The sequence below is a fragment of the Ammoniphilus sp. YIM 78166 genome (assembly GCF_004522215.1).
Classification (GTDB): Bacteria; Bacillota; Bacilli; order Aneurinibacillales; family RAOX-1; genus YIM-78166.
Genome location: NZ_SDLR01000005.1, coordinates 346,030 through 402,918, shown reverse-complemented (window position 1 = coordinate 402,918; position 56,889 = coordinate 346,030). Strand labels below are relative to the sequence as shown.

Annotated in this window: 60 protein-coding genes (2 of these 60 cut by a window edge); 45 read left to right on the top strand and 15 right to left on the bottom strand. The window is 46.1% G+C overall.

Annotated elements, in window-relative coordinates:
- A protein-coding gene (gene madM, locus EIZ58_RS23135; protein WP_134703314.1) for a malonate transporter subunit MadM crosses the window boundary here: on the top strand, position 1 shows a 1-nt sliver of it. Its footprint begins 764 nt before the window's first position; just 1 of its 765 coding nucleotides falls inside the window; its start codon lies beyond the left edge, outside the window; only part of the stop codon is in view: it crosses the left edge, with 1 base visible at position 1.
- Between the two features lie 27 nt (positions 2-28).
- The gene (locus EIZ58_RS23130) at positions 29-1,237 is read left to right on the top strand and encodes a CaiB/BaiF CoA transferase family protein (RefSeq protein ID WP_134703312.1); all 1,209 of its coding nucleotides are present in this window, start codon (positions 29-31) and stop codon (positions 1,235-1,237) included.
- Between the two features lie 401 nt (positions 1,238-1,638).
- On the opposite strand, the gene EIZ58_RS23125 is transcribed toward EIZ58_RS23130, so the two are convergent.
- On the bottom strand, positions 1,639-3,591 hold the full coding sequence (locus EIZ58_RS23125; RefSeq protein WP_134703311.1) for a methyl-accepting chemotaxis protein: 1,953 nt from the start codon (positions 3,589-3,591) through the stop codon (positions 1,639-1,641).
- Positions 3,592-3,830: 239 nt separating this feature from the next.
- Between EIZ58_RS23125 and EIZ58_RS23120 the strand changes: the two genes are divergently transcribed.
- Positions 3,831-4,370, top strand: coding sequence for a pentapeptide repeat-containing protein (locus EIZ58_RS23120; protein ID WP_240689340.1), 540 nt, complete (start codon positions 3,831-3,833; stop codon positions 4,368-4,370).
- Positions 4,371-4,441: 71 nt separating this feature from the next.
- On the opposite strand, the gene EIZ58_RS23115 is transcribed toward EIZ58_RS23120, so the two are convergent.
- Entirely contained in the window at positions 4,442-6,382 is a 1,941-nt protein-coding gene (locus tag EIZ58_RS23115) for a sigma-54 interaction domain-containing protein (RefSeq protein WP_134703307.1), read from the bottom strand.
- 214 nt (positions 6,383-6,596) lie between these two features.
- On the opposite strand from EIZ58_RS23115, the gene EIZ58_RS23110 reads away from it, so the two are divergent.
- The 7 genes from EIZ58_RS23110 to EIZ58_RS23080 all read left to right on the top strand — a co-directional run bounded on the left by EIZ58_RS23110 (position 6,597) and on the right by EIZ58_RS23080 (position 14,323).
- Complete coding sequence (locus EIZ58_RS23110) at positions 6,597-7,904, top strand: hypothetical protein (RefSeq protein WP_134703306.1); 1,308 nt, start codon at positions 6,597-6,599, stop codon at positions 7,902-7,904.
- Positions 7,905-8,018: 114 nt separating this feature from the next.
- Positions 8,019-9,206 (top strand): chromate transporter, encoded by a 1,188-nt coding sequence (locus tag EIZ58_RS23105; RefSeq protein WP_134703305.1) that lies wholly within the window; start codon positions 8,019-8,021, stop codon positions 9,204-9,206.
- Between the two features lie 141 nt (positions 9,207-9,347).
- Positions 9,348-10,619, top strand: a complete 1,272-nt coding sequence (locus EIZ58_RS23100) for a hypothetical protein (RefSeq protein ID WP_134703303.1) — start codon at positions 9,348-9,350, stop codon at positions 10,617-10,619.
- 76 nt (positions 10,620-10,695) lie between these two features.
- Positions 10,696-11,421: an ABC transporter ATP-binding protein gene (locus tag EIZ58_RS23095; RefSeq protein ID WP_134703302.1), complete on the top strand. Its 726-nt coding sequence runs from the start codon at positions 10,696-10,698 to the stop codon at positions 11,419-11,421.
- Positions 11,408-12,160 (top strand): ABC transporter permease, encoded by a 753-nt coding sequence (locus tag EIZ58_RS23090; RefSeq protein ID WP_134703300.1) that lies wholly within the window; start codon positions 11,408-11,410, stop codon positions 12,158-12,160. Before EIZ58_RS23095 ends, EIZ58_RS23090 begins: the two co-directional genes overlap by 14 nt.
- A 15-nt stretch (positions 12,161-12,175) precedes the next feature.
- Positions 12,176-13,609, top strand: a complete 1,434-nt coding sequence (locus EIZ58_RS23085; RefSeq protein WP_134703298.1) for a sensor histidine kinase — start codon at positions 12,176-12,178, stop codon at positions 13,607-13,609.
- An 18-nt stretch (positions 13,610-13,627) separates the two neighbouring features.
- The gene (locus EIZ58_RS23080) at positions 13,628-14,323 is read left to right on the top strand and encodes a response regulator transcription factor (RefSeq protein ID WP_134703296.1); all 696 of its coding nucleotides are present in this window, start codon (positions 13,628-13,630) and stop codon (positions 14,321-14,323) included.
- A 265-nt stretch (positions 14,324-14,588) separates the two neighbouring features.
- Here the strand turns inward: EIZ58_RS23080 and EIZ58_RS33755 are convergent, their stop codons facing one another.
- The 4 genes from EIZ58_RS33755 to cudC (EIZ58_RS23065) form a co-directional block, all read right to left on the bottom strand.
- Entirely contained in the window at positions 14,589-14,741 is a 153-nt protein-coding gene (locus EIZ58_RS33755) for a hypothetical protein (RefSeq protein ID WP_167577904.1), read from the bottom strand.
- Positions 14,742-14,883: 142 nt separating this feature from the next.
- Entirely contained in the window at positions 14,884-15,075 is a 192-nt protein-coding gene (locus EIZ58_RS23075) for a helix-turn-helix domain-containing protein (RefSeq protein ID WP_134703294.1), read from the bottom strand.
- Between the two features lie 137 nt (positions 15,076-15,212).
- Complete coding sequence (locus EIZ58_RS23070) at positions 15,213-16,913, bottom strand: high affinity choline transporter 1 (protein WP_134703292.1); 1,701 nt, start codon at positions 16,911-16,913, stop codon at positions 15,213-15,215.
- Positions 16,914-17,232: 319 nt separating this feature from the next.
- The gene (gene cudC / locus EIZ58_RS23065) at positions 17,233-17,781 is read right to left on the bottom strand and encodes a choline uptake/conversion transcriptional regulator CudC (protein ID WP_134703637.1); all 549 of its coding nucleotides are present in this window, start codon (positions 17,779-17,781) and stop codon (positions 17,233-17,235) included.
- Positions 17,782-17,987: 206 nt separating this feature from the next.
- On the opposite strand from cudC (EIZ58_RS23065), the gene betB reads away from it, so the two are divergent.
- From betB to EIZ58_RS23050, 3 genes are all read left to right on the top strand, one after another.
- Positions 17,988-19,454, top strand: a complete 1,467-nt coding sequence (gene betB / locus EIZ58_RS23060; protein ID WP_134703290.1) for a betaine-aldehyde dehydrogenase — start codon at positions 17,988-17,990, stop codon at positions 19,452-19,454.
- Positions 19,455-19,480: 26 nt separating this feature from the next.
- A complete protein-coding gene (locus EIZ58_RS23055) occupies positions 19,481-20,683 on the top strand; it encodes a choline dehydrogenase (protein WP_134703288.1) in 1,203 nt (400 codons plus the stop codon).
- Between the two features lie 78 nt (positions 20,684-20,761).
- Positions 20,762-21,265: a DUF2179 domain-containing protein gene (locus tag EIZ58_RS23050; RefSeq protein ID WP_134703286.1), complete on the top strand. Its 504-nt coding sequence runs from the start codon at positions 20,762-20,764 to the stop codon at positions 21,263-21,265.
- 24 nt (positions 21,266-21,289) lie between these two features.
- Here the strand turns inward: EIZ58_RS23050 and cudC (EIZ58_RS23045) are convergent, their stop codons facing one another.
- Positions 21,290-21,859, bottom strand: coding sequence for a choline uptake/conversion transcriptional regulator CudC (cudC, locus tag EIZ58_RS23045; RefSeq protein ID WP_370297787.1), 570 nt, complete (start codon positions 21,857-21,859; stop codon positions 21,290-21,292).
- A gap of 626 nt (positions 21,860-22,485) precedes the next feature.
- On the opposite strand from cudC (EIZ58_RS23045), the gene EIZ58_RS23040 reads away from it, so the two are divergent.
- From EIZ58_RS23040 to EIZ58_RS22955, 18 genes are all read left to right on the top strand, one after another.
- Positions 22,486-23,295 carry an ABC transporter permease gene (locus tag EIZ58_RS23040; protein ID WP_134703282.1) on the top strand — a complete coding sequence of 270 codons (810 nt, stop codon included), beginning with the start codon at positions 22,486-22,488 and terminating at the stop codon, positions 23,293-23,295.
- A gap of 17 nt (positions 23,296-23,312) precedes the next feature.
- Complete coding sequence (gene modA / locus EIZ58_RS23035) at positions 23,313-25,184, top strand: molybdate ABC transporter substrate-binding protein (protein ID WP_134703280.1); 1,872 nt, start codon at positions 23,313-23,315, stop codon at positions 25,182-25,184.
- A gap of 11 nt (positions 25,185-25,195) precedes the next feature.
- Positions 25,196-25,456: a 4Fe-4S dicluster domain-containing protein gene (locus EIZ58_RS23030; RefSeq protein WP_134703279.1), complete on the top strand. Its 261-nt coding sequence runs from the start codon at positions 25,196-25,198 to the stop codon at positions 25,454-25,456.
- Positions 25,457-25,703: 247 nt separating this feature from the next.
- Positions 25,704-26,891, top strand: a complete 1,188-nt coding sequence (locus EIZ58_RS23025) for an NAD(P)/FAD-dependent oxidoreductase (RefSeq protein ID WP_134703277.1) — start codon at positions 25,704-25,706, stop codon at positions 26,889-26,891.
- A 76-nt stretch (positions 26,892-26,967) separates the two neighbouring features.
- Complete coding sequence (locus EIZ58_RS23020) at positions 26,968-28,275, top strand: glycine/sarcosine/betaine reductase component B subunit (protein WP_134703275.1); 1,308 nt, start codon at positions 26,968-26,970, stop codon at positions 28,273-28,275.
- Positions 28,276-28,281: 6 nt separating this feature from the next.
- Complete coding sequence (locus EIZ58_RS23015; protein ID WP_483296331.1) at positions 28,282-29,601, top strand: glycine/betaine/sarcosine/D-proline family reductase selenoprotein B; 1,320 nt, start codon at positions 28,282-28,284, stop codon at positions 29,599-29,601.
- A 28-nt stretch (positions 29,602-29,629) separates the two neighbouring features.
- Positions 29,630-30,091: a glycine/sarcosine/betaine reductase complex selenoprotein A gene (gene grdA / locus EIZ58_RS23010; RefSeq protein ID WP_134703271.1), complete on the top strand. Its 462-nt coding sequence runs from the start codon at positions 29,630-29,632 to the stop codon at positions 30,089-30,091.
- Between the two features lie 55 nt (positions 30,092-30,146).
- Positions 30,147-31,109 carry a thioredoxin-disulfide reductase gene (gene trxB, locus EIZ58_RS23005; RefSeq protein WP_134703270.1) on the top strand — a complete coding sequence of 321 codons (963 nt, stop codon included), beginning with the start codon at positions 30,147-30,149 and terminating at the stop codon, positions 31,107-31,109.
- A gap of 13 nt (positions 31,110-31,122) precedes the next feature.
- On the top strand, positions 31,123-32,586 hold the full coding sequence (grdC, locus tag EIZ58_RS23000) for a glycine/sarcosine/betaine reductase complex component C subunit beta (protein WP_134703268.1): 1,464 nt from the start codon (positions 31,123-31,125) through the stop codon (positions 32,584-32,586).
- Positions 32,574-32,909, top strand: coding sequence for a thioredoxin family protein (locus EIZ58_RS22995; protein ID WP_134703266.1), 336 nt, complete (start codon positions 32,574-32,576; stop codon positions 32,907-32,909). Before grdC ends, EIZ58_RS22995 begins: the two co-directional genes overlap by 13 nt.
- Positions 32,910-32,929: 20 nt before the next feature.
- The gene (locus EIZ58_RS22990) at positions 32,930-34,132 is read left to right on the top strand and encodes a choline dehydrogenase (RefSeq protein WP_134703264.1); all 1,203 of its coding nucleotides are present in this window, start codon (positions 32,930-32,932) and stop codon (positions 34,130-34,132) included.
- Between the two features lie 70 nt (positions 34,133-34,202).
- A complete protein-coding gene (locus EIZ58_RS22985; RefSeq protein WP_134703262.1) occupies positions 34,203-34,403 on the top strand; it encodes a hypothetical protein in 201 nt (66 codons plus the stop codon).
- Between the two features lie 77 nt (positions 34,404-34,480).
- The gene (locus EIZ58_RS22980) at positions 34,481-34,849 is read left to right on the top strand and encodes a DMT family transporter (protein ID WP_134703261.1); all 369 of its coding nucleotides are present in this window, start codon (positions 34,481-34,483) and stop codon (positions 34,847-34,849) included.
- A 107-nt stretch (positions 34,850-34,956) separates the two neighbouring features.
- A complete protein-coding gene (locus tag EIZ58_RS22975) occupies positions 34,957-35,139 on the top strand; it encodes a hypothetical protein (RefSeq protein WP_134703260.1) in 183 nt (60 codons plus the stop codon).
- 14 nt (positions 35,140-35,153) lie between these two features.
- Complete coding sequence (locus EIZ58_RS22970; RefSeq protein ID WP_167577903.1) at positions 35,154-35,888, top strand: serine/threonine protein kinase; 735 nt, start codon at positions 35,154-35,156, stop codon at positions 35,886-35,888.
- Positions 35,889-36,054: 166 nt separating this feature from the next.
- Positions 36,055-36,309, top strand: coding sequence for a hypothetical protein (locus tag EIZ58_RS22965; protein ID WP_134703256.1), 255 nt, complete (start codon positions 36,055-36,057; stop codon positions 36,307-36,309).
- Positions 36,310-36,509: 200 nt separating this feature from the next.
- Positions 36,510-36,782 carry a DUF4242 domain-containing protein gene (locus EIZ58_RS22960; RefSeq protein WP_134703254.1) on the top strand — a complete coding sequence of 91 codons (273 nt, stop codon included), beginning with the start codon at positions 36,510-36,512 and terminating at the stop codon, positions 36,780-36,782.
- A 169-nt stretch (positions 36,783-36,951) separates the two neighbouring features.
- A complete protein-coding gene (locus tag EIZ58_RS22955; protein ID WP_134703253.1) occupies positions 36,952-37,191 on the top strand; it encodes a YiaA/YiaB family inner membrane protein in 240 nt (79 codons plus the stop codon).
- 119 nt (positions 37,192-37,310) lie between these two features.
- Here the strand turns inward: EIZ58_RS22955 and EIZ58_RS22945 are convergent, their stop codons facing one another.
- The 4 genes from EIZ58_RS22945 to EIZ58_RS22930 form a co-directional block, all read right to left on the bottom strand.
- A complete protein-coding gene (locus tag EIZ58_RS22945) occupies positions 37,311-38,021 on the bottom strand; it encodes a DUF421 domain-containing protein (protein ID WP_134703251.1) in 711 nt (236 codons plus the stop codon).
- A gap of 170 nt (positions 38,022-38,191) precedes the next feature.
- Positions 38,192-38,722 carry a chromate transporter gene (locus EIZ58_RS22940; protein WP_134703250.1) on the bottom strand — a complete coding sequence of 177 codons (531 nt, stop codon included), beginning with the start codon at positions 38,720-38,722 and terminating at the stop codon, positions 38,192-38,194.
- Entirely contained in the window at positions 38,723-39,301 is a 579-nt protein-coding gene (locus EIZ58_RS22935; protein WP_240689338.1) for a chromate transporter, read from the bottom strand.
- A 13-nt stretch (positions 39,302-39,314) separates the two neighbouring features.
- On the bottom strand, positions 39,315-40,520 hold the full coding sequence (locus EIZ58_RS22930; protein ID WP_134703247.1) for an ROK family protein: 1,206 nt from the start codon (positions 40,518-40,520) through the stop codon (positions 39,315-39,317).
- Positions 40,521-40,773: 253 nt separating this feature from the next.
- Between EIZ58_RS22930 and EIZ58_RS22925 the strand changes: the two genes are divergently transcribed.
- Complete coding sequence (locus tag EIZ58_RS22925) at positions 40,774-41,280, top strand: hypothetical protein (protein ID WP_134703245.1); 507 nt, start codon at positions 40,774-40,776, stop codon at positions 41,278-41,280.
- Positions 41,281-41,390: 110 nt separating this feature from the next.
- Positions 41,391-42,764: a putrescine aminotransferase gene (locus tag EIZ58_RS22920; protein ID WP_240689336.1), complete on the top strand. Its 1,374-nt coding sequence runs from the start codon at positions 41,391-41,393 to the stop codon at positions 42,762-42,764.
- Between the two features lie 57 nt (positions 42,765-42,821).
- Here the strand turns inward: EIZ58_RS22920 and EIZ58_RS22915 are convergent, their stop codons facing one another.
- The 3 genes from EIZ58_RS22915 to EIZ58_RS22905 all read right to left on the bottom strand — a co-directional run bounded on the left by EIZ58_RS22915 (position 42,822) and on the right by EIZ58_RS22905 (position 45,737).
- Positions 42,822-43,424 carry a hypothetical protein gene (locus tag EIZ58_RS22915; protein WP_167577902.1) on the bottom strand — a complete coding sequence of 201 codons (603 nt, stop codon included), beginning with the start codon at positions 43,422-43,424 and terminating at the stop codon, positions 42,822-42,824.
- Between the two features lie 63 nt (positions 43,425-43,487).
- Complete coding sequence (locus EIZ58_RS22910) at positions 43,488-43,844, bottom strand: YhjD family protein (RefSeq protein ID WP_134703240.1); 357 nt, start codon at positions 43,842-43,844, stop codon at positions 43,488-43,490.
- Positions 43,845-44,120: 276 nt separating this feature from the next.
- Positions 44,121-45,737, bottom strand: coding sequence for a PucR family transcriptional regulator (locus tag EIZ58_RS22905; RefSeq protein WP_134703239.1), 1,617 nt, complete (start codon positions 45,735-45,737; stop codon positions 44,121-44,123).
- Between the two features lie 152 nt (positions 45,738-45,889).
- Between EIZ58_RS22905 and EIZ58_RS22900 the strand changes: the two genes are divergently transcribed.
- From EIZ58_RS22900 to EIZ58_RS22875, 7 genes are all read left to right on the top strand, one after another.
- A complete protein-coding gene (locus EIZ58_RS22900; RefSeq protein WP_134703237.1) occupies positions 45,890-47,329 on the top strand; it encodes a CoA-acylating methylmalonate-semialdehyde dehydrogenase in 1,440 nt (479 codons plus the stop codon).
- A gap of 19 nt (positions 47,330-47,348) precedes the next feature.
- On the top strand, positions 47,349-48,707 hold the full coding sequence (locus EIZ58_RS22895) for an aspartate aminotransferase family protein (protein WP_134703236.1): 1,359 nt from the start codon (positions 47,349-47,351) through the stop codon (positions 48,705-48,707).
- Positions 48,707-48,937 (top strand): hypothetical protein, encoded by a 231-nt coding sequence (locus tag EIZ58_RS22890; RefSeq protein ID WP_134703235.1) that lies wholly within the window; start codon positions 48,707-48,709, stop codon positions 48,935-48,937. Before EIZ58_RS22895 ends, EIZ58_RS22890 begins: the two co-directional genes overlap by 1 nt.
- Positions 48,938-50,228: 1,291 nt before the next feature.
- Positions 50,229-50,972 carry an XdhC family protein gene (locus EIZ58_RS22885; protein ID WP_134703233.1) on the top strand — a complete coding sequence of 248 codons (744 nt, stop codon included), beginning with the start codon at positions 50,229-50,231 and terminating at the stop codon, positions 50,970-50,972.
- 21 nt (positions 50,973-50,993) lie between these two features.
- On the top strand, positions 50,994-51,323 hold the full coding sequence (locus EIZ58_RS22880; RefSeq protein WP_134703232.1) for an XdhC family protein: 330 nt from the start codon (positions 50,994-50,996) through the stop codon (positions 51,321-51,323).
- Positions 51,323-51,463: a hypothetical protein gene (locus EIZ58_RS33750; protein WP_167577901.1), complete on the top strand. Its 141-nt coding sequence runs from the start codon at positions 51,323-51,325 to the stop codon at positions 51,461-51,463. The genes EIZ58_RS22880 and EIZ58_RS33750 overlap by 1 nt, the downstream gene beginning before the upstream one ends.
- A 3-nt stretch (positions 51,464-51,466) precedes the next feature.
- Positions 51,467-51,937, top strand: a complete 471-nt coding sequence (locus EIZ58_RS22875; RefSeq protein WP_134703230.1) for a nucleoside deaminase — start codon at positions 51,467-51,469, stop codon at positions 51,935-51,937.
- Positions 51,938-51,939: 2 nt separating this feature from the next.
- Here the strand turns inward: EIZ58_RS22875 and EIZ58_RS22870 are convergent, their stop codons facing one another.
- On the bottom strand, positions 51,940-52,761 hold the full coding sequence (locus tag EIZ58_RS22870; protein ID WP_134703228.1) for a GGDEF domain-containing protein: 822 nt from the start codon (positions 52,759-52,761) through the stop codon (positions 51,940-51,942).
- A 461-nt stretch (positions 52,762-53,222) separates the two neighbouring features.
- Here EIZ58_RS22870 and EIZ58_RS22865 point away from each other — a divergent pair, with 461 nt between their 5' ends.
- From EIZ58_RS22865 to EIZ58_RS22845, 5 genes are all read left to right on the top strand, one after another.
- Complete coding sequence (locus tag EIZ58_RS22865) at positions 53,223-54,200, top strand: LysM peptidoglycan-binding domain-containing protein (protein ID WP_134703636.1); 978 nt, start codon at positions 53,223-53,225, stop codon at positions 54,198-54,200.
- A gap of 289 nt (positions 54,201-54,489) precedes the next feature.
- Complete coding sequence (locus tag EIZ58_RS22860) at positions 54,490-54,906, top strand: Rrf2 family transcriptional regulator (protein WP_134703226.1); 417 nt, start codon at positions 54,490-54,492, stop codon at positions 54,904-54,906.
- A 90-nt stretch (positions 54,907-54,996) separates the two neighbouring features.
- On the top strand, positions 54,997-55,860 hold the full coding sequence (locus EIZ58_RS22855) for an SDR family oxidoreductase (protein ID WP_134703225.1): 864 nt from the start codon (positions 54,997-54,999) through the stop codon (positions 55,858-55,860).
- A gap of 141 nt (positions 55,861-56,001) precedes the next feature.
- Complete coding sequence (locus EIZ58_RS22850; RefSeq protein WP_134703224.1) at positions 56,002-56,757, top strand: DUF2087 domain-containing protein; 756 nt, start codon at positions 56,002-56,004, stop codon at positions 56,755-56,757.
- A gap of 22 nt (positions 56,758-56,779) precedes the next feature.
- On the top strand, positions 56,780-56,889 hold the start of the coding sequence (locus tag EIZ58_RS22845; protein ID WP_134703223.1) for a GIY-YIG nuclease family protein. It continues 235 nt past the right edge of the window; 110 of the gene's 345 nt are visible here — the first part of the coding sequence; it begins with the start codon at positions 56,780-56,782; its stop codon lies off the right edge, out of view.

Sequence of the window (56,889 nt, the reverse complement as noted above, 5' to 3'; positions counted from 1 at the left end):
ATTTCTATAAAAGAGGAGAGGAAATAAAATGGAAAAAGCTTTAGCAGGTGTACGCGTATTGGATCTAACAAGGGTATTGGCTGGACCTTATGCCTCCATGATTCTAGGTGATCTAGGGGCAGACATCGTAAAAATTGAAAATACTCAAGGCGGAGATGATTCGAGAAGCTTTGGCCCTTTTGTAAACGGTGAAAGTGTATACTTCATTTCGTTGAACCGCAATAAGAAAAGCTTGTCGTTAAATTTAAAGAGTGAAGAGGGAAAAGCGATTTTTCTCCAGCTTGTTAAAGAAGCCGACATCGTCCTTGAAAATTTCCGTCCAGGTACGATGGAAAAGCTCGGCCTTGGCTATGAAGAGCTGGAAAAAGTGAACCCGGGCCTTGTTTACGCTGCCACCTCAGGCTTTGGCCATACCGGACCATATAGCCAAAAAGCGGCCTATGACCTTATCGTTCAAGGAATGGGTGGAATTATGAGCTTAACGGGAGAGCCTGAAGGCCCGCCAACTCGAGTAGGGGCATCCGTGGGGGATATCACGTCCGGTTTATTTACTACTATTGGGATTCTTGCCGCCTTGAATAAACGAAAGGAAACCGGTCTTGGTCAAAAGGTAGATGTCTCGATGCTCGATTGCCAAGTGGCCATCTTGGAGAATGCGATCGCTCGCTATGCGGTCTCCGGCTCATCACCTAAGCCAACAGGAAATCGCCATCCGTCCATCACTCCGTTTTCTGTCTTTAAAGCAACGGATGGTTACGTGGTCGTAGCAGCGGGAAATGATACACTCTGGCAAAAATGGTGCTACACCGTTGGACGTGAGGATTTAGCCCAAGACCCACGCTTCAAAACAAACGGCAACCGCACCGATAACTGGGATGCGCTCGAGCCCCTTATGAGTGAAGTCATGAGCCAAAAAGGAGTCGAAGATTGGCTAACCATCCTCGAAGAAGCAGGGATTCCGGCCAGTCCGATCAACGATGTAGCCAAAGTAGTGGAGCATCCGCAAGTCGTAGCAAGAGATATGATCGTCCACCAGGAACATCCAGTAGCGGGATCCATTATGATGCCAGGCATCCCGATTAAGCTATCTAAAAATCCGGGTTCCATTGACACACCAGCACCTACACTAGGGGAGCATAATGAAGCTATTTTAAAAGGCTTAGGGTATACAGAGGAGGATTTGATTCGTTTAGAGGAAGCAGGAGTTATCGTGGGGAATGCAGTTTTAAATAAATAGTCGACAATCGACAAATATTGAAGTTGTGGGACAGGGGCTTTCCGAGGTTGGGAGCCCCTGTTTTTTTGTGTGGGAGGCGGGGAGAGGAAAACACCTGTTACCCTGTTAAATAAGGGATAAGCGATGTTACACAGGCGGGATTAATTCCCGCTTGGATGTTACTAGAGCGTGGCCCCATGGGTGGTGAGTTCCGCGTATGAGCAAATTCGCCGGGTATTTCTGTAGAGGGGTGAGTGAATCATAGAGCGTCAATGATGCTTTGATTTTGGCTGTGATGGGTTTTGAATGGTTTTGATGCCCCCATACATCTTGTATGGGGGCACTATTCTGGAGACCGCAAATTTTCATGGCCCCATAATCGACATTCCACATCAATAACGACGGTCCTTAAAGTAACTCCACTACATGTTAAACTTCTTCGTCATCTTTCGTAGCTCGTCGGAGATTTCTGCAAGCATGGTAACGGAATGGTTCATTTCCTCCATTAAGGCCAGCTGCTCTTCGGCGGAGGCGGAAACCTCTTGGCAGCTAGACGAGGTTTCTTTGGAAACCTGGGACATGGTGGCTACAGAAGATGTAATTTGCTCGGCACCGGCTGCGAGTTGTTGGGCAGTTCCGGATACTTCTTCTACTTTTTGTTGCATGGAACCCATGGAAGATAGAATTCGTTGGAAGCTTTGTTCTGTTGTATTGACGACAACAAGGCCAGATTCTACTTCTTTTTTCACGTGACCCATGGCTTCAAAGGAGCGCTGCGTATCTCGTTGAATTTGTTCGATCAGTTTTGTGATCTGTTGAGCCGAAAGGGCAGATTGTTCGGCTAGTTTTCGTACTTCATCTGCCACCACAGCAAAGCCTCTTCCTTGATCCCCGGCTCTGGCCGCTTCAATTGCGGCATTCAAGGCGAGTAGGTTGGTTTGGCTTGAGATGCCCGTGATGACTTCTGCCATTTGGTTGATTTCTTTAGAACGTTCGATCAGTAAGTTAACAGCTTCACTGGACTCTTGTACTGAATCATGAATGGAACGAATTTGCGTAACGGTTTGCCGAACGTATTGCTCGCCTTGGGCAGCTTGGCTGGTGGTATCCTGCACCGCATCGGCAACCTCTAAGGAATTCTCGGCAATGCGCTGAATGCCGTTATTCATGGCATGCAAGGACTGCGAACTTTCCTCTACGTCCATCATTTGAGATTCGGCACCGCTCGCGACTTGCTGGATGGCCAGCGTGATGGATGCCGTGGCTTGTGTGGTCTGCTTACTGCTTTCTGAAAGGGTCTGAGAGGAAAAGGATAATTTATCTACTGTATCCTGGACCCCACCAATCACAGATCGAAGAGAAATAATCATGGCATTAAAGCTACGGCTCAAATGCGCAAATTCATCTCGACCTCGTACCTCTACCTCTTGGCTTAGATCCCCTTGACTGATTTCATCTGCGACCCGCACCAATTGAAGAAGAGGCCGATTAATAGAGACAATAATAAGGTAAACAAGGAGAGCGCCCGCCAGGATAGAAATGGCGATGACGACCACCGTTCTTTCAAATATCGTCTGGGCCGCTTGCTCAATTTCAGAAGCGTACATGGTTCCCGCGAGCTTCCAGCCTGTTTTCTCATTGGTTACGAAGGTCATGATTTTGCTTCGATCTTCATGCAAATAATGGAATTCACCTGATTGATCCTGCAGGACTTGGCTTGTCCAACTCTCGTCTGCTTGTGACCCGATTTCTTCTGTAGGGTGAACAAGGTAGACGCCATTCCTATCCATTAGGATCGGGTAGCCTTCACTTCCAACCTTAACTTGCTCGACCGTATCGGCTAACTTATTTAAATTCAAGTCAATGCCTATGACTCCCGAGCCATCCGCGAGCGCTTGTGAGATCGTAATGACGAAATCACCCGTTGCTGCATCTAAGTAAGGATCCGTAATAATTCCTTGTCCTTTCTTCGCTAATGCCTCTTGATACCATGGGCGCTTTCTTGGATCGAAGTCTGCCGGCAAAGAATCCTCGGGAGACATTAGCATCAGCCCGGTATCTGTACCTACGTATGTAAAAAGAACTTCCGGATGTTGAGCCGCATACATATCAAGCCGCTCTCTCACCAACGGGCTTTCGAGGCCATCATAGTGAGTCGAGTGGATCGCTTGGGAAAAATATGCCGCGTCAACTAGCTTGGCATCAATCGTGTTGTTGATGAGTGAATCTAGGATTTTGATGCTTTCGTTGGCTCCTGATAGAAGTTCTCGTTCTAAGCTAGACTTCGCGCTTAGGTAAGAAAGGCTCCCGATAGCTAGACTTGGAAGCAGCAGGATAAGAGCAAACGAAAAAATTAATTTGTACTTAATCTTCATGATAACCCCCTGGATATATATATCTTTTTATAGCAAGTACAACTTATTTTAAAACTTTTACGTAAGAAAATCACTGCAAAAAAGTTAATCCATTATTTTTTGGCTTCTCCACTTTATCTCTGCCGTCAATACGCCGAGCAAGACTAGGCTAGGTAGAACCTCCTAAAATAACCACTTTATTACCGGATGTAGATTTTGAACAAATCTATGAGGATGAGGCTCATCTAGTAAACGGGAAGGTGACAGGGGTGCGAGCCGATCATCAGACATTGAACCAACCAATTATTTCCAAGGTAATGTTTAAAAATGCTTCGTTCATTCATGTAGGCTTGACTAAAGGGGACCTGACGGATGTAATTTTTGAGAATTGTAACCTTTCTAATGCGAGGTTGACCGAAGGGGTTGTAAATCGAGTTGTGTTTAAAGATTGCAAGTTAGTTGGCCTAGATTTTTCAGGTGCCTTCTTGGGGAATGTTTCTTTTGAGAAGTGCGAATTGAATTTAAGTAATTTTACAGACGCCAAATTGAAGCAGGTACGGTTTGATCAATCGTCGATAAGAAGTGCCAATTTCTACGACTGTAAGCTCAACAAGGTGGCTTTTGAGAGCTGCGACTTAGACGATGTGGATTTTAAACAGACTTTATTGAAAGGGATAGATATTAGTACCTGCAGATTTAATCAGCTGAATGTGTCCATCGACCATCTCGCTGGATGCGTAGTTTCTTCAGAACAAGCCATTGAGTTTTCTAAGCTATTAGGGTTAAAGGTTAGAGATTAATAGGCAAAAGGACACGGATTCCGCCCGTGTCCGCAGTTTTGCCATTTGAATCCTCTGTGGGCAAGATCTTTTTATTTCCCCTTAAACAATTTCTTCAACTTATTGATCTGGGTGTTCACATAGTCGGCGCTAAAATCGGAGCCTAGGATCGCCACAATATTGCCGGAATCGTCTTTAATTGGAGCGACGCTAGACTTTAATTGTCCAAATATATCTTCATAGAGTGGCGTTACGCCGACCTTTCCTTTCATAGCTTGGTACATGCATTTCATAATTTCTGGCGGGCCAAAATATTCTTCTCCTGGATAGAGCTTTAGCCGCTTGTCCGCTACAAGGTTAATGACTCCGCGATTCGCATTGACGGTAAAAATATAGTTCCATTCAATCTTTCCTTCTAGCTCGCGGATCATAGTTAGTTTGTTTTGCAGTTTAAGATAATAGGGGTTATCCGCAGAAAGATTTCCGATTAATTGCTTGACGTCCGAGGCATCGATGGATGTCGCCGTGACAATGGCCACAGACATCAATTGCTTATTTAGTTCTTCTTCTAGAATACTGGTGTGAGCACGATCAGCTGGATTCATATTTTGATGTTGAAGTTTTTCTTTGATCTTCTGATATTTCCTGCTCATCGTTGGCTGGCTGACCTCTAAAACTTGGGCGACCATTTTCAACGATTTATATTGTTCCATCGCCATGAGAATCAGCTGCTCTTCTACATGATCCAACGCTTCTTGCAGCGGCATGATATTAGTAACGATCGGCTTGGAATTCTCCACGCTTTTCTTCCAGGGGATCATTTGGTTAAGAGCTTGGGCGCAGACTTGTTTTTCTTCGCTGGTCACGACTACCCGCTGAATGACATTCTCAAGTTCCCGGACATTGCCATGCCATGGGTAGACCTTTAGCAGGTCGATCGCATCGGGAGTGAGCTCGACTTCTCGTTTGTATTGTAGATTGTATTTGTTAACAAAATGATGGGCTAGAAAAGCGATATCTTTGGCTCGCTCACGCAGGGGAGGAATTGAGATCGGAATCACGTGTAATCGATAGTAGAGATCTTCTCGAAAGGCACCTTTCTTCACTAACTCTTCTAAATTTTTGTTGGTGGCTGCAATGACTTGCACGTCAATCGGGATGGACTGGATTTCTCCAATGGGCGTGACTTCCCTTTCTTGAAGCACCCGCAGCAGCTTTACTTGAAGATTCAGCGGCATCTCGGAAATTTCATCTAAGAAGAGGATGCCGTGATTCGCCTGGGTGAAATAGCCGATCTTTCCTTTAGGATCAGCACCTGTAAAAGCGCCTCTCTTATACCCGAAGAGTTCAGACTCTAACAAGTGCTCAGGTATGGCTCCACAGTTGACTTTGACAAAGGGTTGGCTAGATCGTTCTCCTAGCTGATGGATGGCTGACGCCACCATTTCCTTACCCACGCCAGATTCTCCGATTAATAGAACCGTAGCAGAAGCACTTGCTACTTTTTCGGCTTGCTTGAGCACTTCCTTCATATTGTCACTGTATACAACAAAGGACTTTGATAAGCGGTTTTCTAATACATCGAGTTCCTGCTTTAATTTTTCTGAATTACTTTTGACCTGCTTCAGCTCATTTTTAAGCTTGGAGGTTTCCGTAATGTCCCGGGACGCGACGACGATTCTCTCCAGGTCTCCATTTTCATTGAGGATAGGGGTTCCGGTAGCGAGAATTCGGCGTCCGTTCCAGGTTTCCTGGATAATAGAGATCTTCGTCTTATGCTCTAGGACTTGATGAGTGACCGAGAGGTCAATTAACCCTTTGCTCTCTAGCTCGAGGATGTTTTGTCCGATAATTTGATCAGGCTTTACATTCCAAAATTCTGCGAGGAAATGATCGCTCACGCGGATAATCGTCCCCTGGGGATCCACCACTAAGATCTCATCGTAGATGGAGGAGAGGATGGCATTTAAGTCTTTGTTGGTTTCTAGTAGTTCTTTCATTTCAAGTTCGGTTGGATAGGCTCCGTGTTTCATAGGTAAATGCCCCCTCGATGTGTAAGCCGTTTCATTCTATTATACTACGATTATTCATAAATGAAATACAATTTGCAAAAATGAATGTTACATTTTCTAACGTAATCCCGCGCAGTTTCTGCTTTACCAATTCACGTTACGGTAGTATACTTTTTTTGGAAGATGATTCTTTGCTTTCCAATTAAAATTCGGTGCATCCCGGGAAGGGGTACATATGTTAAGAATTATGTTGTTTTATCTCCCTATGGGGACATCATCGCTTCTTGCTGCGTTGACACATGTCATTATTAACGGGGTTTTGGCTCGTTCGGCAGAACCGAATATTACGATTAGCAGCTATGCCGTGGCGGTTAGTTTAGCCTTTCTGATAGATTTGCCGATTAATGTCATCAAGCAGACCTCGAGCAAATACTCGCGGGATCAGATTTCGTTTAAAACGGTGGCTCATTTGGCTGGGATTGTAACCGGTGTCTTGGTTCTACTGAGCATCATCATTGGCTGGACACCTGCGGGTCAGCTGCTGTTTCATTATATCTTCGGCGTAAAGGATGATCTGTTGTTGCCGACGACGCAGGTGTTTCAGTTTCTTGCCTTTCTCTATTTATTCTCCGCCCTGCGAAGTCTATTTCAAGGCCTCATTATCAACCAGCTGCGTACAGGGTGGATGACGGTGGGAATGGTCATCCGCGTAACAGTCATGTTTATTATGTCATGGTTTTTCATACGTATGGGGTGGACGAATGACGGTAGGGTAGGGGCGCTCATTTTCATGACTGGACTTGCGATTGAATGCGTAGTTACCGTCTGGGAAGGATTGGTACTGAAGCGTGCCCTCCCGGAAACCCAAAAAGAACAGATGGTGGTACAAACCAAACAGCTGCTGCCTTTTTATTTGCCCTTATTGTATTCTTCAATGGTGCTCGTGTTACTGAATCCTTCGATTCAGGCAACCTTAAACAAAACCGAGAATCCGACGCTCGCTGTTGCTTCCTATGCGGTTGCCCTTCAGCTATCCAATATGGTGATTTGGTTTTGTGCATCGGTACATCAGATTGTTCTGCAGTTTTACGAAACGCAACCTAGAGAAGTTGTGCGAATCGTCACTTTTCTTTCGTTGCTAGCTCCCTCTATTCTGTTGACCTTCGCTTCGGATGCTTTGGGCGGGTGGATGCTGAAGGGGATTCTAGGCCTACAGGGTTCCCTTTTGCAAAATGTGCAATTGCTTCTCATCTTTTTAGCGGTACACAGCTTCTTGTTTCCATGGATTGATTTTGTGGCGGGAAAATGTATGCTGCGCGGACAAACACGGGCGATTATGGCAAGTAAAATGATTTCTGTTACCCTTTCTATCAGCTTATTAATTCTGTTCTTGTATGGGTTCCCTCAGTTGAATGGAGCGCTTGCGGGGTTGGTTGCCGCGATGATTGCACCGTTGGAATTGCTCGTGATCTATCTCTGGCTACGACACTTGGAAAAAAGACAAAGTGAAAATCCGATTGAAGTCACAGTGTCCTCCACCTAAAACCTGGTGCAAACCAGGTTTTTTTATTTGTTAAGTTTTTGTTAAACTGGTATGTAGAGTCAATATCCCACGGTATAATGAGAGAACTAGAATACCAAAGGAGGTGGCGATTGTATGGAAAAGAATAACAAAGGCCGATTACAGTCCTTACTTGAAGTTTTAAGTGTATCCACCAAATTAGGCTTCACTTCATTTGGCGGTCCCATTGCACATCTCGGTTATTTCCATGATGAATATATTCGTCGCAGAAAATGGATGGATGAACGAAGCTACGCTGATCTGGTGGCTTTATGCCAGTTTCTTCCTGGCCCTGCTAGCAGTCAGGTAGGAATTGGGATTGGCGTGATGCGGGCAGGTCTTTTAGGCGGCCTTTTTGCTTGGATTGGGTTTACCCTTCCTTCCGTTGTTGCCCTTATTTTGTTTGCATTTATCCTTCAAGGGTTTGATGTAGGAAATGCTGGGTGGATTCATGGTTTAAAGCTGGTTGCAGTTGCGATTGTTGCCCACGCGATTCTGGGAATGGGGCAGAAGCTTACGCCAGATCGAAATAGAGCAACGATAGCGATTGTTGCTGCTACGATATCTTTGCTTTGGCAAACAGCGGTAACACAGGTCCTCATTATTGTTGTTGCTGGGATTATAGGCTTGATGTTATACAGGGACACAAAAATTCCGGAATTGCCGGAGATGCGGGTTCCTATTCGTCGCTCGGTTGCTGTGGCTAGTCTCGCTTTGTTTTTTGGCTTACTGTTTGGATTGCCAATCCTTCGCAATCTAGCGTCCTATGAATGGTTGGCTGTTTTTGACAGCTTTTATCGTGCGGGGTCTCTGGTGTTTGGTGGCGGACACGTCGTTTTGCCTCTTTTGGAAAGGGAAGTGGTTCCTACAGGCTGGTTAAGCAAGGAGACTTTTTTGGCTGGTTACGGTGCCACGCAAGCTGTCCCCGGACCATTGTTCACCTTTGCCGCTTATTTGGGTGCGGTCATGGGTGGTTGGTTCGGGGCAACCATCGCAACGATCGCTATATTTATGCCGGCCTTCTTACTCGTGATTGGAACGCTCCCTTTTTGGGATACTCTTCGCCGGAAGCCGAATATCCAAGGAGCATTGGTGGGTGTGAATGCAGCGGTTGTCGGGATCCTATTAGCGGCTCTTTATGATCCGATTTGGACGAGTACGATCCTTGCCCCGATCGATTTTGTCCTAGCGGCCATCCTGTTTATCCTGCTCGTTTTTTGGAAGACGCCCCCTTGGGTCGTGGTCATCGCCGGTGCCGTCGGCGGAACCATTATTGGTTTATAAAGAAGCCCTCCATTGCTGGAGGGTTTTTTGTGTGCCACGAGTTAATAATTTGTTAATAGTTTATTTAGATGATTTCAAGAACCCCTCTTTATAATGAAAGACAAGGGAACGTTTCCGAATATGAAAAAAAGGAGCATGTATATGAAGTTGAGTAAAAAGAAAATGACGGTTTTATCCTTTACCCTTGGAGCTTGTGTGTTTGTATCAACTGCTTTTGCCGATGTAATGTTGGGTTCGGGCTATGACCGCTTAAAAAATTCCGCCAAGCAAACCGCGTCCCAGATGGAAAAGGGTCTAGATAACTACACCATTGAAGCCTTGTTCACTCTCAAAGATAATAATCAAACGCTGTTCCAAGCGTCTAGCGTGCAAAAATACGATCCCGCAAAGAAGACGTATGAAAGCCAATCGGTCACGCAGCAATCGAGTGGAGAAGTGGTGGCTAATTACTCCTATGCAGATGAAAAGATTTCGATTTGGAAAAACGGAACGGAAAACAAATATTATGTGACCACATTCCCTGATGATTTTGATAGAACAAACTGGAATCGATTTACGAATCCTTTTAACGAGAAGGGAGCGCCAGAAGTCGAAAAGATTGTGGATGCGCTGGTGGGTAATTTAAAGGATTATGTCCAGGCGGAAGAAAGGCCGGAGGGCGGTAAAGTCTACTCCGGAACTTTATCTGAAGCGCAAGTGCCAGCGGTGATCAGTGCTGTGTCCTCCTTTGGTATTAAGAAGATGATGGAGGACCATGGACGCATGGAGCCCAACTCTAAGCTTCCGGAGGTAGAAAGTGATATCTACGTGAAAAAGGTATCGGGTACAGCGATTGAAAACAAAGCCGGCTTGTTGGAGAGTGTGACTGGCGATGTGGTTCTGTCAGGTAAAGACAAATTCGGCGTGGAGCATGAATTGATGCTAAATATGGTTTTTAAGCTTTCCGATATCGGGACAACCATGATCAATAAGCCTAGCATGGCCGGAGCAGAAGTGGAGGAAGTGAGCCATTCCAGCGGCTTTACCAGCAAACATGTAGGGACATACAAGAATAACATTGTGATTGAGAAAAATGGGAAATTCGTTAAGATTGGCCAAAGAACACTGGAAATTACCAAGGTAGAAAAGAATAACGTGACGGGTAGGTATGTCGAAACCATCAAGCCTGGCTTTGAAGCAGACTATCCTGAGGTGTATCAGTTTGACTTTGAATATGACCCAAGTTATCAGGAGCCACGTTCCTTCTTTAAATATACCAATCCAAAAGGTGAAGAAGAACAAGGTGAAATTCATCCGAGCAGTAACGGAAAGCTTTATGTAAGCTTAAATGTTGTGATTCTGGATCAGAACTCTTATCGATCCAATGATCGTCCGAATTTCGACTCGGAATTTAACCGCGTATTTGAAGAATAAAGGGGAGAAAGCCCTCAAGAGGAAGTAGAAACTTGAGGGCAACTCTGCCAAATTCATAAGGAGAGGAACGCTATTTATGATGAAAGCGATGGAAATTACCGGCCTGACTAAGGTTTATAGTAATGGGAGGGGCATTAGCGATTTGAATTTAGAGGTGAATCAAGGGGATATTTTCGGATTTTTAGGGCCGAATGGCGCCGGAAAAACAACCGCGATGAAAATGATGGCAGGCCTGATTAAGCCGGACCGTGGCGATGTAAAGATTTTTGGTGCGAGCATTATAGATGATTATGTTGAGGCCATGAAGGATGTAGGCTGTATTATCGAGACGGCAGAATCGTATCCGTATTTAACCGCTAATGAAAATTTGAAGCTCTTCGCTCGCTATTACCCTGGGGTGGATCAAAGGCGGATTGATGAATGCCTGGAGATTACCGGCATGTTGAAATATAAGCATGAAAAATCTAAGAAATTCTCGCTGGGAATGAAGCAACGTCTGGGGGTGGCGGCAGCGATCCTGTCCAAGCCTAAGTTGTTAATTTTAGATGAGCCTTTGAATGGGTTGGACGTTGAGGGCATGTTGGATATGCGTAAGCTGATCAAGCAGCTGGCCGAAGAGGAAGGGACAACGTTTTTTATCTCCAGCCATCTCATTCATGATGTTGAGCTGACTTGTACCCGAATCGGCGTGGTGTACAGCGGGAAGCTAGTGAACGTGGAGTATACGAAAAACATTCTTTCCAACTATGCTTCTCTTGAAAACTATTTTGTTAGCGAGGTAGACAGAAATGGTAGGGTTTAGGGCTACTTTTATTAATGAGACAGTTAAACTATTAAAGAAAAAAGAAATCATGGCTGCGGCGATTTTATCTGTTTTTGCCGTGCTGATCGGTCAAGTCGCTGTCACGGCGATTAAGCATGGCCTGGGTTTAAGAGTGGTGGGCAACACTGAATTTCCGTTTATGGTTTTATCCATGATTATTTATACCATTTTGCCCCTGTTTGCCACCTTTGTGGCCATTGACATGTTTAACGGGGAAATGTCATCCAATACGATGAAGATCACGCTCACTCGACCAGTGTCCCGCTTGGGCGTGTTTAGTGCGAAGGTATCCACTCTAGCCTTATTCATTGCGGCTAACTTGCTGTTTGTTATGCTTCTTTCCTTAGTAGCCGGAATTTTGTTTAATCCGTCTTCCGTTAGTTTGATTGGCATTGTGAGGGTAGTGTTATCGTATACCACCACATTCCTTCCCATATTTGTGTTCGGTCTGCTCGTCGTCTTGCTGGCAAATATCGTGCGAGGAGGATTAGCGGTATTTTTCCTCTCCATTCTTGTGTTCATAGGATTTAATTTTTTGGGCATTTTCTTTTCCCAGTACTCGAGCTTTTTTATTACATCGATGTTTAATTGGTACACCCTGTGGATATCAGAGTCCATCAATGGATTTAAAATTTTCCGTCAGATTCTTATTATGGTAAGCTCTGGTATAATGTTTTTTACAGCGGGTTTTTATTTGTTTGACCGCAAGGAAATATAGGGAAGGCGAATTGCAATGCAATTAACCAAACGTTTTTTCTTGATGAATGTGCTAGCCGTTTTAGTTTCCATTACCTTAACCGTGTTGGCTGTCATCATCTTTGTTGCCGCTTATACGAAGGTGTTCGGTTCGCAAGCGGATGCCCATGATTTAAGACGGATTTTTGAAGTTAGGTCAGGACTTGGGGAGATCACGAGGTCCGCACAGACCATGGAATTTGATCAGCTACTGGATCACCGCTATCAGCAAGAGCTGTCTGATAGGGTGAGGACATTAGGATCTCACGCAGTCATTTTAAAAAATCGCGAAGTTATGTATTCGACGCGAAAGCTCAACCTCATTGATGTGGAAAAGAGCTTGATGCTCTCGAACCAGGGATCGAACCTGGATACGATCGAGCTAGATGGAAGAACCTTTATGTTTACGCGAGCAGATTATTATCTGTCTGGAGGGGATAAAGGCGTACTACTGCTGCTCGCCCCCATCCAGCTGAAAACGGACTTTTACTTTTATCTCGGGATTTTTACGGTCAGTTTTTTTATTCTGTCTTTTTTGGCGATGAATTTTTGGGTGTCCTACCGTTTCTCACGGGGGATCATCGCACCGGTGTCGAGGCTGAAGGATGCGGCGGTAAAAATCAGTGAAGGAGATTTAAGCTGCGGGATTGCAGAAGAAGGGGATGGAGAGGTCAAGGAGTTGTGTCGAACACTAGAACTTATGCGAATTAAGCTCAAGGAGTCTGTTTATCTGCAGCAGAAATACGACGACAACCGAAAGTTCTTGATCTCAAGCATCTCCCACGATTTAAAAACCCCGGTTACTTCCATCAGAGGCTACATTGAAGGGATTCTTGATGGGGTCGCGCAAACGCCGGAAAAAAGGAAGCAATACCTTGAAACGGCCCGGAACAAGGCGATGCTGGTCAACGTGATGATTGACGATCTTCTATTATACTCCAAGCTGGACTTGAACCAGATTCCGTTTCATTTTGAGAGAACGGATGTCCTGCAGTATTTTGAAGATTGTGTGGAGGATTATCGTTATGAGTACGACCAGGCGAATATCAAGTTAACACTGATCAATGAAATGAACGAGTCGGTCTTGATATTAGTGGATCGAGAAAGATTGAGGCGTGTTATTCAGAATATCCTGGATAATGCCAAGAAGTATATGGAAAATGAGGACGGGCAAGTGGATATTATCCTAAGGGAAACCCGGACATCCGCGATTATCGAAATACGAGATAATGGCAAAGGCATTTCTGAGGACGATCTTCCCCATATTTTTGATCGGTTTTATCGAGTGGATCCATCCAGAAAAAGTGCGGACGGAAGTGGCCTTGGGCTTGCTATTGCCAAACAGATTATTGAAGGACACGAAGGAAAAATATGGGTAACAAGCACAGTGGGAGAAGGGACTCGCATGATGATCTCCCTGAAAAAGGTATAGGCTGGTTGGAGGAAAAGGATGAAACGAATTCTTATTGTTGAAGACGATCAAAGTATTGCTGATCTGCAAAAGGATTATCTGGAGCTGAGCGGCTTTTCTGTTGCTATAGAAAACACCGGGACTGACGGCTTGCAAGCGCTGGGGAAGGAAAAATTTGATCTCGTGATTCTTGACATTATGCTGCCGGGGGCAGACGGCTTTGAGCTGTTGAAAACAATCCGCGAGAAGGAAGATATTCCGGTTTTGCTTGTCTCGGCCCGGGCAGAGGAAATTTATAAAGTCAAAGGCCTCGGCCTTGGCGCGGATGACTATATTACTAAACCCTTCAGCTCCGGCGAGCTGGTCGCCCGTGTCCACGCGCATCTCAATAAGTTTGAGAGGATGAAGGAGCGCTTTGGCAAGGGGGAGGAAGGAAGTAAGGTTCAGGTCAGGGGTCTTGAGCTTCATAAAGAAGCACGAAGAGTGTTTGTAAATGGGGGTGAGGTCACGATGGCTCATAAAGAATACGATCTCTTGCTGTTCTTGATGGAACATCCCAACCGGGTATTCAGTAAAGAAGAGCTTTTTGAAAGGATTTGGGGGATGGATGCTTTAGGTGACGCCTCCACTGTGACAGTACATATTGCAAGAATTCGAGAGAAAATTGAGGAAAATCCATCTAAACCGCAGTATATCGGCACTGTTTGGGGATCGGGGTATCGGGCGCTGGTGTAGATAAAACAGCTCTGAAGAGACTTTACAATATAGTAGAGCACAAGCATCTTGGAGATAATCAGCCGCGGGTGTAGGGCAGGTGAGGGCGAACAGCTGGTTCACACCTTCTATATTAGGTAATGGTGATTCTCAGCTTTACCATTCGTATCCGGGTGGTAAAGCTGGGGTTCACATGTTTGAGGGCGTTGTCTAAGAGGTTGAGTTGTATGAAATGTGGCATTAAGGTAGTGGAGGTAAAACTGGGGTAATCCAGTAGGTAGATCCCTTAGATTGCATCTTCCCATTGCTCTTCATAGTGGCCTCTAACAAGGTCTTTGGCTAGTTCATGGATCTTAGCCTCTGAGTTGAACTGTTCTAGCAATTCTTCTAAATTAGTAGGAAGTGGTTGGTTTGTACTTTGAATTTTCCATTTAGACATTTGCAACATCCTCCGTAATCTTCTATCCTTAGACAGTATAACATAGATTCATAATATTTGTTAACGCTTACATTTAGACAAAAATAGACAAAATAAGAGAAAAAGCAATAACTGGAGCGAATCCGGTTATTGCTAGGTATGATTATCTACTCGTTGCGAGATAGCCTCTTTGCTTTAATTCTTTGACCCATCTTCTGACTGTTCGTTCCTGTCTGCCGAGTGCTTCTGCAATCTCTTTAATGGGGGGGATCTTGCTCTTTTCTTTTAGATACATCCATATTAGGTAAGCATTTATTCCGAGTTCTTGAATGATTTGGGCACCTATCTCTTCCATCTCTATGACCTTTCTCTCTCTCAGTTTTTTGTTTTTTTTAGTATATTATAAAAATTATTCTGGGAGATTGGCAATAGGAAGTATTTCCTAAAGACAATCAAAGCAAAAAGGAAGCTGAGAGCTTCCTTTTATCACGATTACATATGCAGTTTGCCTGTCTCCAAATTGCGCAAAGGCATAGGTGGACAAATTTTTCGAGTGAAGTAAGAAACGGTAATGATAGTCATTAAGCTGCTTACCATGGCAAAGGTTCGGAACGGGAAAAGGACCACGCCGTCTTCGATCATGGGATAAGGGAGGAAGGGCGGTAAGCCAAGAAGCGGTTCTCCTCCACCCACTCGGAGGAGTAAGGCAACAGCAAATCCGGCAGCTGAGCCATAGGTATTAACCCCTTTATTAAACAGGGCCAGCGTAAGCTGCGGGAACAAAATACAATAGACTAGATCACTCGATAGATACCAAAGAGCATAGACGCTTTTGGCAGATAAAGCGATAATGGTGGATCCGACCCCCACTATAATAATGCAACGCTTAATCATCTTGTCCAATTGGATCTTGTTGGCGTTAGGCTTTACTAGCGGACGGTAGACATTCCATGCGGCCATAGAGGAAGCGGATAGCATGGAGGCCGCTACGGAACCGATAACAGCTGCAGCGAGTCCGCCTAGAGCAAGAGAGCCGACTAATCCAGGTGACATAAATTTAAAGACATACGATAGGATCATCGAGGGATTTTCAGGTGCCGAGGTTCCTAAGGCAGACCAGTCGGCATTGTATCCGGCAATCCCGATAAGTGCTGGCGGTACGGCGGCAAGCATGCAGACTAAACCAGCGCTAATCGAAAGCCACATCGCTGTATTCTCGTTTTTAGCAGCAAGGACGCGTTGGAAGTAGATTTGCCAGGGAATCCCTCCTAACATCAGGAGAAGGGCGAAATCCCACCATTGCCAATAGTAATTGCCCCAATTCGGATCCGTCCAGCCCATAAGGGGAGGGAAGAGACTGAGCGTGTCCCCCATTCCTTCGGCATACTTGGAAAAAGCCACTTCGATTCCTCCGACATTGGCAAACGCAAACGGCAGTACAAAGATTAATCCCACAAACATAATGCACAGCTGCAGCACATCCGTGTGGGCGATGGCCCATAAGCCGCCAATGACGGTGTAGGCGATCGCGATGAAAGCAGAGAAAATAATAGAGACTTTAAAATCCAGGCCTAAAATGACGCCAAAGGTCATGCCGAGAGCGGTAAGGTAAGCGGCAATACAAAACACTTCGCCTAAAAGAGCCGGGAAGTAAAGTAGTCCACCCATTCTCTTGCCAAAACGGGACTCTAACGGGTCTAGCATGGTCATAAATTCGTACCGGCGCATCTTCCTTGCGTAAAAAATTCCGCCAAGGATCAAGCTGATGGAGAATGCCCAAGGGGCTTGGGTCCAGACCATGCCATAGTTGTACACGTTTTCAGATGTGCCGGTAATATATCCGCCGCCCACCCATGTGGCAGTCATAGTAAACATGGCAATCCATAGTGGCATGGAGCGGCCGGCTACCAGCATGTCGTCATCTCGTTTTTTCTCGGTAGATTTAGCTCCAACATAATAGAATAGAGCATAGAATCCCAGCATCATAAATAATCCAGGCCAATAGATTTCCTTTTCTGTAACGGTGGAATAACCTAAAGCAACGACAGAAGCGAGGGTAAAACCGGTCAAACACGTTCTCCAAGGTGTCCAGAAAGTCCTCCTTAGAGGGGGAGAGGCGATCTCAGCTTCCAGGGTCGCAGCTTCTTCTCTTGCAACAAAGGAAACTTCCTCGATTTTATTTTTTAGATTCATTCCCGTTTGTCTCCTTTATTTGAGGAATCGGAATTTTAATTATGGCAGCACTTCATATTGTGTTAAACTAGTAGTAATCCTTAGCAGGATCTCCAGCTGAGGAGGCGGAATAGAACAAGCTAGGCTGGGCAAGCTATCTGCTTTGTTCTATTCCTTGTCATATGTTTTGACTTGGTGCCTCTGGGCACTTTTTTTTTCGTGAAGGAAAGTCTAAGTTCGTTAAAGCATTAAAGCGAACAATACTTTCCTGGAGCATGAAAAGCTTCGGCTATTGATGAATCCGACTACTTCTCCGAGTGGGCTTCGATAGAAGCTTTTCTTATTTTATAAGAGTAAAAATCTCCTTACTGCGGAAAGCCTCCACAAGCTTGACAAGCCATTCATAATATTTGCGCGACTCTTCTAGCTGTTTGAGATTTGCTTCTGCTTTTAACCGAATGGAGGTTGGCGTGTTATTGTCTTCTAGTAATTGGTTGAAGATATCTGTAGCGTTTTCAATTGATTTGACGTTCAATAAGATCTCTCGTTCCCACTTTTTGCAGAAAAACTGAATAAACGACTGGAAAAAATCTTTTTCTGCGACGTATAAATCCTTTCTCACCCCTTTCATCCAGACCTTTTGTACCATGAAGATCTCCAGTAAGGCATGGATACCCGTGGACATGGAGGGTTTGCTCATGCCCGTTCTCTCACTCATCTCATCTAAACTAAGCGGTCCATCATTAAAATACAAAATCGAGTACAGCCGTCCAATTGATGGAGTAACCCCATAAAGATCCATGGTCTCAGCAATCGAGTCCATCACAAGTCCTTCTCCCATTTCCAACAAGTTTTGATGGTCATACGCCACTTTTGAAGAAGTTACCATAAATGATGGATATTCATCCACACCTCCTTGCTCTTATTAAAAAATTTCTAAATATTTGGTATGGAATAAATATAAACAGAATGGTGGAAGATGTCAATTTATAAAATTCAGACTTTTTGGTATTGACCGTAAAAGCCTGCGATGCTATAATTCGAATTGTTAAGAACGTTTGAAAAATATTTAACGTAAATTAAGGAGGGATTGTCATGAAGAAGATGTACATCAATGGAAAATGGGTGTCTTCCCATACGGGCCAAACCAAGGAGGTTATTAATCCCTACAATCAGGAAGTGATTGCTATGGTGAGTCGTGGCGACCGCCGAGACGCGAATGACGCTATACTGGCTGCTCGACAAGCCTTTGATCAGGGAGAGTGGCGCAACACAACGGCCTTTGAAAGAGGCTCGATTCTCCTTCAAGTCGCAGAAAAGATTCGCAAGTATAAAGATGAATTGGCGGAGCTAGAAACACTAAACACCGGGAAAACCCTCACAGAAAGCCTGGCCGACATGGATGGGATTGCGGGCGTGTTCCAATATTATGCCGGATTGGCGGATAAACATGGCGGTGAGATGATTGAGTCACCGAATCCGAATTCCGTTAGCCGTACCGTGCGTGAACCCGTGGGAGTCTGCGGCTTAATCGCTCCGTGGAATTATCCTTTGCTCCAAGCTTCGTGGAAGCTAGCTCCTGCTTTGGCTGCAGGGAACACGGTGGTGCTGAAGCCTGCGGAAATCACCCCTTTGACTACCATCAAGATGGCGGAAATTTTTGAGGAGGTAGGGCTCCCTCCTGGGGTCGTGAATGTGGTGTTAGGTCCTGGATCTTCAGTCGGTGCGGAGCTGGCAGAGAATCCTTTTGTGGATTTGATTTCTTTTACTGGAGGAGGGGTTGCCGGTCGTCAAATTATGCAAGCGGCAGCCAACAATTTTAAAAAGATCTCGCTGGAATTGGGCGGGAAAAACCCGAATGTGGTGTTTGCAGATGCAGATTTTGAAACCGCTGTCGATTACGCCATTAATGCTGTATTTTTCCATGCGGGTCAAGTTTGCTCAGCTGGAGCGCGACTCCTTGTAGAAGAATCCATCCACGATCGATTCGTCGAGGCGATGGTGGAGCAAGCAAAGAAGATCCGGATGGGCAGCGGCTTTGATGAACGAACACAAATGGGACCTGTGATATCTGCAGAACAGCTGGCTGCGATTGAGAAGTATATCGAAAAGGGTGTTCAAGAAGGAGCAAAGCTGGTTTTAGGAGGAAAGCGAGCCAGCCAGGCTGAACTGCAAAACGGATTTTTCATCGAGCCTACGATCTTTGTGGGTTGCCATACGGATATGCATGTTGTCCAAGAGGAATCCTTTGGCCCGGTCATGACGGTGGAGACCTTTAAGAATGAAGAAGAAGCGGTTCGGTTAGCGAATGACAGCCGTTTCGGCTTGGCTGGCGCCGTCTGGACGCAAGATATGAATCGGGCAGAACGTGTGATGAAAGCCATGCGGATGGGCACGGTCTGGATCAATGACTATCATCCATATTTCCCTCAAGCACCATGGGGCGGGTACAAGCAGTCAGGGATTGGTCGTGAATTAGGCCATGTGGGCCTAGAAGAGTATACCGAGATTAAGCATGTCTATACCAACATTAAGCCAGCGCCGATGAAGTGGTTCGGTTAATTCATAAATAGGGAGGAGAATAAAGGATGAACATGAGATTTGAGCGTATGGGGAGATTAAAAAGCTTTGAAATGCCGACGGTGGTGGTACATGGGATCGGCGTGATCAAACAGGCTGGGGAACAAATTAAGAATTTAGGAGTGAGCCGTGTGCTCCTCGTGACGGACCCTGGTGTTCAAAAAGTAGGATTGACGGAAGGGGTCATCAAAAGCCTGAAGGAAAGTGATATTGATGTGGTGGTATATGATAAAGTAGAGCCCAATCCTTCTATATATACGGTAGCAAAGGGCAGTGCGATGTATGTGGAAAATGGGTGCGATGGTTTAGTGGCAGTTGGGGGAGGAAGTTCCATGGATACGGCCAAAGCCATTGGGGTGGAGGTTGTCCATGGAGAGCCGGTGCTGAATTATGAAGCCGCTCCCGGGAAGAAGCCGCTAGCAAAGCGTATCCCTCCTTTAACCACCATCCCCACAACAGCGGGTACGGGAAGTGAAGTTACCCAATGGGCGGTCATCACCGATCCTGCAAGAGAGTTCAAATTTAATACAGGAGGGCCATTGATCGCCGCCCACTTGACCATTATTGATCCGGAGCTTCATGTGTCCATGCCAGCGCATATTACTGCAGGAACGGGTATAGACGCTCTGTCCCATGCCATCGAGTGCTATACCTGCCATTATGCTCAGCCGATGACCGATGCGGTAGCGTTGTTAGCGATGGAATACGTAGCCAAGTATCTTCGTCGGGCCGTTTCCAATGGTCAGGATATCGAAGCGCGCTATGGGATGGCGAAGGCAGCGATGCTCGCCGGCTTGTCCTATGGAAGCGAATCGGCAGGGGCAGCCCATGCAATGGCACAGACGCTAGGTGGAATCATCCCGGTGGCTCATGGTCCTTGTGTGGCCGCGATGCTGGGTCCTGTTATGGAATATAATTGGATGGGAGAACCGGAGAAGTTTGCTCGCATCGCGCAGGCGCTGGGGGTAAATATCCACGGAATGTCACAGGAGGAAGCGGCGAAAGCGGCGGTCCGCGAGGTGTATCATCTCGTGAGAGATGTACAGATCCCTTCGCTCGAGCAGCAAGGGGTACCGGCTGAGATGATCCCTCGTTTAGCGGAAGAGGCGTATAGAGATCCCCAAACAATTGGGAATCCGCGCGATATTAACGTGAAGGGCTATGAGTGGGTCTATCGACGCTGCTTTAACCTGGAGCCATCGACGGTATAAACGAATATAGGTTGCGGGAGCCATCCTCGAAGCTGAAGTGAGGATGGCTCCTTATTACGTGGTGAGGTGAGCGCTGATATGACTTATGCCATTATGGGGTTGATTCAAGTCCTTTATGTAGCCCTTTATTCGATACGCAGTGTATTTATGATCAAGGGAATGAAGTATTTAGCGGCCTTCATTAGCACGATCGAAATCTTTGTTTACATTACTGGCTTGGCTATCGTACTAAAGTATATGGATTCGACACTTGGGATTATTACGTACTGCGGATCCTACGGGATCGGGATTTTATTGGGAATTTATATAGAACAGAAGATTGCCTTAGGCTATATTGCTTTACAGGTCATATCAGAGCAAGCCGAGATGTCCCATGAGCTCCGGGCAAAGGGATATGGTGTTACCACGTGGACAGGGCAGGGTGCGCAAGGCACGAGGATGGTCTACATCGTGTTAGCCCGCCGAAAGCAGTATGTACACTTAAAGGCGCTTATTCAGCAGATTGATCCTAAGGCGTTTATGATCTCGTACGAGCCGTCGAACTTCGTCGGTGGCTTTTGGACTAAAAGCATAAGTAAGTGAAAAATGCCCAGGACTGGCTAGCGCCTAGTTCTGGGTGTTTTTTTGGTTAAACTCTTCCACAAGCTTGTCAATCTCCTTGCTTTCAAAAAGCTGGACTACCTGCTTTAGCCATTCATAATACTGGCGGGATTGATTCAACTGTTCAAGATCCGCTTTCGCTTTTTCGTGAATCCACACAGGGGCATTCGGGTCTTGTACAAGCTCGGTGAGAATTTCTGTGGCTTTTTCTGTTGCCTCCAGGTTGATGGCAATTTCTCTGCTCCACATCTTGCTGAAGAAGGAGGTAAAGGTCTTGAAAAAATCTTTCTCTGCTAAGTATAAGTCTTTCCTGACGCCTCTCTGCCACACCTTATGGACAAACCCGATCTGCTGCAGAGCTCGTATTCCTGTACTCATGCTAGGCTTGCTCATCCCTAGCTCTTGACTCATTTCATCTAAGGTTAGCGGTTGTTGCTTGAAGTAGAGGATGCCAAATAACCTCCCAATGGAGGGGGTGACCCCATATAAATCCATGGTCTCAGAAATCGCATCAACCACTACACTTTCAGCATCCATTAAGGCTTCTTCATGTTGCTTAGAGGACCCCATAGCCATCACGACCTTTTTGTTTATGTTCAATTCGTTCGCTTTTTTCTTAATATAATAAATATATCAAATCCGTATTGTATGTCAATAAAGTCGATCGGACATTCGTTCCGCTATCGGGGTCACTAGATGGATTTTTTGATTAATACGGACATGGGTTCCTCTATTCTAAGAAATAAGGCGTCCTTCTACGCATTTCCATCCAATCAAAGGATCCTATGTCCTTTAACATGGTGAAAGTGCTTATTTGGGGTAAATAAGTCTGTCCCTTAAGGAATATTCAAACGAACCTAAGCTCGATTAATCTAGAAAAAATAGTCTGCTGGCGTTTTCAAGCTCATAACTTGGTAATTCACCTGTAAACCCAACCGATGAAACGATGATAATAATGAATAAAAACACCATACCAATTAAAAAGTGGATCTCCCGAAAAGTTTTCTTCATAGAAATCAGCCCTCGCTAAAGTAAGAAATTGTTTTTACAGATATTACAATAGATAATAGAGTCACACAACAGGTCTTTTTGTTAAAATGATTCTGAATATTAAATTTTTATTGAACTAAATATAAAAATATATTATAATGAATATAACATTAACTAATGTACTGTACCACTAAAAGGAGGAAGCGGAGGGAATGGTTCTGTCGAGAAAGGCTGGAAAGTTGATTTTATTTTTACTGATAGGAGTTATTATTACATACCTCTTACTGCCTTTATTGTCCGTGTTCATCACGAAGAGTCCGGCAATGATCATGGAGAAACTGCAAAGTCCGGTGATCTACCAGGCGCTGAGCTTAAGTTTAAAGACCACTAGTATTGCGCTCATTTTTATTGTCGGGTTAGGTACGCCTTTAGCGTACTGGTTGGCGAAGTCGGAGTTCAAAGGAAAGAAAGGACTGGAAGTGGCCTTGAAAATGCCGATCGTCGCACCCACCGCGGTGGTAGGGGTAGGCTTGCTGCTCATCTTCGGTCAACGAGGAATGCTAGGGGGGACGCTCAGTGTGTTGGGAGTAACCGTCCCTTTTACCTCGATTGCGGTCGTGATGGCTCAAGTGTTTATGGCTTCCCCTTTTTACGTGACCACGGCGCGACAAGCGTTTGAGGCGGTCGATGATCAGCTGATTGCGGTCTCCCAAACCCTGGGTGTCAATGCCTGGAAAACGTATTGGCGCGTCACCACGCCGCTCGCCTTGCCTGGTCTTCTCACGGGGGTAGCTTTAAGCTGGGCACTGGCTCTCGGGGAGTTTGGAGCAACGATGATGTTTGCGGGAAATTTGCCAGGAAAAACGCAAACGTTGCCCCTCGCCATCTATACCGCAATGGAGTCGGATGCGGATGTGGCCGTATCGATTGCTGCTCTTTTGTTGACGGTCTCGTTTTCCTTGTTGCTGTTTGTGAGCTTTATCGAAAAATTCTTAGGCAAGATTATGGGCACGGCTCGATAGATAGGAGGAAGTAGGTCATGTTATCTTTTCAATTAAAGAAGCGGCTGCGTCATTTCACAGTCGAGCTCTCCCAAGAGATCGGTGCGGAAACGCTCGTGTTGATTGGACATTCAGGTTGTGGGAAAAGTACGATGCTCAAAATGCTGGCAGGTCTGCTTTCCCCAGATGAAGGATCGATCCACCTGGATGGACGAACGTTGTGGGATGGATCACAAGGCATTCAACTGCCGCCGGAAGAACGGAATATTGGCTATGTGTTTCAAAATTACGCGCTCTTTCCACATCTCACGGTTTTTAATAACGTAGGCTACGGCATTTCCCACTTAGAAAAGGAAGAACGGACACAGCGAATTCTAGATGCCCTAGACTTTCTAGCCATTCGCCATTTAGCCCATGCGAAGCCAGCCATGCTGTCTGGTGGTGAACAACAACGCGTCGCTTTAGCGCGGGCACTCGTTACTCGGCCAAAGCTGCTCCTGCTCGATGAACCCCTATCCGCTCTTGATGTCTCGACCCGTTCGCATGTTCGGACGGAATTGAAGGAGCTCTTGCAAAAGCTGTCCATCCCAAGCATTGTTGTCACGCACGATTATGAGGATGCCCGTGTACTCGCGGACCGGGTGGCGGTCATGGATCAAGGGGTGATTATCCAATCTGGGAATTCGAAGGAGATTGCGCAGTATCCGGCCAGTGACTTCGTGGCGGAGTTTATCGGTACGAACCTGCTTCCCCATGTGGTTCCAGGACAAGAGCAGCCCTCCTTTGTTTCGGTCCATCCTTGGCATGTCGAGGTAACGGAAGAACCGCAGACTCGAGAATACCAATGGTCAGGAAAAATCAGAGATATGGCGTTTCAAGGGGGATTTGTTCGCCTGCAAATTGAAGGAGAGGTTTCCATTCTCGCGGATGTACGAGTGGAGTTGGTAGAAGCCCAAGATTATAAAGTCAATCAAGAGGTCTTTGCTTCGGTACGAGAAGAACATGCACGAGTGGTAGAAGGAGCGGTGGTGAAGAAACGTACGCGCATCTCCGTCAAATCCGAACCCACCCCGATGCCAACGGGAGGAAAACCAACTAAGTGGAAGGGGCTGCTGGCCGCAGCGGCGGTCGTTCTCGCCGTTGGGATAACCGGCTATGGGTTGAAAACGAATGCCGTCAATACCGCTGCCACCGCGGCACCCACGAAGGAAATGTTCGCCTTAGTAGCCGCTAACGCGACGTACCCGTTTAACGAGCTGATGGAGAAGTTTGAGGAAGAGCATCCTTCGGTGAAGATGGGGGCTACCTTTGCTGGGACCCAGATCTTAAGAACACAATTGGAGCAAGGGGCCAAGGCCGATATCTTTCTTTCCGCGGATATCGTTCATATTGAAGCCGTTAAGGAACAAGGATTGATCGATGAGTTTTTCCCAGTTTCTAAAGGGCATGAGGTCATTGTCGTACCAAAAGGGAACCCAGCAGCCATTCAGGGCTTAGAGGATCTGGGGAGCAAATCGGTGAAGCTCGTGATCGGGGTCGATAATGTACCGATCGGGGCATATACGCGACAGATTTTTGATAACGCGAAGGCTGGATACGGAGAGGATTTTCCACAGCGGGTATTAAAGAATGTGGTGTCCTTTGAAACCAGCACGAAACAGGTACTGCAAAAGGTGGGGCTAGGTGAAGCTCAAGCTGGGATTGTGTACCGTACGGACGTGACGCCGGACTTCCAGGAAAAAGTGGACATTGTGGACATTCCAAAAGAGTATAACGTTCAGGCAACTAACTATATCGCAGTGACGAATGTGTCCCCGAATCCAGAACTGGCTCAGGAATTTCTTGAGTTCTCTCTTTCTGAAGAGGGGCAAGAGATCTTCATTCACCATGGCTACGATCCATTGGATTAGGAGGTTTCCAAATGAACACTGGATATGTCATGCACATTAACCTGAACAGTTGCAGCGGCTGCCACGCCTGCTCCGTGTCTTGCAAGGCGGAGCACCGAGCTCCTTTGGGCAACTTCCGGCATCGGGTACAGGTCATCGAACAGGGGACGTTTCCTCATACGTCCCGATCGTTTGTTCCGACGCTTTGCCAACATTGTGAGGAGGCGCCTTGTCTTGAGGCCTGCGGGGTGCAGGCTTGGAATGATACGGTTGTAAGGATCCATATGTTTTGACTTGGTGCCCGTTTGGGCACTTTTCTTTTGAACTAAAAATTCTAAATTATTAGTATTGACCAGATGCTGCTCCGTTGGTATAATTCTAATCATAAAGAACGTTTTGAAAATATTAAACAAAAGAGATCGTTGTGAGAAGGGTACCAATTTTATCTCTGACTAGGTCTCTATGCTCAACCAGTGTTTAATGATTTCTCAACGTATTATACAATAATTACATTTATTAGGAAATGGTGGTGGTGAAAGGATGAAGAAAGTTGTAATCCTGGGTGCAGGCTACGGAGGTTTGATGACTGCGGTTCAGCTGCAAGAGAGGATTGCTGGTGACGAAGCGGAGCTGATCCTCGTTAATAAACACGATTATCACTCCCTTACTACCTGGCTTCATGAGCCTGCAGCAGGAACCTTGCACCACGATCGCTGCCGGATCGATATCCGATCCCTTCTGCGGACAAATCGAACACGTTTTGTCAAGGGAGTGGTTGAAGCAATTCAACCGGATGTAAGCGCTGTCCGACTCGCCGATGGGGAGAGACTGGAATACGACTATCTTGTCGTGGCATTAGGCAGCGAGCCAGAGACGTTTGGGATTCAAGGGCTAAAGGAGCACGCGTTTTCGATCCGCAGCATTAACAGCGTGAGGATGATACGAGAGCATATTGAATACATGTTCTCGAGGTTTCGCAATGAACCCCATCGCTCTGATTATCTCACCTTTGTGGTCGGGGGAGCAGGATTTACTGGCATTGAATTTGTAGGAGAATTAGCCGATCGAATTCCCGGATTGTGTAGGGAGTTTGACGTAGAGCCTTCTCAAGTCAAGATTTATAATATCGAAGCGGCCCCCACCGTTCTGCCCGGATTTGATCCGGAACTGACGGAGTATGCGATGAAGGTGTTATCGGAAAAAGGAGTAATTTTTCGGATCAATACTCCCATTCAGGAGTGTAGTCCAGAAGGTGTGGTGTTAGCTACGGGAGAGAAGATTCCTTCTTCCACCGTGGTGTGGACGGGAGGTGTCCGAGGAAGCTCCATTATAGAGAAGTCTGGCTTTGAAGTGGTGCGGGGAAGGGTAAAGGTTGACCATTACTTGCGATCACCTGGATATTCAAATGTGTTTGTGATTGGGGATTCATCCGTCCTGTTTGATCCAGAAACAGGTAGACCCTATCCCCCAACTGCTCAGATCGCGATCCAGCAAGGCATTCATACTGCAACGAATATCAAGTCTCTACTAGAAGGGGGAGAACTTCAAGCTTTTCATCCTGAACTAAAAGGGACGGTGGCTTCGCTAGGAAAGGGAGAAGCGATCGGGATGGTGGGACAGCGAAAGCTGGTTGGTTCGAGTGCCTCAAAGCTGAAAAAAATCATCGACAATCGTTATTTATTTACCCTTGGTGGATTTAAATTGTTATTGCAGAAGGCAAAGCTCTAGTGATAGCTATTTTTTTTCTTATTTTGTTAAATATATTCTAAATGTATTGAATATAACGGTCATAGGGGTTGTCGATATGAGATTGGAAATCGGAAATTTTTATGTGAGGGATGTTGTTTTCGGGAAGGTCACGTCCTACAGGGACGGGGTATTGACGATCAACAAGGAGGAAGCGCTTCAGGTGGTTCGGGAAGATGACCACATCATAGAAGCGGATATTATCCTGGCGAAGCCGGGGGACCCGGTGCGGATCACTCCAGTAAAGGAAGCGATCGAGCCTCGCTGTAAGGTTTCTGGCGGTGTGATGTTTCCGGGGGTCTTACATAAGCTGTTGCCTGCGGGTAGTGGACGAACGCACGCGTTGAAAGGAAGTTGTGTACTTGCGGTAGGAAAGCATTGGGGAGGATTTCAGGATGGTCTCATCGACATGAGCGGACCGGGAGCGGAACGCACCGCCTTTTCCCAATATCTCAATATTTGTTTGGTTGCCGATACGGATGAAGCATTTGAACGATTCGAGCAGCAAAAGAAAAACAGGGCCCTGCGCTGGGCGGGAATGCGTTTAGCAGAATATCTCGGGAATTGCGTCAAGGAACTCGTGCCGGAGGAAGTAGAAGTGTTTGACTTGCCGCCGATTCACGAAAGGCCAACAGAGGTTCAGCAGCTACCCGGGGTGGTTTATGTGATCCAGCTGCAATCCCAAATGCTTGAAAACGGCTATAATGCTTTGGTTTATGGCTGGGATGCGAATCGGATGGTACCTACTCTGATGCATCCAAACGAGCTGCTGGATGGGGCGGTGATTTCTGGAAGCTTTATGCCTTGTTCATCGAAAATCTCAACCTACCAGCATGTAAACAACCCGACCATTAAATGCTTGTTTGAAGAGCATGGGAAGACGATCAACTTTTTAGGCGTGATCGTGTCCAATCTGAATGTGCAGCTGGAAGAAAAAACAAGATCTGCCTTGTTCGTTCGTCAGCTAGCCACCCAGATCGGGGCACAAGGCGCGATCGTCTGCGAAGAAGGATACGGGAATCCAGATGCGGATTTTATCGCGGTGGTCAACGAACTAACGGACGCCGGCATTAAGGTGGTGGGGATTACCAATGAGTGCACCGGCCGAGATGGAAGATCTCAGTCGCTCGTAGATCTCTCGGAAAAAGCGGACGCCATTGTGACGACAGGAAATGTTTCTGAATTCATTCGCTTGCCGCCGATGGAACGAGTGATTGGAGAATTAGTTGCCCTCGCCCGCGACGGAAATTCCGGGGGGTGGGAAGGATCGGTCAAAGAAGATGGATCTATTGAAATGGAAAATAACGGCATGTTTTGCTCGGACGATAACACTGGTAGTTTCTATAAAACCGTGGTGGAGTACTAGGAGGTGATGAAAATGAAGAAAGCCGTTCATTATATTAACCAGTTTTTCGGGCAGATCGGAGGTGAGGATAAAGCGGATTTTGAACCGGTTATCCGGGAAGGCGTTGTCGGACCTGGAATGCTCTTGAAAAGCTTAGTCGCCCCCGAAGTGGAAGTGACCCATACGATCATTTGCGGGGATAACTTCTTCGGCACTCATAAGCAGGATGCGATCGAGATTATCCTTAGTTACCTGCAGGACCTTGAATTTGATTTATTCGTGGCGGGGCCAGCGTTTATGGCTGGACGCTATGGCTTCGCTTGCGGGGAGATTTGCAAGGCGGTCCAAGAACGATTCGGTGTCCCTGCGGTCACCAGCATGTATGTCGAAAACCCAGCAGTAGAAATGTTTCATAAGGACATCTACATTTTCTCTGGGGGAGACAGTGCGGGAGCGATGCGTAAGGACGTTCCTCCGATGGCTCAATTTATTAAAAAGTTAGCCACGGGAGCCGAGCTTTTTCCCGCCAAGCAAGAAGGTTATTTCCCAAAAGGCATTCGAGTGGAATCGTTTAAACATCCTGCCGTACCCGCTGCGCAACGCGCCGTTGATATGCTGCTTAAAAAGTTGAATAATGAGCCGTTTGAAACGGAAATGCCCATGCCAAAAGTGGATCGCGTACCGATCGCACCTGCCATTGACCTGAAGCAAGCGACGGTAGCGCTAGTGAACTCCGGCGGCATCGTGCCGGTCGGCAATCCCGATCGGATCCAGTCGGCGTCGGCTACGAAGTGGGGCAAATATGACGTCGCTTCTATAGAACGATTGGAAGGCGGAGTTTGGCAGACCATTCATGCTGGGTTTGACCCTTCCTTTGCTAACGATAACCCGAACATCATTGTTCCATTGGATGCTGTTCGTGATTATGAGAAGGAGCGAATCTTCGGCAAACTTCATCCTTATGTGTACTCGACGGTAGGAACGGGAACGACGCAAGCGGACGCTAGTCGGATGGGACGAGAAATTGCCCAGGAACTCTTGGAGGCCAATGTTTCGGCCGTCATCCTCACCTCGACCTGAGGGACATGTACTCGTTGCGGGGCAACGATCGTAAAAGAAATTGAACGAGCAGGCATCACGATTGTGCAAATGGCCAACCTGGTATCCATTGCCAAGACGGTAGGAGCGAACCGAATTGTTCCCACGGTTTCCATCCCTTATCCATTAGGAAATCCGAATTTATCCCACGAGGACCAATGGAAGCTGCGCAAGCATCGTGTAGGGGTGGCCCTGCAGGCTTTAGCCTCAGAGATCGAGGAGCCTACCATTTTTGAAGTGAAAATCTAGCTCAATACAATACAAGGAGGAATAGAAGATGAAGATTCAAGGAAAAAAAATCATTATTGTAGGAGAACGTGACGGGGTACCCGCTCCATCCATCGCGGCTTGTGTAGCCACTGCCGGGGGCGAAACCATATTCATGGATACGCAGTGCTTCGTCTGAACGGCCGCAGGTGCAATGGACCTTGAGGTTCAAGGTTCTTTATTAAAAGCAGTCGAAGAGCATGGAAGAGAAAACGTCATGGTCATCTTGGGTTCGCCCGATGCGGATAGCGCCGATATCTATGCAGAAACAGTCACGGTAGGAGACCCTACGTATGCCGGTCCTCTAGCAGGTGTCGCTTTAGGTTTGCAAGTCTATCACATTTTGGAAGATGAAATGAAAGAGCAGATAGATCCGTCGATCTATGAAACTGAAATTGGATTGATGGAACTATCCCTAGATAAGGACGCCATCTGCGAAGCGATGAAAAGCGCACGGACGAAGTTTCTATAACGAGCGAAGGGGTGAGCCCCACCCCTTCCTTCTATTTCATAGGGGGGATCTAAAGATGAGCATGGATAAAGTGTATGATGTCGTGATTGCAGGTGCGGGACCCGCTGGCATGACGGCAGCCGTTTATACCGCCCGCGCCAACATGAGCACGCTGATGATTGAAAAGGGGACGCCTGGCGGTCAGATGGTGAATACCGAGGAAATTGAAAACTATCCCGGGTTTGCGTCGATCCTAGGTCCGGAGCTATCTAAGCAAATGTATGAACATGCGCTCAAATTTAATGCTGAACACCTGCGAGGAGAAATTCTCGAGATTCGTGACGGATATCCCTATAAAACGGTGGTCCTCGCCAACCAAGAGATTCAAGCGAAAGCTGTCATCGTGACGACCGGGGCGGTCGCTCGAAAATTAGGCGTCCCGGGAGAGCTGGAGTTTGCTGGAAGAGGCGTATCGTATTGTGCCGTTTGTGATGGAGCCTTTTTCCAAGATCTCGAGCTGGTGGTCGTCGGGGGAGGGGACTCAGCGGTGGAAGAAGCCCTGTTCCTCACACGCTTCGCTTCCAAGGTCACGATTATACACCGCCGGGATGAGTTCCGGGCCCAGAAGATCATTCAGGATCGTGCGTTTGAACATCCAAAAATTGAAATCATCTGGAATCATGTGGTCGAGGAAATTCAAGGGGATGGATTGGTGAAGGGCGTTCAAATCCGAGATCTCGTCACGGGAGAGAGTAGCGAATATGACTGTGACGGGGTATTTATTTACGTAGGGATGGATCCGATTACTGATAGCGTCAAGTCTTTAGGGATTACCAACGAGGCGGGCTATATCCCGACCGATGAGCAGATGCAGACCAGCAAGCCGGGGATTTTTGCCGCGGGTGATGTGCGGGAAAAAACACTCCGCCAAGTAGTCACGGCGACCGGGGATGGCAGTATCGCGGCCTTAAGTGCGCAGCACTATGTGGAGGATCTAGAAGAAGCATTAAAGCAAAGCACGCAGGAAATCCCTGCTTAAGACGGAGGTTAAGATGAACACACCAGTAATTAAAGGGGCATCCTTTGTTTTAACTCATACACCGAGTCTTGTTCGCCACGGCTCCAAGCCGATGCGAGAACTAGAGAAAAATCCGGAGCTGCTCGACCAGATCCATGCTCACCTGCGGAGCTATGAGGCCGCCGTAGCCTATCCGCCGAATCAAGTGTTTATCGGGAACATGAGACCGGATGAATTAAGAAAGCTAGAGGGGCCTTGGCACCAGTCCAAGGTTCTAGAAGCGAAGCGGTTTAGCCCGAGCGGCGAAATCATGCCAGAAGATGAATTTTACGGTTGGTTAAAGATATCAGATGAATACAATCTGGTCTTGCTAGAAGAAGGGTTCGTCTCGGAAATCAAGTTCAAGCTCGAACAGCATCCTCTTATAGAAGCGAGCGATTTAGGGAGATTAGGCCAAGGGGTCAGCCTAGCGGTCATCGAAGATCGTATTCAAAACGAACACCACACAATACCGCTTTATGTCAACCGGACCCAATTGATTGGCTGCGTGATTACAGGTCATGAGGAAGATGAGAATTTAGCCGGGCATATCATTCTTGAAAACCTTTCCAATAAAGCCTCCGGTGTGGTTGCTATGCGCCATGCGTTGAGATCCTTTGCGGTGAAGCCACATGAGATTGATTATGTGATCGGCTGCGATGAAGAAGCCGTAGGCGATCGGTACCAGCGCGGCGGAGGCAACATGGCCAAATCGATTGCCGAATTGGCGGGGTGCACGAAGGCCAGCGGTTCCGATATCAAATCGTTCTGTTGTGCACCAGCCCATGCGATTGTCGTAGCGGCGAGCATGGTTCAATCCGGACTGTATGATGAGGTGTTGGTCATCGGGGGTGGATGCTTAGCGAAGTTGGGCATGAAGTACGCAGGTCACTTGAAAAACCAGATGCCGATCCTCGAAGACCAAATGGGCGCCATCGCCATCCTCGTAGGAAAAGATGACGGAAAAAGTCCAGTGGTTCGACTCGATGCAGTTGGAAAGCATAGCATTGCCTCAGGATCGTCTGCACAGGCCATCTATCAATCGCTTGTCGTCGAGCCGCTGGAGCGGATTGGCAAGACAATTCTCGATATCGATAAGTTCGCCGTGGAAATGCATAACCCTGAAGTCACCGAACCGAATGGAAACGGGAATGTACCGAAAACCAATTATCGAACGCTGGCGAGTATGGCGGTGATCCGTGGAGAAATGGAGAAAGCGGAGATAGGCAATTATGAGATCCAACACGGCATGCCAGGCTTTTCCCCGACTCAAGGGCATATTGCCGCAGCCATTCCGTTTATGGGTCATGCCAGAGACATGATCATGAATGGAGAAATTGAAACGGCCATGTTTGTAGCGAAGGGAAGCTTATTCTTAGGGAAAATGACGAAGCTCTCGGACGGCATGTCTTATCTACTCGAAAAAAATAAGGGAGGGAATAAAGGATGCAAGTTGTAAACAAAGAAAATTTCCAAGCGGAAGTACTTGATTCGGAAAAACCGGTGGTGGTCGATATTTGGGGGCCTTCCTGCGAGCCTTGCTTAGCGCTGATGCCTGCAGTAGAAGTGCTTTCTGAAAAATATGCCGATGAGGTGAAAGTGGTCAAACTCAACAGTGCCGAAAATCGGCGGCTCTGCATCGACTTAAAAGTGATCGGATTACCGACCTTCCTCTTGTTCCAAAGCGGAAAAGAAGTGTCTCGACTCAGCGGAAAAGACGTGGATATCGAAGCGGTAGAGCAATTAATCCGAGATGTGCCTAGCGCAGCTAACACAAACTAATAAAGAGGGGGAACCGGATTATGAATATGAGATTCGAGCGTATGGGAAGATTAAAGAGCTTTGAAATGCCAACGGTGGTCGTCCATGGGATTGGGGTTATTAAACAGGCTGGCGAGCAAATCAAGAACCTAGGCGTCACCCGCGTGCTTCTGGTTACCGATCCGGGGGTGCAAAAGGTAGGTTTAACAGCAGGCGTAATCAAAAGCTTAAAAGAAAGCGACGTCGATGTTGTGGTCTATGACCAAGTCGAACCCAACCCATCGATCCACACAGTAGCTAAGGGAACGGCGATGTATGTGGAAACAGGCTGCGATGGCTTGGTCGCGGTAGGCGGAGGAAGCTCCATGGATACGGCTAAGGCCATTGGGGTGGAGGTCGTACATGGAGAGCCCGTGCTAAATTATGAGGCGGCGCCAGGGAAAAAGCCATTGGCCAAGCGCATTCCTCCGTTAACCACGATCCCGACCACAGCTGGAACGGGAAGTGAAGTGACACAGTGGGCTGTGATCACGGATCCAGTTCGCGAATTTAAATTTAATACGGGTGGTCCGCTCATTGCCGCTCACTTGACCATCATCGATCCAGAGCTTCATGTCTCCATGCCCGCACATATTACCGCAGGAACAGGAATCGATGCGCTGTCCCACGCCATTGAATGCTATACCTGCCATTACGCGCAGCCGATGACGGATGCGGTTGCCTTGCTCGCGATGGAATATGTTTCCAAGTATCTTCGCCGAGCCGTTTCCAACGGCCAGGATATCGAAGCCCGATATGGAATGGCCAAAGCCGCGATGCTGGCTGGCTTATCCTATGGAAGCGAATCGGCAGGAGCCGCCCACGCTATGGCGCAGACTCTAGGCGGCATCATCCCGGTCGCGCATGGTCCATGTGTAGCCGCGATGCTAGGGCCCGTGATGGAGTACAATTGGATGGGCGAGCCGGAAAAGTTCGCGCGCATTGCCCAAGCTTTAGGTGTGAACATCCATGGGATGAACCAGGAGGAAGCAGCCAAAGCGGCAGTACGCGAGGTCTATCGCTTGGTGAAGGATGTGCAGATTCCAACGCTCGAGCAACAGGGGGTGCCAGCGGAAATGATTCCGCGTTTGGCAGAAGAAGCGTATCGTGATCCGCAAACGATCGGCAATCCCCGAGACATCAATGTCAAAGGATATGAATGGGTTTACCGACGTTGCTTTAACCTCGAACCATCAACCGTTTAAAAAAAAGGAGAAAGCTCGACGGTGGGAATCCACGACCGTTGAGCTTTTGACTTAAGAAAGGAGACTATGGATGTACCTTTATCAAGTCATTCATTTAAAGAAGGAAATCGCGCATCGCAAGGAAAAAATCTACCACTTAAAAATCCTGCATGGTGAATCAGATTGCAACGTGATCCGCCTTACCGGTGAAGTTAACCAACTAAATCAGGAATACCAAGCCATCCTTTCACAATTCCCCGCACATGAGCGATTGACAATCTGGAATAAATAGCTTATTATTTTATTTATTATGAATGTTTAATAAATTTTTAATTAAGGTTAGAAGCCTGTGAATAGGACGGATGCACGATGAGCTTTGTTTACCTGATTTTAGCTATTCTTACCGAGGTTTCGGGCACAACAGCGATGAAGCTATCGCATGGCTTTACCAAGTTGCTTCCTTCTCTTCTGATGTTTGTTCTTTACGCGCTAAGCCTTACCCTATTAACACTCGCCTTGAAGACTATTGATGTCAGTGTAGCTTACGCCATATGGTCCGGAGTCGGTACAGCGCTGATTGCAACCATAGGAATCCTATGGTTTAAAGAGAGCTTTACCTTCCTTAAATTGGTCTCCATCCTGATGATCATTGCGGGTGTTGTAGGCTTGAATGTGAGCAATGGGGATAAAGCTACTCCACCTACTGAAGTATTGATAGAGAAAGTCTTGAATAAATGAATCAAGCTGGTATCGCTTAGGTGATAGTAGCTTTTACTTTTTTCCTCTTCTAAGCAGGGACATTTTAAGGTATAAATAAGCTACCAGGATAAACAGGAGGGGATCAGATGATTGGGAAATTGGTGAAGAAGCTCTTGTACAAAATGCTAGGAATGAAGACCTCTAACAAATATTACAAATACAGCAGCAGCGATTATCGTAAAGGGAGAAGGCCTTACGGTCAGGGACACTCTTATTATGGAAAATCTCATTACAAGAAGAAAAAGCACTCCAGCTTTTTTAGCAGCTAGCAGGGATGCGGTGGATGAAGCGGATATGGGAGAGAATGCTAGATCGCTCGTATCCTTGCGGAACGATTGTTCAAGGGTATGAACTTTTGAACGTACTCGGAATCGGCAGTTACGGTATCACGTATCTAAGCCAGGATCAAAGAGATGGCAAGCTCTGTGTCGTCAAGCAAGTCAAGCCTAGCAAAAAAAACACGAAAAAAGGGATGCAGGCCTATTCATCCGAAACCTCCCTTTTACAACAGCTCGATCATCCGTCGATCCCGCGCTTCTATCAGCGTTTCAATTTCGACGGCCATTTCTTCTTTGCGATGGAATATATGGAAGGAAAGAACTTTGAAGAACTGATTTTCATAGAGGGAAGGGAGTATTCCGAACGGCAGGCGCTGTTCATTCTTCAACAATTGCTTTGCATTTTCGACTACCTTTATCAAAATGGAATCTCCCATCGAGATCTGCGCGTCCCCAACGTGATCATGGACGAGAATGAGGAGTTAAAGTTAATTGATTTCGGCTTAGCCAAGGTAATGAACGATAAGGATGTGAAACGAGATTTTCAGGATATCGCTCACTTCCTTCTATTCCTTCTATATTCTACATACGTTCCGATACAAAAGAAAAGTAAGAGCTGGGAGGAAGAGCTGCGTATCCATCCTATCACGAGGAGAATCATTCGTCGGTTATTTGGGCTTGATACTCCGTATCGTGATATCAGAGAATTAAGCGCTGAACTTGCGAGTGCTTTAGAATGAAGCTGGCCTTCTCTATGAACGAGAAGGCTAGTATTGTAATAAAATGCGAGTAAAGATTCGTTCGAAGGGAGAAGAGCATATAGAAAGATTACATGAAAGGCGTCCAATCCTTTGCTATGTCAGGTTAATATAATAGTAGTAGATTCATAAGGAAAGGAGGACCCAAATGAAAAAGCCAACAGCCGAACAAATGAGGAAAATGAGAAGTATTGTGAATCAATTAAAGGGAAAGAGACTCACGATTAGCGACTCCAGGGGTAGAAAATACCGCATGGAAGTGGTCGGGATCAAAGGGAATTTTCTCGTTATGCGACAAGTCGGCCCCCGTCCCTCTGGAGCGAAATCCAGCCTCATCCCGCCGTTCTTCCCCTTCTTTTTCTTCCCGCTTCCCTTTTTCTTCCCTTTCTTCTTCTTCTTTTAAATTTATGCTGTGTCAGAGCAGTCGGCCTCACAAGGAGGTTAGGCTGCTTCTTTTAATCTGTGTTAAATTCGAACATTAGTGTTCCGAATCGGAACATCTTCATCTCAAAATAAAATGAACATACCTAGATTTACCCAAATTTGTTAGTTGGCATCGTAATTGCAATAAAAATAAGTCGAAAACAAGGGGGAGGTATACGAATGCCAAAGTATGTTATTGAACGTAAAATCCCGAATGCAGGAAACTTAAGCTCAGATGATTTAAGAGCGATCTCGCAAAAATCGGTAGGGGTGCTTCGAGAGCTTGGTCCTGAAATTCAATGGGTCAACAGCTACGTTACGGATGATACCGTGTACTGTGTGTATATCGCACCTAGTGCCGAGCTTATCAAAGAACATGCCGAACGCGGGGGATTTCCGGCAGACCAAGTGTCAGAAGTACGCAATATCATTGATCCGACTACAGCCGGGTAAAAGTATGGGAAGCCTGTTCCTTGTGGACAGGCTTATTTTGATTTCACGTAATGATTCAAAGTAGGTGCTAGCAGGGGGTACCAAGAATTGTTGGTACTTTTCGCCTGCTCGTTTCGTTGATACACTCTTTTTAGAATCATAATTCTCTAAAAAGAGGAGAACGAAATCAATGAAAAAACGTGTACGGAATACATCTGCGTTTACTTTTCTAGCTTGGGCTGCGTTTAGCTTGGCTTGCGCTTTTTTCTTCATTGGAATCTATAACATGGACGCTCCACTTGTGGAGAAAGGGTACTATAGCGTCACAGGGTTGTTTTTGATTTTTAGCTCCTTTGTTTTGCAAAAGGTCATTCGGGATAATCAGGAGGACGCGGATTACGAGCCAGCCGTCAAAGAAGATCACCAATAAGTAAAGCTTTCATTTTTTAAGCCATTGCGAAGGCGTACGATTCTGCTCATTACCCATGAGATGGATTTTGCCCGCGAAATCGCTGACCGGATTGTTTTCATTGACGCAGGCCGGATCTTCTATTCTTGATCAATAGGGTTACTAATCTGATCCTGATAGAAATCAAAGTAAAGCTGCTTGTTCGTTCCTCTGACAGCATAACAAATATCGGATAAGGCTACTCCGCGGTTCTCGATCTCATTGAATAGCCATTCTTTAGATAGCTGATTTTCAACTAAATTTTTATCAATAATTTGACCATCCATTATTAACTCAACGGGGAAGGAGGATGGATGGGATACGAATATCCCGATGTCCTGTTTAGTCAGAGTGCGGTAAGGAAATTTCTTAAGTACCGAGATATGTCCGTCACTCTCTAAGGTACAATATTCAACCTCTTCGATATCAAAAATATCTTTTTCTCTTAGCGCCTGATTTAGATAGTCCAAGGTGTAGTTGATCTTTTTCATATTTCCTTCTAAAATTTGGCCTTCCTGTATCAGAACTGTGGGGGCTCCGGATAGCCATTTTCTCATCTTGCGGCTTTTTCTAGATGCAATTGTGGCAAAATAGGAGATAGTACCAAAAATAATAAATGCGGTGACAATATATTTAGCCTCAATCTTAAGGTTGAAGGTTAGGTTGCCAATAATTGCTCCTAGAGAGATTGCGGCGATAAAGTCATGGAGAGTCATCTGGGATATGGTTTGTTTTCCTAGCGCTCGAGCTACAAGCATAAATAATACGAAGCCCCCGATGGTCCGCAAGGCTACTTCCAAAAAATCAGACATCGAATCACCTAATTGCTGTTTATTTATATTTAGTATTAGAAAAATCCTAATGTCTATCCTATTTTTCCAATTCAACCTATACAAGACTCAGGACAACAATCACGAAATGAAGTCGGCCTGAGAGGACAACTAAGTCAAAAAAACCCAACGGCAACCGTTGGGTTTTTTTTTTAATAGTAGAAACAAATTCCTGCCACTCCTGCCATGACAATGAGAAAGGCGGGGTGAAGCTTCGTAAAGAGGAGAAGGAGGACGGAACCGATCATGATCAGAATAGCGGTAAAATCGATAGAGTAGCTAATAATTCCATTATTGATAGCAAAGCGGACTGCTGCATAGGCAATCAATCCCGTAATGACAGGTCTTAGGATATAAAAGGCCGAGTAAAAGCGATGATGATGCTGAATCCGATGAAATAAAACAGCGATAAGAAAGACCGAAATGAGCGACGGGAGGGAGATGGCGAGAGTGGAGAGAATGGCGCCGAAAATCCCCCCCATTTTGTACCCTACAAAAATGACGCTGTTGGTCGCGATCGGCCCGGGTGACATTCCCGCGACGGCAATCACATCGGTAAACTGCTGAGAGGTAAGCCAGCCGTGTTTGAGTACCTCATATTCGATGATGGGAATCATGGCATAGCCGCCGCCGAAAGAAAGAAAGCCAATTTTAAAGAACGAGATAAAAAGTTCCCACCACATTTAAATGCCTGCTCCCATATAGTAATCTAGATCCAGCTTCCTCTTGTTTTCGGGTGGTTCTTTCTTGAAAAATAAAGCCCCAATAAGTCCTCCGAAAAGAATGACAAACATCGGATGGATGGAAGACAATAATAAAATCAGCAAGACGATCCCGGCTACGGCAGCCGTTGTTTTATCCAGAATCGAGGTTTTTGCCGTTCGGTACGCCGCATACAGGATGAGTGCCACGATCGCTGGTCGTATGCCTAAAAAGGCCGCTTGCACTAAGGGGGAATGCTGCACACTCAGGAACAGGGTGGTCAGGATGAGGATAATGATAAAAGTGGGCAGGATGATGCCGACAGTGGCTGCAAGGGCCCCCCATGGACCTGCCAAACGATATCCGATAAAGGTTGCGGCATTCACGGCAACCGAACCTGGTGCGGTTTGGGAGACGGCTAGCACATCCGTGACCTCCTCTTTTTTCATCCATCTGTTCTTTTCAATAATTGCTCTTTCCAGTAAAGGAATCATGGCATAGCCCCCACCGAAGGTAGCCGGTCCTAGCATGAAGAACGTACAGAAAATCTTCCAAATCATCATCAAGGATCACCTACCTTAAGCAAGATTCAAAAACCATACTTCCTGCGCCAACTGCTATTGCATTTTCCCCTAACCTTCCCCGGCTGAAATGAATAGGATAATCTGGATAGAAACCCAGCTTTTCCTTCGCGGTTTGGGTTGTTACATCATAAAAGTAATCCATTTCCGTCACGAGTGCCCCTCCAAGGACTACGAGATTCGGGTGCAAAAGGACCATCATGTTCGCAAGGCCAATCCCATAATAATAAGCAGCCTCGTGGACGACTTCGCAGCAGAGAGGATCTTGTTCTTTAACAGCTGCGCAAATCTCCGTGAACTCGATATGTTCAACGTCAAGCCCTTTATTTCTTAGCAGGGAAGGATGTCCCCTCTTAAGACGTTGCATGACTTCTTCCTGAATCGCTAAGGTAGTGGAGTAGGCATTGAGACAGCCATATCTTCCGCACGTACACTTTTTGCCATGGATATCAACGGTCATATGCCCATACGCTCCTTCCATATCCACGGGTCCCCGGATGACCTGGCCATTGGCTAAGGTCCCACAGCGAATCCCCACCCCTGTAATGTTGTAAACCATGCTGTCCGCTTCCGTCCAGAACCCATACCTATATTCTCCCAGTACAGCCGTGTTGGCCCCATTATCCAATAGCACGGGGCGGTCAAAATAATCGCCAAGGATCTGGCAAATAGGGACATTCCTCCAGCCTATAGAAGGGAAGTTCGAAGGATTCGTGATCATCCCGGTTTCCCGATTCAATGGGCCGACAGCTCCGATTCCCAGACCTAGAACGGAGGAAAGAGGAATCTGGTGCTTCTCCAAAAGGCGGGTCACTTCCGCTTGAATCCAGTCGATCGTTAACTCAGGCGTACTGTTTTCTCGCATGGACATTCTAGCTTCGCCAAGAACGGAAAGGTCTAGGTCCATCAACAGAATTTTGGAATAAATACGAGAGATATCGATCCCTATGAGATAGAACAGTCGCGGATTAATCTGATAGGTAAGGGGTTTGCGTCCGCCGCTGGACTCAGCAAGACCACTCTCCAGGATCGCATCTTCCTCCAATAGCTCTTCAATCAGCCTTGCGCAAGTACTCTGCTTAAGACCTGATAGTTCAACTAAGGAGCCTTTCGTAATCGGACCATGTTTATGAATTAGGCTATAGAGTTGTTTTAAATTATTAATCTTTTGAGAAGAATCTTTAAAAAGAGGGATCATAAAGAGCTCCTTACTCCCGATGTTCTTTCCCTTACTATAACACTTTTACCCAAAATGAGCAAAAGATATTATTCTGCTACCCTTTTTTAGGGAACTAGAGTGGGGCTTATTTCCTTATTTTCCACTTGGAATTAAACCTTTTTATAAAAATGGGTAAAAGCTTTAGGGATATTGACCGGTGGAGCAAATTAGAGGAAAATGAAACTACCAATAATGCATAGTGGATTACTTGGTATTTGAGGTGGGCGATTCGATGGCTAAGTATAAAAAACGATGGTTGAAGATAGGCTTGTTACTGTCCTTTTTGTTAATAGCAGGAGGCTGTACTGAGGATAAGCAAGAGATAGAAATCAAAGGGATTGGCGTCCCTATGGATTCTCTTCTGTTTGTTCAAGGAAATACCCAAGCCGCAATGTTGCTGGACGAGGCCACCATCTTACAGAAGGTGATCGAGCGTTCCCTTGACTATGGATATGTGAGGATTGAGCTTGCTATAGATCGATATGTAAATGGTGCCCCCATCGTAGCATTATCCGGTGCTCAAGATCCCGATCAGCAGATATGGATGCTGGTAGCACATCGAGATATGCTTCATACGCAGCCCGAGCGGGTGAAAGAGTTTGTTCAACAGTTTGCGGAGGATACAAGGAAGCGTGGCTGGACGCTCGTACCATGGTCGGAGAACGAGATTGTAAAGACCCTTGGCATCAAAGAAAAAGTGAATTTAAGCTGGTTTGTGGATCCTTATTTTTATAAGTGAACCATTATCGTAGAGAGTTGGCTGCCGGTTTGAACTGGCAGCCTATTTGGCTTGAAAATCATAGAGTGGACAAATCCGGAATATATATAGTTGTATGAGAAAGTACTCCCATGAAAAGGGTGATAGATTTGCAACGCAAATCAACAGAGGAATCGCTGGATTTAGCTAAGGAGATTCTAGAGTTTATTCAAAGTGAGACCCTGAGTGTCGTGCAGAAAAGGAAAATAGTTACGGATTCCATCGAGAATTTTGAAAATCATGTAACCAAGGCGATTCTGGCTCACCGCAAGTCGGTTTCGACGGATTACTCTGTTGTAGAGTGGGAAGGGGAGGGTGCGGTCTTTCGGGATACGATGGGCGATGAATATATCGATTGCCTAGGAGGGTACGGAGTGTTTCTTCTCGGTCATCGAAATCCTAGAGTTGTCCAAGCCGTCGAAGCCCAAATCAAGCGGTATGCCTTGCACAGCCAAGAGATGGTGGATCCTTTACGCGGGTACTTATCCAAACTGCTAGCGTATATTACCCCGGGTGATCTGCAGCACAGCTATCTCGTCAATTGTGGAACCGAAGCCAACGAAATGGCTCTAAAGCTCGCCCGATTGGCCACCGGTAAGCGATGCTTCATTTCGATGGAGAAAGGCTTCCACGGAAAAACGATGGGATCGTTGTCCGCTTCTGGCAAATCGACGTTCCGTGAACCCTATTATCCGCTTGTACCCGGTTTTCAGCATGTACCGTTCGGAGATGCTGACGCCGTCGAGCAGGTCATCCGTATGCTAATCGCCACGGGAGAGACCGTTGCAGGGGTAATTGTAGAACCGATCCAAGGAGAAGGGGGGGTGAATATTCCACCGGATGATTACTTCCCTCGTCTTCGCGAGATTTGCGATCGATATGAATGTCTCTTAATTGTCGATGAGGTCCAAACCGGCATGGGCAGGACCGGAACCTTGTTTGGGGTTGATCATTGGAATGTCGTGCCGGATATCATGACACTCGGGAAGGCACTAGGCGGTGGGGTGATGCCGATTGCGGCGATGGTCGCGAAAAAGAAGTGGTGGAGCAAAATGGAGGAAAATCCTTTTCTGCTAGGGTCTTCTACCTTCGGGGGGAACCCGCTCTGCTGTGCGGGGGCGGTAGCAGGAATTCAGACGATCCTAGAAGAGGATATTCCAAAGCAAGCCAAAGAAAAAGGAGACTACCTGTTGGTTTCACTTAAAGAAATGCAAACGCTCTATCCGGATGTTTTAGCAGATGTGCGTGGGATCGGTCTCTTAATTGGACTGGAATTTACGAACAACACCCTTGGTTATTCGTTAGCTAAACACTTGTTCAGCAAGAAGATATTGGTTAGTGGAACGATTAACAATGCAACCGTGATTCGCTTAGAACCCCCTGCTGTTGTATCGTACGAGCAGCTGGATTATGTGCTGGCTTGTATTGAAAAAGGATTGGGGCAATTATCCAAGACGGTTAGATAACTAGAGAGAAGAGGCTGATCCCAAGAAGTATTCCGGGTCAGCCTCATTTTTTTTGCTTTACCTTCGTAAGCTCTCTCCTAATCGGGTGACTCCCCAATAGTCCGCTCTAAAAGTGGTATACCGTTCCTGATAATTGAAGACCCAATAATCCAGATCGTGCAACATGCGGTGAAGACGAATCAGATCAGCAGTCTGTATCCAATCTGGGCTACTGGCTGATTTTGCAATTAAGCCTAAGACTTCATTCAAATCCTTAGCAAGTTTGTCGTGATGGGTTTGCTCAGCATAGGGTTGCAAGGCATAAGCAAGGTGCTGAAGTTGAGCGTTAATCTCTAGGTTTGTTAAATTAGGCTCTCCGCCCTCTTGAGGTCTGCTGCTATTAACCAACTCCAGACTTTTCACTCGGTTCCAGCCTACGGTCTCATTAAGAAAAGTATGAGCCTCTGCTATCGTTTGTCTGAATTTTCTTTGATCCTCTATGCCATCCAGGATGCTGGAGTCATAAACGAATTCATGCTCCGCCTGAATGAAGGTCTGATTTAATAGGCTAAGCAAAAAGTTTTGTGCACTCCACCCAACGACCACCACTAAGAATAGTAGGCTTGAGGTAGTGATTGCCGATTTTCTCTTTGTAATAACAGATTTCCAGCGATTCAACACCATCGATCCCTCACAAGTTTATGGTATATATACCCTAATTCTACAGGTATTGGAATGTGTTGACTATGGAAGATTTGACCATATGCGCTCCATCATCTCGCTTACCCTCATTCTCAAGGTATCCCAGCTCGGTTGAAAAAGATGTTGATAGCCATGGTACAGATATCTTACCTCAATCCCTTTCTCTGTTCTTTTCTGGGAATAGACCTTGATCCCATGAAGCCGAAGGGTCTTGCGATTGTGATGTACGGATTGCTCGACTGTCTTTATTGTGAAGTCAAACAAGCTCAGGTAAGGAGCCTTAATCTTAAGTGGGGTGTTCAGGATGATTTTCTTATCCCGTTCCAGTACGGTAAGCAGCAAGGGGAGCACGATGTATTGAAGAATGAAGCCTTGCTCTTGTTCAGATGGGAATTTCATGGTACACCTCATAATAGGAACTTATGTTCTTATTATATGATGAGGATGGAGAAATTTAAACTTTTATTTTGTAGTAGATGGAAAAGTTCCACTTATTGAAGATGACGGTCACGATGCAAGTGTCAATAGATGGTAAAATTCCACTTAAAGGGCTGGAATCCGATAAAATAGGGAGTGTAATTAAAGATAGTTGGAGAAAAGACAATTAAATGGATCAAAACTAGACCATCTATTTCAAATAGATGGACTTTTTCCACTAAGAGGGGACCCTAGGGGTCACCCTTTTTCCGTATGGTAGAAACGGTACGCCAGTAAAGCGACTTCCAAGGTAATACGTCTTTCCGGCGAGGTTAAGTCATAGCCAAGTAAATCGTTTATTTTCTCCAAGCGATAATAGAGCGATTGCCTAACAATGGAGAGCTTTTGGGCGGTGGCTTGTTTGGAACAGTTTTGTGCCAGGTAAGCCTTTAAAGTATCCAATAATGCGCTGCCTTTAGATTGATCTTCTTTAATTAAGGGTCCCAGATGTTTTTGTATAAAGCCCTCTAACGCGTTTCCTTCGCGAAGGGTTAATAATAATTGGTAAACGCCCAGATCGTCGTAAAAGACGATCTCTTCTTCCCAATAGGGATACATGAGTAGTGCTTGAGAAGCTTCCTGATAACTTAGATGCGCGTTATGAAACTGGGTGTACAGGCCGCCCACACCAATTCGCAATGGTTGATGCTGCAGCTTTTGATCTCCATTAATGGTCTGTAAAGTATGGAACACGTGGCTAAGTCTTTGCTTTGGAGGGACTTTCGTTCCTAAATCATGGGCAATGACGTTCATGCGGTTATTTTTGATCGTGATGAGGGGTTCAAAAAAATGCTGCTTAAACACTGAACGTAGCAGGGCGGAAAAATGGAATTGAATCGACTCCATCATATCCTCCGTCTGGGGCAAGGCAATTATACAGACATAGTAAGGAGTTTGATTCAATTTATGATAATCGCCACCTAGTAAGGCTCTTAATTGATCCTCATGCTTCATCTGATTGTTTAAGAGATCATTGACCCATAGATTTTCAGCATGGGCTTTTCTTTCTTCCAAATAACGTTTCCTCATTAATTCCTGTGCGATGGAAATGGAGGCGGAATCGAGGATCAGATAACCAAATTCGTCGAACGGATGATCGCTGAGGATCCCAATGTAAGCCCAGGTCTGACCCATGGCACCGACCGGCTGCAAGAGCAGGTTCTGGTCCTTATATTTCCATTCCCCTGTCTGGCCGGAGAGATCACGATGTTTCTGGATAAATGCCAGCAAAGCCTCCTGTTCGCTAGGATTCATAGCAGGGACAAAGGCGGCCGGTCCTTGCAATGGATAGTAAACTACCTGCATGTGGCTGCTTTGGTAGAGCAGTCTTAACACGTGTTGTGTTCCTTGGGAGGTCAGGGTGAGTCGATGAAATTCTCTTGATATTTTTTCTAAATCGTGAAGGCGTTGAAAATGGTGATGAATAAGAGAAGAGTGCAAGTCCTGGGTGATATCCACAAACCGTACGACCTCTGGAAAAATGATGATAGGGAAATCGTATTCGTTGGCGATGTCCATCATTTCCTGCGGAACCTCGCGAAAATATTTTCCCATCTCAATACACAAGCATGAGGCGTTGGACTCGATTAATTCCCTCAAATAGGTTAAGCAAGATTCCATATCGGTCGAAAACCCGATCCCTGTAGTAAGGATCATTTCTTCCCCGTGGATTAAGGTTTCGACTTCTGTTGTCTCTAAGACATGAACCCAACGAACCCGGCGCTTCAACCCCTTGTGACCCGCAACGAGCTTGGCATTCTTAAAAATGGGACGGCTCAGGATCTCGCTGACGTCTAATGCTAAGGCTGTATGCACGTTTATCTTCTCTCCTTAAGCGTAAAAGAAATGATTCACATTTTCTTACACTCTGTCTAATGAATTCCTGCCGCATCAGCAGTATAGTTAACTCTATCAAAGCAAATTTGCAATATTAAATCAATTGTAAATTTAGAAGAGGGGGCTAACCGATGCAAAAAGTGAAAAACTTCATCCATGGCGAATGGATCGAGTCTGAGTCTCTGTATGAGGAAGTACCTAATCCGGCTACAGGGGAAGTGATTGCCCTCGTCCCGCTGTCTACGAAAGAGGCATTAGATCAGGCTGTGTTGGCTGCGAAAAAAGCATTCGATTCATGGAGGAAAACTGCGGTGCCCAGGCGGGCACGTATTTTATTCGCTTATCAGCAACTGCTGTTGGAAAATTGGGAGGAGTTAGCTCGCCTTATTACGATCGAGAACGGGAAAAGCTTCGAAGAAGCTTATGGGGAAGTGCAGCGCGGCATCGAATGCGTGGAATTTGCGGCAGGAGCACCGACGCTCCTGATGGGACAACAGCTTCCTGACATCGCCTCTGGTGTGGAATCGGGGATGTATCGGTACCCCCTTGGGGTCGTGGGCGGCATCACGCCTTTTAATTTTCCCATGATGGTGCCTTGCTGGATGTTTCCTTTGGCGATTGCCTGCGGCAATACGTTTGTCTTGAAGCCCTCGGAACGGACGCCGCTCTTGGCGAATCGGTTAGCTGAACTGATGGCGGAAGCGGGGTTGCCGGCGGGGGTGTTAAACATTGTTCACGGCGCTCATGATGTAGTGAACGGGATGTTGGAGCATGAAGAGATTAAGGCGGTGTCTTTTGTCGGATCTCAACCAGTAGCCGAGTATATTTACAAGAAGGCGGCCGCCCAAGGCAAACGAGTGCAAGCGCTTGCGGGGGCAAAGAACCATTCCATCGTGATGCCGGATGCGGACCTGGATAACGCGGTGACCAATATTATCAATGCCGCTTATGGGTCAGCTGGCGAACGCTGCATGGCGTGTTCCGTGGTCGTGGCCGTTGGCGACATTGGGGATGAATTGGTCAACCGTTTGGCAGCAGCAGCCGATCAGATTCGGATGGGCAATGGTTTGGAGGAAGGTGTATTCCTTGGTCCGGTGATCCGGGAAGCGAACAAGACTCGGACCATCGAATATATTGAGCATGGAGAAAAGGAAGGGGCTGCCCTGGTACGTGACGGACGAAAAGATGCAGCGGTGAACGGAAAGGGTTACTTTGTCGGCCCAACGCTGTTTGATCAGGTGAAGCCGGGGATGAAAATTTGGACCGATGAAATTTTTGCTCCTGTGCTCTCGGTAGTCCGTGCCAAAGATTTGGAAGAGGCTATCGCCATCACAAACCAATCGGAGTTTGCCAATGGGGCGTGCATTTATACGGACAGCGCCAAAGCGATTCGACAGTTCCGGGAAGATATCGACGCCGGCATGCTTGGGGTCAATCTGGGTGTTCCTGCACCGATGGCATTTTTCCCTTTTTCCGGCTATAAGAAATCATTCTATGGAGATCTTCATGCCAACGGCCGAGATGGAGTGGAGTTTTATACACGCAAGAAAATGTTGACCGCAAGATATTAAGCTAAAGGGGGCAGGATTTATGTCCATGCTGAAAGGGTTCACTGAGGAGATGCTGGAAAAAGACCGGAAATATCTTTGGCATCATATTTCTCCCTATAATGAAAAGGTTCCACCATTGGTGGTGAAGGAAGCTCAAGGCTCCTGGATAACCGATACTGAAGGGCGCAAATACCTCGATGGAATGTCGGGCTTATGGTGTGTCAATGTGGGGTATGGAAGAGAGGAGCTGGCGCAAGCTGCTTACGAGCAATTAAAAACCATGCCTTATTTTCCTTTAACGCAGAGTCATCTGCCTGCTATTCAATTAGCCGAGAAATTAAATGAATGGCTGCAAGGGGAGTATGTGATTTTCTTCTCCAACAGCGGGTCGGATGCCAATGAGGTGGCTTTTAAAATCGCTCGTCAGTACCATCAACAAAACGGACAGCCGAACCGATACAAGTTCCTTTCCCGTTATCGTGCCTATCATGGAAACTCGATGGGAGCCTTAGCGGCAACCGGGCAAGCGCAGCGTAAATACAAGTACGAACCGCTTGGAGGGGGATTTGTCCACGTCCGTCCACCAGACAGCTACCGCAGACCAGTAGGCATGAGCGTGGAGGAATTCAACCTGCAATGTGCCCAAGAAATTGAGGAGACAATCATTTGGGAAGGAAAAGAAACCATGGCCGGCGTGATCATGGAGCCTGCGATTACGGGAGGGGGAGTGATTGTCCCTCATCCGGTTTACATGCAAAAGGTTCAAGAAATTTGCCAAAAGCATGGCGTCCTTCTTATCATCGACGAGGTCATTTGCGGATTCGGAAGAACCGGAAAAGAGTTTGGCCATATGAATTTCGGAATCAAGCCGGATATCGTGACCATGGCAAAGGGCTTGACCAGCGGGTATCTACCTTTATCCGCGACAGCGGTTCGAAAAGACATCTACGAATCGTTCAAGGAACAAGCGGACTACGCGCACTTCCGCCACGTGAATACCTTTGGAGGAAATCCTGCCGCTTGTGCACTTGCGCTGAAGAACCTCGAGATCTTGGAAAAGGAAAATCTAATCGAGCGGGCGAGGGTGCTTGGGGACCGTCTGCGCGAAGAAATGAGAGACATCGAGGACCATCCTCATGTCGGGGATATTCGCCATTTTGGGTTCCTTATGGGAATCGAGCTGGTCGAGGATAAGGAGACTAAGGCGCCAGCCCCTCTCTCGATGGTCGGGCAGGTGATCGGCGAGTGCAAAGCTAATGGACTCATTATCGGCAAGAACGGGGATACCGTTGCGGGATTTAACAACGTCCTGACACTTTCTCCGCCATTGTCCAGTACGGATGAAGATTTATCGTTTATCGTAGACACCCTGAAGAAAGCGATTCGGAAGCTGGGATAGTGTATTGGGGAGATTCGAGCGGTAGGTTCGGATCTCTCTCCAACTCCGCCTTTCTCACTTATTACTGGCTAGTTTTCATTACAGGGGCCATTGGACTCTTAATTATCGCTGTAGCGGTCATTCGTGAACTAACGGTACAGGCCAAGAAATGGACGCCCGCAAAAAGAGAGGGAGAAAGTCCCCAAACGGAAAAGCAGCAAGATAGTCAAAAAGGGAAGCCCAAAGATTGAATCGGCTTCCCTTTTTGCTACCTTTTCATTTCTGTTTCGTCGACGGGGGATAGTTCTTTCACATCTTTTTCAAGCGGCAGATCTTTTTCATCGTACTCTACATGGTTCTGCCATTTTTGTAGATTTTGTTCCAGTTCATCCTTTTTTTCTTTGTAAAGGCGCAGGTATTCTTCTTTGTTCTCTTAATATTTCCGACAATCATTTTCGGACCCGCACAATTTGCACTTGAGGGGGGAGGAGGCGCATGAGGCGCATGAGGCGCTCATTTGAGATTGGGTGGGGTGATGGGTGAATTGTTCTGGGAGTGAGGCCAATGATTCCTTGATATGTGTGAGAGTGGTGGGTTGAGTGAATCATAGAGCTCCTATGATGCACTGATTTTAGTTTGGGGGCGAGATGAGTGAATCAAAGGGCTTCTTTGATGCACTGATTTTAGTATGGGAGCGAGGTGAGTGAATCAAAGGACTTCTATGATGCACTGATTTTAGTATGGGTGCCAGATGAGTGAATCATAGAGCTCCTATGATGCACTGATTTTAGTATGGGAGCGAGATGAGTGTATCATAGAGCTCCTATGATGCACTCATTTTAGTATGCGAATGAGGTGAGTGAATCAAAGGGCTTCAATGATGCACTGATTTTAGTTTAGGAGCGAGGTGAGTGAATCAAAGGACTTCTATGATGTACTGATTTTAGTATGGGAGCGAGATGAGTGTATCATAGAGCTCCTATGATGCACTCATTTTAGTATGCGAATGAGGTGAGTGAATCAAAGGGCTTCAATGATGCACTGATTTTAGTTTAGGAGCGAGGTGAGTGAATCAAAGGACTTCTATGATGTACTGATTTTAGTATGGGAGCGAGATGAGTGTATCATAGAGCTCCTATGATGCACTCATTTTAGTATGCGAATGAGGTGAGTGAATCAAAGGGCTTCAATGATGCACTGATTTTAGTATGGGAGCGAGGTGAGTGAATCAAAGGACTTCTATGATGCACTGATTTTAGTTTGGGGGCGAGATGAGTGAATCATGGTACCTCATGATTTACTCAAATCCTGAAAATGACGCCTCCAAAACCCGACCACAGACTACTCAATGGTTAGCCAAAAACACAATGAAATAATTCCGACTCTAAAATCATATTATGGTATAAAAAATGACCCATTGATGACCCGTTCGTTTGGAGGAAAGAGGGCAGCCTGTGATCCCTTATCATTCCGACAACCTTGTTTACCTATTCAACCTGCCAGCCACCTGAAAAGGGTGTGAGGCGATGAAGGAGTATAAACATGATTAGTAAAGAACTCGTCATTCGGCTAAAGGCCGAAATCGAACAAGGATATGCAGCAGCAGTGGCCACGATTACTCGACATTCCGTTGATGAAGAGAAGGTGGGGCAACGCTACCTTGTCACGCGTAGGGATGAGGGACCGGGGGACGATCCTGATTACCCTCGTATTCATCAAGCGGTTACCCCTTTACTGCTCCAGGGGAAAAGCAAAACGATTAGTATTCCGCTTAAGAGCGGTGAGGTTGAATGCTTCGTAGAAATAATCCAGCCCCAGGACCGTCTCGTTGTCGCAGGGGCTGGGCATGTCGCGGAATCGATTAGTCGAATGGGAAAATGGCTGGGCTTTCATGTTACTGTGGTGGATGATCGAGAGGTGTATGCCTCAAAAGAGCGCTTCCCGGATGCGGATGAGGTAGTCTGTCAGTCGTTTCGTGATTTTTTTGAACAGCTGACGCCTACACCTCAAACCTACATTCTCCTGTTAACGCGGGGACATAAATTCGATGTTCTCATACTGCAGCAACTTCTTCAAAAAGGACAGAAGCCGGCTTATCTTGGCATGATTGGGAGCAAACGGCGAATCTCAGGAGTCAGGAGCCAGACCCCATTATGGGATAACGTGCATGCCCCGATTGGACTCGATCTAGGTGCAGAAACTCCGGAAGAAATTAGCGTGAGTGTGTTTGCAGAAATCTTAAAGCTCAAGAATGGCAAGAGTGGACGGTCTCTTTGTGATTTGTAGTGAAGCAGGGGAGGAGCGGTTATGAAGGAAATCGAATGGCTGGAGAAAATGCTTGAAGTTCAAACCCGTGGGGAACCGGCTGCCCTGGCTACGGTGATTCGAACCAAGGGTTCAGTCCCAAGAAAAGCAGGGACCAGGATGATGATTTGGAACGAGGGGAAGCTCTTGGGGACAATCGGGGGAGGTTGTGGGGAAGCTGAGGTAATTGAGCGGGCCTACGAGGTCATGAAGAGTGGAAAAGCCGTACAGCATCGAGTTGATTTAACATTAGGTTTGTTCTATGAGGATGGCGGAATCTGCGGCGGGGTGATGGATGTGCTCATCGAACCCCTCGTAAAGCGAACAAGGTAGTGGAGTCACTTTACTGGGTGATTGTGTTGATGGGTTCAGCGGTGATGATCCTCGCCCTTGCATGGCTGAAAAAGACCATTTGGGGGAAGGAATGGGATCCGAACAAAGAGCTAAAAGAAAAATGGAAAAAGAGGCGATGAGCAATGGATCACATAAAGTGGATGGAAAAGGCCCTGCAGATTGCCCATGAGAATGTCTTGAGCGGTCATGGAGGCCCGTTTGGTGCGGTCATCGTCAAAGATGGTCACATCGTCGCAACTGGTTGCAATGAAGTGACCACAAATCATGATCCCACAGCCCATGCTGAGGTGCAGGCCATTCGAGCCGCTTGCAAGCAGCTGAACCATTTTCAGCTGACGGATTGTGACCTCTATACGAGCTGTGAGCCTTGTCCGATGTGCATCGGAGCAATTTATTGGTCGCGACCTCGAGCGGTTTATTATGCCTGTACCAAAGAAGAAGCCGCAGCCATCGGCTTCGATGACCATTTCATTTATCAGCAGCTTGCTATACCGATGAATCAACGATCCATACAAATGGTACAAATCGATACGTCCGGCCGCAGCCTGGCTTTTGACGCATGGAGAGTATCCCAGCAGAGGATCTCTTATTAACGCTATAGGTTAACGACAGTGTTACGCCCATTGGATTTCGCTTGATATAAGGCTTGGTCCGCTTTTTCAATAAGATCCTCTAGGGTTTCTGAATTATACTCCGTTACTCCTAGACTTATGGTAATAGGAATGATGCTGTCGCGATATTCTATCTTGACTCCCTGGATGGTTCTCCTGATTCTTTCGGCCAATAAGACACCTTCTTGTAGGCTGGTGTTAGGCAAAAACAAGGCAAATTCCTCTCCGCCCATTCTTATAAAGACATCCGTTTTCCTGATCGTATCTCTTATATTGGTAGCAAGCTGCTGGAGTACGAGATCGCCTACATTGTGACCATATAGATCATTGATTTTTTTAAAATGGTCAATATCTACCAGAAGGAAACATAAAGGCTGATTTTTTCGGATCGATTCGGAGAAAAGTTTCTTGCTGTGCAATTCTACAAACCTTCGGTTATAGGCTTGAGTTAGGTTATCCGTTAACGAGAGGTGTTCTAGTTCTTCAACTAGACGCCTATTTTTTATGATGAAAAAAGTAACTGTGAGTAGAATCAGCCACCCTACTGTGGATGTAGAAACAAGCCGATAAAGATAGTCGATGGGGATATTTCCAGAAAAAGCGGCATAATGGGTGCCATATCGTATGATGACTAAAAATACAATACAAAGGTTCCCAACCAGCCACTTGGGAAAGAGTACAATAATCCCGAACATGGGCATTAAAAATAACATCCACAGTCCCAGGAAGGGATACAGGAAGTTCAGAGTAATAGAGAGGAATAAAGTGACAAAGACAAACAGATAAACAAGTAATCGATTTACCATTTTTATTCCTTTCAAATTAAACGATCATTTTATTTGGGTTAGAAGGAAATATATAACTATATTAGCAAGATAGAGTAAAGATTGATACTAGCAATTCTTACCTACTATTATATCAACATCTATATTCTTTTGAATAATAGTTTACCGATTGCCCTAATAGGATAAAGCAACACCAGGGTTACATGTCTTTGGATGGGGCCCTATCTTTGGACCGATTATGATATCGCTTATGCACCTATTTCTTATAATCGATCGTCGTGGGCGATTTTTTCTGTAGGTGGTACAGAAGAAGCTGTGGAACAAATAGCATAGTTTTACCATTTACCTCCGGTTTGATGCCGCAGGCTTTCGTTTATTAGGCTGAATAAATTCAAACTCGCATTACACAATAATAATGTTAAATTTAAAACAGGCTGGAAAGGATCCACCCAATGATAAGAGTGATTACACTATGTTGTTTCATGTTCATCCTATTTGTCAATGCAACATCTACTCAAGCAGCCAATGATCAAAGTAATATTTATACTGTTAAAACGGGAGATTCCTTATGGGAAATTGCAAACCACTATGGAACTTCTATTGATGAGCTTAAAGTAACCAATGGATTGCAATCCGATCTTTTACTGGTAGGTCAGAAATTATGGGTCCCTATCATGTACCAGGTGGTTCCTGGTGATACGCTATGGAAGCTGTCAGCAAGGTTTAATTCTTCCGTACCACTTCTAAAATCAGCCAATCAAATTTCCTCCGATTTACTACATATTGGGCAAAAACTATGGATTAAGCCAAAACGATTAAACATGCAAGGACAGTATATCTTAATGACAAGGGAAGAATTTCGAAAGTGGCTATTCCATCATCGTTTTAATCGAAGCATCAGTATCATCCACGAGCACCATACGTGGGACCCGAACTACAGTAAGTTTAACGGCAATAATCACTTTGCCTTGCTAAAAGGTATGGAAGATTTTCATGTAGAAGGGATGGGTTGGAAAAATATTGCTCAAAACATCACAACGTTCCCGGACGGGAAAATCGCGGTGGGCAGACCCTTTAACATGGCTCCCGAGAGCTCCCTTGGCTTAAAAAATAAAGCTGTCAGTGTTCCCATTCTTGCAAGATCCTTGCTTATCGAAAATCTAGGGAACTTTGATAAAGGTGGGGATGTGATGACACAGGAGCAAAAGGAAACCATTACCTACATGACCGCCTTGCTTTGTATCAAGTTCGGCCTAACCCCTTCGGTTGATTCTATCAGTTATCATCACTGGTGGGATATTTATACAGGAGAACGGGTATTGGATCAGAGTGAGGGGCATGCGGTTAAAACCTGCCCTGGCACGAATTTCTTTGGGGGCAACAAAACCTATGATGCTAAAAAATACTTCTATCCATTAGTATCACGTAAGATGCAAGAAATATTAGCGACTTTACACTAATAACCGGAGAATTCCTACTCTTTGACAGAAGCTCTTAGTATTAGCCTTGGCCGGGGAGTATACAAGGAAAGAAACGACCGCCGACCAGATGTGGATGAAACCTTAAGAGTATTCTTGACATTGTTGAAAGGGCTATCAGGGACTGCTCCCTAGAACGATGGCGTGGTCCTTTTTATTTAAATAACAAAACATAAATTAAATAAGATAACAAACCCGAGGTCATGATAAGGATGTGAGTTGACTTTTCTATGTGTTAGAACTAGAATGGTTACAACGGTGGTGGTTAATATTGAAACAAATTAGCACCCGCTTTTCGATTGCGGTTCATATTCTTTCGGTTATTGCCGTCAGTTCCAACGATTGCACCGGTGACTTCATTGCAGGTAGCGTTAATACGAATCCCGTGATCATACGGAGAATTATGGGAATGCTGAAGAAAGCGGGTTTACTGGAAGTCCGTCCCGGAGTGGGAGGTGCGTATTTACTCCAGAGTCCTGATAAGATTACCTTGCTTGATATTTATCGGGCTGTAAACGTGACAGAAGAGAACCAACTCTTTCGTATTCATGAAGAGCCGAATATTCAATGTCCTGTCGGGCGCAATATCGAATCAGTGCTTCAGTTGGAACTAAGAGAAGCTCAAGACGCAATGGAACAGAGACTGGCACAAACCACGCTGAGACAGCTGACAGCCAGATTTGACTAAATGAGAGCTCTTTTAGAGCTTTTATTTAAAAGGGAGTTGTAACTATTAATGTTACAACCTCAATACATTAACATAGGGGAGGAACAGAACGTGAAATTACTCGTGACAGGTGCAACAGGAAAATTAGGAACGAAGGTTGTTGAGGCTTTATTGAAGACTGTACCAGCTGATCAATTAGTTGTCAGTGTTCGGAATCCGGAGAAAGCAGAAGGGCTTCGCGCACGAGGAGTGGAAGTCCGTCAGGGAGATTTTGACCGTCCAGAGACGTTAGCTACAGCTTTTAAAGGAATTGATCGCCTGTTACTCATATCCGCCGATGGAGACAATGAAACAAGAATTCGCCAACATACGAATGCGGTAGCCGCAGCTCAGCAAGCCCAAGTTGGGTTTATTGCTTATACGAGTTTAGGAAACGCAAGCGAGAGCTCCATCTTCCTGGCTCCTGTTCACCGAGCCACAGAAGAAGCTATCCGAAACACGGGCATTGCCTACTCCTTCTTGCGAAACAACTGGTATTTGGAAAACGAGACAGGGAGCATTCAAGGGGTCATGGCTGGTGCTCCTTGGGTGACATCCGCAGGTTCCGGCAAAGTCGGATGGGCGCCACGCCAGGATTTTGCCGAAGCGGCAGCCGCCGTATTGGCAGGCAATGGGCACGAAAATACGATTTATGAACTATCTGGTACGCTGCACACACAAGAAGAATTCGCCGCTGCTTTGGGTGGTGTATTGGGCAAAGATGTCCCCGTGCAACAGGTTGATGATGAAACGTATGCCGATATCATGAAAGGGGCGGGCGTACCTGATTTCGTAATCCCGATCCTCGTAGCAATACAGAAAGGCATTCGCGACGGCGCATTAGAAGTGGAGAGCAACGATTTTGAAAAGTTGCTTGGGCGTCCGGCAACCCCCATCAGCGAGGGACTAGCTCAATTGGTGAAGGAATTATCTTAAAGAAATGCATAGAAAAACGAAAGCCCGCTTGAGCTCAAGCGGGCTTTTTTAATACGGACGATTATAAATAGTTTGAAGTTTTATAGATAAAAATATAAAATGTCTATATAAATAACAAACGTTTTAAGGATGTGTTTGATTTTGGACGTAACAGAACAGTTTTGGGAAGCTTCGCTAGAGGAACTGAAACATGGGTATATCCAAGATGGAGAGGTCTTTCGCTGTCTGCTCTGCGGTAGGGAGACGGAGAAAGGGATCATCTATCCGGAGGATGGGAGGTTTTATGAGGCAGAGAGGTTTATGCGACACCATATCGATAAGGCGCATGAGTCCGTTTTCCACTATCTCCTTCAACTCGATAAAAAGCTCACGGGATTGACGGAACACCAAAAGGCGCTTCTTCAGCTTTTTTATCAGGGGAAGAGTGATCGGGAAGTTCAGGAGGAAATGAAAATTGGCAGTTCGTCGACGATCCGCAATCATCGTTTTGTGTTAAAAGAGAAGGAACGGCAATCGAAGGTGTATTTGGCCATGATGGAGCTTCTGAAAGAGAGGGATCAGCATGCACCAAGTTTTATTGGGATACATCAGACGGCCAAAATGGTCGATGATCGCTACAATGTGACCGAGGAAGAGAACGATAAAATCCTGAAAAAATATTTCCCAGAAGGTACCGAAGGAGCATTGAAGAGTTTTCCCCCAAGAGAGAAACAGAAGTTGATAGTTCTGCGGGAGATCGCTAGACATTTTCAACATGAGCGAGTCTACACCGAAAAGGAAATTAATCAGGTGTTAAAAGGGGTTTACGAGGATTATGTCACGATCAGAAGATATCTGATTGAGTATGGATTTCTTGACCGGAAATCGGACGGCAGCCAATACTGGCTAAAAAGTTGAGAGTAAACAGGAGGAAAAAGCGATGGACCGCAAAAAAGAGCTTAAACTGCAATACAGGGAAACAGAGACAGAAGCAGGGGTTTATCAGATAAAAAATACAAGGAATCAAAAGATCCTGATCGACAGCACAAC

Coding starts and splice junctions, on each gene's coding strand:
- EIZ58_RS23095 (WP_134703302.1), top strand. CDS start 10,696: ATGATGAAAGCGATGGAAATTACCGGCCTGACTAAGGTTTATAGTAAT.
- EIZ58_RS22995 (WP_134703266.1), top strand. CDS start 32,574: ATGCAAGTTGTAAACAAAGAAAATTTCCAAGCGGAAGTACTTGATTCG.
- EIZ58_RS22895 (WP_134703236.1), top strand. CDS start 47,349: ATGTCCATGCTGAAAGGGTTCACTGAGGAGATGCTGGAAAAAGACCGG.
- modA (WP_134703280.1), top strand. CDS start 23,313: ATGTTATCTTTTCAATTAAAGAAGCGGCTGCGTCATTTCACAGTCGAG.
- EIZ58_RS22885 (WP_134703233.1), top strand. CDS start 50,229: ATGATTAGTAAAGAACTCGTCATTCGGCTAAAGGCCGAAATCGAACAA.
- EIZ58_RS22990 (WP_134703264.1), top strand. CDS start 32,930: ATGAATATGAGATTCGAGCGTATGGGAAGATTAAAGAGCTTTGAAATG.
- EIZ58_RS23115 (WP_134703307.1), bottom strand. CDS start 6,382: ATGAAACACGGAGCCTATCCAACCGAACTTGAAATGAAAGAACTACTA.
- EIZ58_RS23110 (WP_134703306.1), top strand. CDS start 6,597: ATGTTAAGAATTATGTTGTTTTATCTCCCTATGGGGACATCATCGCTT.
- EIZ58_RS22935 (WP_240689338.1), bottom strand. CDS start 39,301: ATGATTTGGAAGATTTTCTGTACGTTCTTCATGCTAGGACCGGCTACC.
- EIZ58_RS23105 (WP_134703305.1), top strand. CDS start 8,019: ATGGAAAAGAATAACAAAGGCCGATTACAGTCCTTACTTGAAGTTTTA.
- EIZ58_RS23130 (WP_134703312.1), top strand. CDS start 29: ATGGAAAAAGCTTTAGCAGGTGTACGCGTATTGGATCTAACAAGGGTA.
- EIZ58_RS22945 (WP_134703251.1), bottom strand. CDS start 38,021: ATGTCTGATTTTTTGGAAGTAGCCTTGCGGACCATCGGGGGCTTCGTA.
- EIZ58_RS22960 (WP_134703254.1), top strand. CDS start 36,510: ATGCCAAAGTATGTTATTGAACGTAAAATCCCGAATGCAGGAAACTTA.
- EIZ58_RS22965 (WP_134703256.1), top strand. CDS start 36,055: ATGAAAAAGCCAACAGCCGAACAAATGAGGAAAATGAGAAGTATTGTG.
- EIZ58_RS22880 (WP_134703232.1), top strand. CDS start 50,994: ATGAAGGAAATCGAATGGCTGGAGAAAATGCTTGAAGTTCAAACCCGT.
- betB (WP_134703290.1), top strand. CDS start 17,988: ATGAAGAAGATGTACATCAATGGAAAATGGGTGTCTTCCCATACGGGC.
- cudC (WP_134703637.1), bottom strand. CDS start 17,781: ATGGTAACTTCTTCAAAAGTGGCGTATGACCATCAAAACTTGTTGGAA.
- EIZ58_RS23100 (WP_134703303.1), top strand. CDS start 9,348: ATGAAGTTGAGTAAAAAGAAAATGACGGTTTTATCCTTTACCCTTGGA.
- grdC (WP_134703268.1), top strand. CDS start 31,123: ATGAACACACCAGTAATTAAAGGGGCATCCTTTGTTTTAACTCATACA.
- EIZ58_RS22870 (WP_134703228.1), bottom strand. CDS start 52,761: ATGGTAAATCGATTACTTGTTTATCTGTTTGTCTTTGTCACTTTATTC.
- EIZ58_RS33755 (WP_167577904.1), bottom strand. CDS start 14,741: ATGTCTAAATGGAAAATTCAAAGTACAAACCAACCACTTCCTACTAAT.
- EIZ58_RS22985 (WP_134703262.1), top strand. CDS start 34,203: ATGTACCTTTATCAAGTCATTCATTTAAAGAAGGAAATCGCGCATCGC.
- EIZ58_RS23085 (WP_134703298.1), top strand. CDS start 12,176: ATGCAATTAACCAAACGTTTTTTCTTGATGAATGTGCTAGCCGTTTTA.
- EIZ58_RS23070 (WP_134703292.1), bottom strand. CDS start 16,913: ATGAATCTAAAAAATAAAATCGAGGAAGTTTCCTTTGTTGCAAGAGAA.
- EIZ58_RS22920 (WP_240689336.1), top strand. CDS start 41,391: ATGAAAAGGGTGATAGATTTGCAACGCAAATCAACAGAGGAATCGCTG.
- EIZ58_RS22930 (WP_134703247.1), bottom strand. CDS start 40,520: ATGATCCCTCTTTTTAAAGATTCTTCTCAAAAGATTAATAATTTAAAA.
- EIZ58_RS22975 (WP_134703260.1), top strand. CDS start 34,957: ATGATTGGGAAATTGGTGAAGAAGCTCTTGTACAAAATGCTAGGAATG.
- EIZ58_RS23030 (WP_134703279.1), top strand. CDS start 25,196: ATGAACACTGGATATGTCATGCACATTAACCTGAACAGTTGCAGCGGC.
- cudC (WP_370297787.1), bottom strand. CDS start 21,859: ATGGCTATGGGGTCCTCTAAGCAACATGAAGAAGCCTTAATGGATGCT.
- EIZ58_RS22925 (WP_134703245.1), top strand. CDS start 40,774: ATGGCTAAGTATAAAAAACGATGGTTGAAGATAGGCTTGTTACTGTCC.
- EIZ58_RS23080 (WP_134703296.1), top strand. CDS start 13,628: ATGAAACGAATTCTTATTGTTGAAGACGATCAAAGTATTGCTGATCTG.
- EIZ58_RS23040 (WP_134703282.1), top strand. CDS start 22,486: ATGGTTCTGTCGAGAAAGGCTGGAAAGTTGATTTTATTTTTACTGATA.
- EIZ58_RS22875 (WP_134703230.1), top strand. CDS start 51,467: ATGGATCACATAAAGTGGATGGAAAAGGCCCTGCAGATTGCCCATGAG.
- EIZ58_RS22970 (WP_167577903.1), top strand. CDS start 35,154: ATGAAGCGGATATGGGAGAGAATGCTAGATCGCTCGTATCCTTGCGGA.
- EIZ58_RS22940 (WP_134703250.1), bottom strand. CDS start 38,722: ATGTGGTGGGAACTTTTTATCTCGTTCTTTAAAATTGGCTTTCTTTCT.
- EIZ58_RS23020 (WP_134703275.1), top strand. CDS start 26,968: ATGAGATTGGAAATCGGAAATTTTTATGTGAGGGATGTTGTTTTCGGG.
- EIZ58_RS22955 (WP_134703253.1), top strand. CDS start 36,952: ATGAAAAAACGTGTACGGAATACATCTGCGTTTACTTTTCTAGCTTGG.
- EIZ58_RS22865 (WP_134703636.1), top strand. CDS start 53,223: ATGTTCATCCTATTTGTCAATGCAACATCTACTCAAGCAGCCAATGAT.
- EIZ58_RS23125 (WP_134703311.1), bottom strand. CDS start 3,591: ATGAAGATTAAGTACAAATTAATTTTTTCGTTTGCTCTTATCCTGCTG.
- EIZ58_RS23055 (WP_134703288.1), top strand. CDS start 19,481: ATGAACATGAGATTTGAGCGTATGGGGAGATTAAAAAGCTTTGAAATG.
- EIZ58_RS22980 (WP_134703261.1), top strand. CDS start 34,481: ATGAGCTTTGTTTACCTGATTTTAGCTATTCTTACCGAGGTTTCGGGC.
- EIZ58_RS23025 (WP_134703277.1), top strand. CDS start 25,704: ATGAAGAAAGTTGTAATCCTGGGTGCAGGCTACGGAGGTTTGATGACT.
- EIZ58_RS22910 (WP_134703240.1), bottom strand. CDS start 43,844: ATGAAATTCCCATCTGAACAAGAGCAAGGCTTCATTCTTCAATACATC.
- trxB (WP_134703270.1), top strand. CDS start 30,147: ATGAGCATGGATAAAGTGTATGATGTCGTGATTGCAGGTGCGGGACCC.
- EIZ58_RS22900 (WP_134703237.1), top strand. CDS start 45,890: ATGCAAAAAGTGAAAAACTTCATCCATGGCGAATGGATCGAGTCTGAG.
- EIZ58_RS23090 (WP_134703300.1), top strand. CDS start 11,408: ATGGTAGGGTTTAGGGCTACTTTTATTAATGAGACAGTTAAACTATTA.
- EIZ58_RS23050 (WP_134703286.1), top strand. CDS start 20,762: ATGACTTATGCCATTATGGGGTTGATTCAAGTCCTTTATGTAGCCCTT.
- EIZ58_RS23075 (WP_134703294.1), bottom strand. CDS start 15,075: ATGGAAGAGATAGGTGCCCAAATCATTCAAGAACTCGGAATAAATGCT.